The organism is Streptomyces sp. NPDC047515, from assembly GCF_040643055.1.
Taxonomy (GTDB): domain Bacteria; phylum Actinomycetota; class Actinomycetes; order Streptomycetales; family Streptomycetaceae; genus Streptomyces.
In genome coordinates, this window is the sequence record NZ_JBEYTM010000065.1 from 1 (window position 1) to 42,554 (window position 42,554).

General features: G+C 71.6%; 25 protein-coding genes and 3 pseudogenes. 19 read left to right on the top strand and 9 right to left on the bottom strand.

The window, feature by feature from the left end; genetic code table 11:
- The 3 genes and pseudogenes from ABZ826_RS33550 to ABZ826_RS33560 form a co-directional block, all read left to right on the top strand.
- A pseudogene (locus ABZ826_RS33550) lies at nucleotides 1–203 on the top strand (IS630 family transposase); the annotation flags it as partial.
- A 1,943-nt stretch (nucleotides 204–2,146) separates the two neighbouring features.
- A complete protein-coding gene (locus ABZ826_RS33555) occupies nucleotides 2,147–2,716 on the top strand; it encodes a type 1 glutamine amidotransferase domain-containing protein (RefSeq protein WP_361457003.1) in 570 nt (189 codons plus the stop codon).
- Nucleotides 2,717–3,591: 875 nt separating this feature from the next.
- A complete protein-coding gene (locus ABZ826_RS33560) occupies nucleotides 3,592–4,980 on the top strand; it encodes an MFS transporter (RefSeq protein ID WP_361457006.1) in 1,389 nt (462 codons plus the stop codon).
- 54 nt (nucleotides 4,981–5,034) lie between these two features.
- On the opposite strand, the gene ABZ826_RS33565 is transcribed toward ABZ826_RS33560, so the two are convergent.
- Nucleotides 5,035–5,514 (bottom strand): NUDIX domain-containing protein, encoded by a 480-nt coding sequence (locus ABZ826_RS33565; RefSeq protein WP_361457009.1) that lies wholly within the window; start codon nucleotides 5,512–5,514, stop codon nucleotides 5,035–5,037.
- Between the two features lie 30 nt (nucleotides 5,515–5,544).
- Nucleotides 5,545–7,146, bottom strand: a complete 1,602-nt coding sequence (lnt, locus tag ABZ826_RS33570; RefSeq protein ID WP_361457012.1) for an apolipoprotein N-acyltransferase — start codon at nucleotides 7,144–7,146, stop codon at nucleotides 5,545–5,547.
- Nucleotides 7,147–7,335: 189 nt separating this feature from the next.
- Between lnt and ABZ826_RS33575 the strand changes: the two genes are divergently transcribed.
- The gene (locus ABZ826_RS33575) at nucleotides 7,336–8,439 is read left to right on the top strand and encodes an O-antigen ligase family protein (RefSeq protein ID WP_361457015.1); all 1,104 of its coding nucleotides are present in this window, start codon (nucleotides 7,336–7,338) and stop codon (nucleotides 8,437–8,439) included.
- A gap of 228 nt (nucleotides 8,440–8,667) precedes the next feature.
- Here the strand turns inward: ABZ826_RS33575 and ABZ826_RS33580 are convergent, their stop codons facing one another.
- Together ABZ826_RS33580 and ABZ826_RS33585 are read right to left on the bottom strand one after the other, a co-directional pair.
- Nucleotides 8,668–9,231 carry a hypothetical protein gene (locus tag ABZ826_RS33580; RefSeq protein ID WP_361457018.1) on the bottom strand — a complete coding sequence of 188 codons (564 nt, stop codon included), beginning with the start codon at nucleotides 9,229–9,231 and terminating at the stop codon, nucleotides 8,668–8,670.
- 59 nt (nucleotides 9,232–9,290) lie between these two features.
- Nucleotides 9,291–10,076, bottom strand: a complete 786-nt coding sequence (locus ABZ826_RS33585) for an aspartate/glutamate racemase family protein (protein WP_361457021.1) — start codon at nucleotides 10,074–10,076, stop codon at nucleotides 9,291–9,293.
- A gap of 58 nt (nucleotides 10,077–10,134) precedes the next feature.
- On the opposite strand from ABZ826_RS33585, the gene ABZ826_RS33590 reads away from it, so the two are divergent.
- Nucleotides 10,135–11,307, top strand: coding sequence for a glycosyltransferase (locus tag ABZ826_RS33590; protein ID WP_361457024.1), 1,173 nt, complete (start codon nucleotides 10,135–10,137; stop codon nucleotides 11,305–11,307).
- 52 nt (nucleotides 11,308–11,359) lie between these two features.
- Here ABZ826_RS33590 and ABZ826_RS33595 read toward each other — a convergent pair whose 3' ends face one another.
- Nucleotides 11,360–12,676: a TerD family protein gene (locus ABZ826_RS33595; RefSeq protein ID WP_361457027.1), complete on the bottom strand. Its 1,317-nt coding sequence runs from the start codon at nucleotides 12,674–12,676 to the stop codon at nucleotides 11,360–11,362.
- Nucleotides 12,677–13,048: 372 nt separating this feature from the next.
- On the opposite strand from ABZ826_RS33595, the gene ABZ826_RS33600 reads away from it, so the two are divergent.
- A complete protein-coding gene (locus ABZ826_RS33600) occupies nucleotides 13,049–21,442 on the top strand; it encodes a type I polyketide synthase (protein WP_361457030.1) in 8,394 nt (2,797 codons plus the stop codon).
- 22 nt (nucleotides 21,443–21,464) lie between these two features.
- Nucleotides 21,465–22,163 (top strand): DUF4232 domain-containing protein, encoded by a 699-nt coding sequence (locus ABZ826_RS33605; RefSeq protein ID WP_361457033.1) that lies wholly within the window; start codon nucleotides 21,465–21,467, stop codon nucleotides 22,161–22,163.
- 519 nt (nucleotides 22,164–22,682) lie between these two features.
- Here the strand turns inward: ABZ826_RS33605 and ABZ826_RS33610 are convergent.
- The gene (locus ABZ826_RS33610; protein ID WP_361457036.1) at nucleotides 22,683–23,747 is read right to left on the bottom strand and encodes a PP2C family protein-serine/threonine phosphatase; all 1,065 of its coding nucleotides are present in this window, start codon (nucleotides 23,745–23,747) and stop codon (nucleotides 22,683–22,685) included.
- 257 nt (nucleotides 23,748–24,004) lie between these two features.
- On the opposite strand from ABZ826_RS33610, the gene ABZ826_RS33615 reads away from it, so the two are divergent.
- From ABZ826_RS33615 to ABZ826_RS33640, 6 genes are all read left to right on the top strand, one after another.
- Complete coding sequence (locus ABZ826_RS33615) at nucleotides 24,005–24,214, top strand: ferredoxin (protein WP_361457039.1); 210 nt, start codon at nucleotides 24,005–24,007, stop codon at nucleotides 24,212–24,214.
- Nucleotides 24,204–25,571 (top strand): FAD-dependent oxidoreductase, encoded by a 1,368-nt coding sequence (locus tag ABZ826_RS33620; RefSeq protein ID WP_361457042.1) that lies wholly within the window; start codon nucleotides 24,204–24,206, stop codon nucleotides 25,569–25,571. The genes ABZ826_RS33615 and ABZ826_RS33620 overlap by 11 nt, the downstream gene beginning before the upstream one ends.
- Nucleotides 25,572–25,607: 36 nt before the next feature.
- A complete protein-coding gene (locus ABZ826_RS33625; RefSeq protein WP_361457045.1) occupies nucleotides 25,608–26,810 on the top strand; it encodes a cytochrome P450 in 1,203 nt (400 codons plus the stop codon).
- Between the two features lie 1,224 nt (nucleotides 26,811–28,034).
- Complete coding sequence (locus ABZ826_RS33630) at nucleotides 28,035–28,511, top strand: DUF6643 family protein (protein ID WP_361457048.1); 477 nt, start codon at nucleotides 28,035–28,037, stop codon at nucleotides 28,509–28,511.
- Between the two features lie 304 nt (nucleotides 28,512–28,815).
- Nucleotides 28,816–29,424: a hypothetical protein gene (locus ABZ826_RS33635; protein ID WP_361457051.1), complete on the top strand. Its 609-nt coding sequence runs from the start codon at nucleotides 28,816–28,818 to the stop codon at nucleotides 29,422–29,424.
- A 150-nt stretch (nucleotides 29,425–29,574) separates the two neighbouring features.
- Nucleotides 29,575–32,001, top strand: coding sequence for a right-handed parallel beta-helix repeat-containing protein (locus ABZ826_RS33640; RefSeq protein WP_361457054.1), 2,427 nt, complete (start codon nucleotides 29,575–29,577; stop codon nucleotides 31,999–32,001).
- Here ABZ826_RS33640 and ABZ826_RS33645 read toward each other — a convergent pair.
- Nucleotides 31,971–34,370, bottom strand: a complete 2,400-nt coding sequence (locus ABZ826_RS33645; RefSeq protein ID WP_361457057.1) for a hypothetical protein — start codon at nucleotides 34,368–34,370, stop codon at nucleotides 31,971–31,973. The genes ABZ826_RS33640 and ABZ826_RS33645 overlap by 31 nt on opposite strands.
- Before the next feature lie 183 nt (nucleotides 34,371–34,553).
- On the opposite strand from ABZ826_RS33645, the gene ABZ826_RS33650 reads away from it, so the two are divergent.
- The 4 genes and pseudogenes from ABZ826_RS33650 to ABZ826_RS33665 all read left to right on the top strand — a co-directional run bounded on the left by ABZ826_RS33650 (nucleotide 34,554) and on the right by ABZ826_RS33665 (nucleotide 37,425).
- Complete coding sequence (locus ABZ826_RS33650) at nucleotides 34,554–35,390, top strand: DeoR/GlpR family DNA-binding transcription regulator (RefSeq protein ID WP_361457060.1); 837 nt, start codon at nucleotides 34,554–34,556, stop codon at nucleotides 35,388–35,390.
- Nucleotides 35,391–35,619: 229 nt separating this feature from the next.
- The gene (locus tag ABZ826_RS33655) at nucleotides 35,620–36,090 is read left to right on the top strand and encodes an SRPBCC family protein (RefSeq protein WP_361457063.1); all 471 of its coding nucleotides are present in this window, start codon (nucleotides 35,620–35,622) and stop codon (nucleotides 36,088–36,090) included.
- A 67-nt stretch (nucleotides 36,091–36,157) separates the two neighbouring features.
- Nucleotides 36,158–36,852 (top strand): annotated as a pseudogene (locus ABZ826_RS33660) (NAD(P)H-binding protein); the annotation flags it as partial.
- A 93-nt stretch (nucleotides 36,853–36,945) separates the two neighbouring features.
- On the top strand, nucleotides 36,946–37,425 hold the full coding sequence (locus tag ABZ826_RS33665) for an SRPBCC family protein (RefSeq protein WP_361457075.1): 480 nt from the start codon (nucleotides 36,946–36,948) through the stop codon (nucleotides 37,423–37,425).
- A 36-nt stretch (nucleotides 37,426–37,461) separates the two neighbouring features.
- Here the strand turns inward: ABZ826_RS33665 and ABZ826_RS33670 are convergent, their stop codons facing one another.
- Nucleotides 37,462–38,595, bottom strand: coding sequence for a PLP-dependent cysteine synthase family protein (locus ABZ826_RS33670; RefSeq protein WP_361457066.1), 1,134 nt, complete (start codon nucleotides 38,593–38,595; stop codon nucleotides 37,462–37,464).
- Nucleotides 38,596–38,801: 206 nt separating this feature from the next.
- On the opposite strand from ABZ826_RS33670, the gene ABZ826_RS33675 reads away from it, so the two are divergent.
- Nucleotides 38,802–39,119, top strand: coding sequence for a hypothetical protein (locus tag ABZ826_RS33675; RefSeq protein WP_361457069.1), 318 nt, complete (start codon nucleotides 38,802–38,804; stop codon nucleotides 39,117–39,119).
- Between the two features lie 192 nt (nucleotides 39,120–39,311).
- A complete protein-coding gene (locus tag ABZ826_RS33680) occupies nucleotides 39,312–39,833 on the top strand; it encodes an ATP-binding protein (RefSeq protein WP_361457072.1) in 522 nt (173 codons plus the stop codon).
- A 151-nt stretch (nucleotides 39,834–39,984) separates the two neighbouring features.
- On the opposite strand, the pseudogene ABZ826_RS33685 reads toward ABZ826_RS33680, so the two are convergent.
- Nucleotides 39,985–42,465, bottom strand: a pseudogene (locus tag ABZ826_RS33685) (FtsX-like permease family protein); the annotation flags it as partial.
- Nucleotides 42,466–42,554 lie beyond the last annotated feature (89 nt).

Sequence of the window (42,554 nt, forward strand, 5' to 3'; positions counted from 1 at the left end):
TCGAGCGGTGGTTCGGACTCCTGACGGACAAGCAGATACGGCGCGGCACCCACAAGTCCCTCCACGCGCTGGAGAAAGACATCCGAATCTGGATCGAGACCTGGAACGAGAACCCCCGCCCCTTCGCCTGGACGAAGAGCGCCGACGAGATCCTCGAACGCCTCGCCGCATATCTTGATCGAATTCCCGGCGCAGGACACTAGTCGTGACATTCGACGGTCACGGCGAGGTCCTCGCCGTCGACATGGAGAGCTGAGCCTCAGGCGCCCACATGACACACACCGCCCCGACTCCAGAGTCAACCCCCGAAGGACTTCCGGCGCAGACCACTAAGGGGGCCTGATGCGCGGGCCGGTCAGTCATGCGCGCTCTGACCGCCTACGACCACTGGAACCATCCATTAGGCGAAGATCAACAGTCACCCTGTGTACGCGACCACACGAAGGGGACCAGAGCCGAAACTCGTGAACTTCCGCCCGGTCTCAGGAGGGTCCTGCCTCCCGACTCGGTGTCGAAGTGCTGTCCATTCTCATGGACGAAGCCACCAGAAATATGAGCCGCGGGGAGCGGCACTCTCCAGTCAGTCGGGCGGCTCGGGGACCGGGCGAGAACTGGGACCCGGCGCCGGGGGCGACGTGTCTGGCTGGGGCTCGGGTTCGCTGGGACCTGGTTCGGGCGGCGGCTGCGGGTCGTGTGGCACCGGATCCGGCCGACTGGGGGCTGGCCCCGGGCCCTCGGGGGAAGGTTCTGTGGTCATTGCTCTCGTCCCTTCTCGCGTCGCTGCTTCGCACCTTCCCAGCGGACCAACCGCAAGTTGAGTGAGGTCGCCTCGGAAATGGTCCGTGACAACGGGACAGGGTCCTGGCGCCGCAGTCGGCATCTCACACGGGGATGGAGACTGGCAGCAAAGGAATTGGGCAGCCGCTTTGGAGGAGATGCGCATCAACGACTGCAGGCGTCTGTCTTCGTCACGGGCGTCGAACGCGCCCTCCACCGCACCATGCTTCCACCGTGCCCCGAAGTTCGCCCGGCGCGCGTGGCTGTGTCCACTCACGCTGCCGTCGGCCATCGCTACGGCGAACGCATCACTGGAGGCGTCGTCACCGTTGGCCGCGGTCACCACTCCGTACGGAGCGATGGGTCGCCTCCCGCCGCATCTGAGCGGGTGACCCCAGCGGGGCACGAGAGCGGCCAGGGCAGCCGACGCCTCCACCGGTAGCCAACGATGAGCTTGCCGACCGCACGCGTCGCGGACGAACCTCCGGACCGGATCGTCTGTGAAACGCCCCCTCGGACAGCACCACCGCGTCGTACAGGATGGCGGCGAGCGAAGCAGCGCGTGGTCGACCCGAATGCTGTCTCCCTGACTGGTGCTGACCGTGCCGTCCTGCGGAGCGATCCGTCTCCCCGGTTGCTCTCGAAGTTCAAGGCGGGAGACGGCGTCGGAGTGTGAGTGCTGGCCGTGTCCGGCCTTGGTACGGAGTGCGGACAGCGTTCGCTCCGAAGCCTCCTGTGCCTGCTCAGCGCATGGGCGGAGGAACAACACAGTGGCTTCCCGCTTCGGCCACCCGCTGTACGCTCGCCGCCAAAGGCGCCGAGCGTGCATGCTGGGGGGCGAGTCCACCTCGCAAGGCAACGCCATGGTTTCCACGCCCAGCCCACCCCGGGGCTTCTACGCCGAGGTACTTGAGTGGGCCTACGCCCGGCCCCGATGCTGCGGGGTCTGCTACGAGCAGGGCGGCGTCGCGCTCCGGGACGTCGGCAACGTGGCAGCCTGGATCGTATCGGCCGGTTCGGCGCTGAGCGGCGAGCGGACGAGTCCGCGCTGGAACGTCTACTCCCCCGTACCGAATGCCGGCACGGCAGCGGAGGCGGCCTCCCGACACGGTGGCGGAACCATCGGCCGGGCCGTAGAGGGTGATCGCCGTACGGCCCTGTTGCACGACCCGCAAGGCAGGGTCTTCGGTGTCGAGTCTCCACGCGACTCCGTGATCACCACCACGGCGATTGGGCTCCGGCGCGGCGCAGGTTCCGATCGTTTCCCGCGGGCCGGGAGGCCTGGCGAGGCCGCATAAGCGCAAAGATTCGGGGACCCCACGACAGCAAACCGCTCCCGGCGGACCCATCCAACCGAAAAGGTCTGGGAATGTCTGACAACGACGTGAGTACGCGGAATGTGCTGGCAATCGTCACGAACTACGGCGTCGAGCAGGACGAACTCCTGGTGCCCCTCGAACACCTGCGTGGTTGGGGCGCCAATGTGGACGTCGCTGCCGTGTCGGCGGACGACATTCAGACCCTGGTCGGCGACAAGGCTCCTGGAAAATCCATACGCCCCGAACTTAGTTTGAGCGACGTTGACCCGGCCGATTACGACCTACTGCTCGTGCCGGGTGGCACGTTGAACGCCGATGCGCTGCGCCAGCAGGGTTCGACGACGGAGATCGTCCGCTCCTTCACGTCGTCCGGGCGCCCCATAGCTGCCATCTGTCACGGCCCCTGGGCCTTGGTCGAGGCGGGTGTCGTCGAAGGCAAGAGGCTCACCTCCTACCCCTCGTTGAGGACAGACATCGGCAATGCCGGTGGTGAATGGACCGACGAGCCGGTCATCAAGGATGACTCCCGCGGCTGGACCCTCATCACCTCGCGCAACCCGGGTGATCTGGAGCCGTTCCTCCAAGAGATCGATGCGGCGCTCGCCGTAGACGCTCACTGAACGCGATCGATCCGATACGTGGCTTCCGGCTTACGCGAAAGACTCGTGGACGCCACGGCGCAGCACCCCGTAGCTGCTTCTCCCACCTCGTTCTCGCAACACGACGACCTCGTCGCTGCGGAAGTGCCCGCCGTACGCGTTCGAAACGACGTTCCGACGAGCGCCGTACACCCATGTGGCCGAGCGGCTCTTTGGACGGGTCGGTGCAGGGTGGTGAGCCGTCGACTCCATGGCGGTCCTGTCGCTCTGCCGTCAACGCAGCGCTTCCGGATCCAAAACTGTGGGAGGCCCCCCAACACTCCACCGGCATCGAACGCTGAACCAGCGTGGAGGGCATGGCCCTCGAATCGCCGAAACGGGCCCGCTCCTTGTTCACCAGCGCTTCGATCGCCCCTCGGTGCTCTCACCACCCCGCTCGGCGCTCTCCCCCATATGCTCGAACTGGCGTTCCCTGTTGGACCAGGCCCGCAGACCACGCGCCTGGTCCGCACTCCCGACTGCGCCGCATCAGCCGCCGACACCATAGAGACACCACCCGTCCGGTCCGCCCCGAATACCGAAGTTCAACGCTGCGTAGTCAGCACCAAGTCAGCACGGGATAGGTGATCAGGGTGCTGACATGCGGTTTTAGTCAGCACCAAACCAGCACAGGAGTCAGCACCAGGGCACTGAACCATGCCGAACGGTGCAACCCGGACAGGCGCCTGCCAGCCTTCAGCCCGGCCCTCGAAGCAGTCTCGACATGCCTGTCATGGTGGCCCCGCGCACACCCGGCCCGAGAACTATGGGGTCCCGCCACATACGCCTCTGACCTGCCCCTTCCTACGGTGTGGCGACACGAATCCGTCCCCGTCAACCGTCCGGAAGTGGTGTTCATGGCTGCCTCGGCATCCGCCCCGCCGACCACCCGCTCACTCAAGCGCATCGTCGCCGCAAGCCTCATCGGGACCACCATCGAGTGGTACGACTTCTTCCTGTACGGGTCAGCCGCCGCGCTGGTCTTCAACAAGCTGTTCTTCCCCGAGTCCGACCCGCTCGTCGGCACGCTGCTCTCGTTCCTGACCTACGCGGTCGGCTTCGCCGCCCGGCCGCTCGGTGCCCTGGTGTTCGGGCACTACGGCGACCGGCTCGGCCGGAAGAAGCTGTTGGTGCTCAGTCTGTTGATGATGGGCGGAGCGACGTTCGCCATCGGGCTGTTGCCGACGCATGCCACGGTCGGCGCCGCCGCCCCCGTGCTCCTCACCGTCCTGCGTCTGGTGCAGGGCTTCGCCCTAGGCGGTGAATGGGGTGGGGCCGTGCTGCTGGTGTCGGAGCACGGGGATCCCGAGCGGCGCGGGTTCTGGGCCTCCTGGCCGCAGACCGGGGCTCCGGCCGGGCAGTTGCTCGCCACCGGGGTGCTCTCCGCTCTCACCGCGCTGATGTCGGACTCGGCCTTCGGGGCCTGGGGGTGGCGCATCCCCTTCCTGCTCTCCGGGGTGCTGGTGGTCATCGGCTTGTGGATTCGCCTCTCCGTCGATGAATCGCCGGTGTTCAAGGCAGCGCTGGCGCAGGCCAAGGAGCGCAGGTCGGCCTCCGCCGCGGCGGAGAAGATGCCGCTCGTCGCCGTGCTGCGGCACCACTGGCGCGATGTGCTGATCGCCATGGGGGCCCGGATGGCGGAGAACATCAGCTACTACGTCATCACGGCGTTCATCCTCGTCTACGCCACCACCGCGGCAGATCTGGGCAAGCAGACGGCGCTCAACGCGGTACTCATCGCCTCGGCCATCCACTTCGCGGTCATTCCGGCGTGGGGCGCACTGTCGGACCGTATCGGGCGCAAGCCCGTCTATCTGGTCGGCGCCATCGGCGTGGGGCTGTGGATGTTCCCGTTCTTCGCGCTGATCGACACCCGGAGCTTCGGAAGTCTGCTGCTCGCCGTCACTGTCGGGCTCATCTTCCACGGCGCGATGTACGCGCCTCAAGCGGCCTTCTTCTCGGAGATGTTCGCGACCCGGATGCGCTACTCGGGCGCGTCGATCGGGGCGCAGTTCTCGTCGGTCGCGGCCGGTGCCCCCGCGCCGCTCATCGCCACCGCTCTGCTCGCGGACTTCGACAGCTCGACACCCATCTCGCTGTACGTCATAGCCGCGGCGCTCATCACCGTACTGGCGGTCGGTTGCGCCAAGGAGACCAGGAACCGGGATCTGTCGGACATCGACGGGGCCGCTGCCCCGGAGCCGGAGGCGCCCGCGGCGCTGCCGGCCGACGCCCGAGGCGTCTGAGCCGTGCTCGTCGGACGGGCCGGGGAACCGGACCCGTCCGACGAGCACGGGTCGTCACCGCTGAGCGGTGGGCTCGAACCAGGTGGGTTCGTCGGTCAGTGACTGCTTGATCCTGAAGAGCGAGAACTCGTTCAACGGCGGCAGCGCGTCCACCTGGAACCAGCCCACCTCCAGCGACTCGTCGTCGTTGACGCGCGCCTCGCCACCGGTCGCCCGGCAGCGGAACGTGACGTCCATGTACTGGCAGCGGTCGCCGTTGGCGTACTGCACCGGTGCCAGGGCCTGGGTGAGGACCACTCGCTCCGCCACGCAGCGCACGGCGGTCTCTTCGTACACCTCGCGCTCCGCCGTCGTCGCGGGCTGCTCACCGGGCTCGCAGATGCCACCGATGACCGACCACTTTCCGGTGTCGGACCGGCGTCCGAGGAGCACTCTGCCTTCGTCGTCGAAGACCACGGCTGTGACACCCGGCAGCAGCAGCAGTTGTTGGCCGGCGGTGGCACGGATGTCGCGGATGAAATCAGGAGTAGCCATGGACCGACCCTACGTGGCGGGCGGGGTGGTTCAGCGACTCCGCCGCAGCCGTACCGAACGCACGGTGACCCAGCCGAGCCCCGCCACGGCGATCAGCGCGAGAAGTCCTTCGGGGAGCGTGCCCATCCGGGTCGCCGGCGTCAGCGAGGACCTCAGCGGCACCTTGTCCACGAGCGCGTCCGAGGTGAACAGCTTCGTCTTCTGGACAACGGTCCCGTCCGGGCGGATGACCGCGCTGACCCCGCTGGTCACCGGGACGACGACGGACCTGCTGTGCTCGACCGCCCGGACCCTGGACATGGCCAGCTGCTGGTAGGTCATCTCGCTGCGCCCGAAGGCGGCGTTGTTGCTGGGTACGGCGATCATCTGACCGCCGTGCATGACCGTGTCCCGCACGGCGTCGTCGAAGGCGGCCTCATAGCAGGTCACCAGGCCCACGTTCGTGCCTGCCAGATCGAAGACGCCGACCTTCTTTCCAGGGCCGAAGTCCCGTCGTACGCGGTCCACGTCGGAGCTGAAGAGGCGCACGAAGGAACGCATCGGGATGTACTCGCCGAACGGCTGGATGTGGCGCTTGTCGTACGTCTCGCCGGGCCCCGCCTTCGGATCCCACTGGATGAGGGTGTTGCGCAGCTTGCCGGTGTCGGGCTCCACCACCGCCCCGACCACGGTGGGCACGCCGATCGCCTTCACCGCGTCGTCGATCACGATCCGCGCGTCGGCGTTGCGGTAGGGGTCGAGGTCGGAGGAGTTCTCCGGCCACAGGACGAAGTCGGGCTGGGGAACCTTGCCCGCCTTCACGTCCTGGGCGAGTTGTTCCGTGCGGCGCACATGGTTGTCGAGGACGGCGCGGCGCTGGGCGTTGAAGTCGAGTCCGAGCCGCGGCACGTTGCCCTGGATCGCGGCGACGGTCACGGTGCCGTCCTCTGCCGAGTCGTCCACGAGCGGCAGGGCGGCGTAGGCGGCGGCGACGGGCACGAGGACGGTCGCGGCCGCCGCGGCGACGGCGGCCCGGGGCATCTCGCCCGTGCTGCGGTACCTACGGAATTGGCGTACCGCTTCGTAGAGACCGAAGCCGCACAGCACCACAGCAAAGGAGAGCAGCGGCGTGCCGCCCACGGCCGCGAGCGGCAGGAACACGCTGTCCGCCTGCCCGAACGCGATCTTCCCCCAGGTGAAACCGCCGAACGGCACCCTGGCCCGAACCCCCTCGTCGAGGGCCCAGACCGCGGCGGCCCAGACCGGCCAGCAGGCCAGGCGCGAGACAGCGGCGATCCCGAGGCAGCCCACCGCGATGAACAGCGCCTCGGCCAGGGCCAGCGCCAGCCACGGCACCGGACCGACCTCCTCGCCCGTCCAGTACAGCAACGGCAGCATGAAGCCCAGCCCGGCGAGGAGGCCGAGGCCGAACCCCGCACGCAGTCTGCGGGTGTGGAGCACCCAGCCGAGCAGTGCGAATCCGGGCAGAACCAGCCACCACAGGGGGCGCGGGGGGAAGCTCAGGTAGAGCAGCACTCCGGAGATCACGGCGGCTGCGGGCCGTACGAACCGATGTGTCAGCCGTCTCCCCCGGGGCACGGGGGTGAATGCGGGCTGCTGCGGGTCGTCGACTGAGGTGATGGTGGCGCTCACCCGGCGGAGTCTACGGTGATCGCCTGTGTGCGAGGCAGTCCCGTTCGCGTGACGGAACCCTTCATGCCGGATCGTTTCGCCATTTTCCCGCACAGATCCGGTCCCCTGCCGTTACGGTGTCCGCCAGTGCCCGCCGATCGGCCGGATCCGGCCGATGCGAACGGGTCGGTCACAGGTCGGGGGGCGAACGTGACACATGCACCAGCGGGTCGGGCCCGGACGTGGGAACGGAGCCATGCGTCCGACGGAGCCGGGGCCGTTGTTCTCGCCGCCTGCGCGATCTGGTCGTTGATCAGTGCCGCCGGACGGGAGACGGGCCCGGAGGGCGTCCTGCTGGCCCTGCTCGCCGTCGCCGCGGGCTTCGCCTGCGGGCGGATCTGCGGAACGCTGCTGCCGGTGGCGACGGCCGCGTCCGCCGCCGCGGGGGCGCTCCTCCTGGCACTCCTCTCGCGCCATGGCATGCCCGGCCCCACGGTCGCGGTGGACACGGCCGCCGGTCATGCCGGGGCGGCCGCCACACTGCTGATGCTCTCGGTGGGCGCCGCCTGCTGCGCGGCGGCGGCCGCCCGCCGGGCTTCCCAGCGGTTCACGCTGCGGATGCTGGCGCTCGGCACGGTCTGCGCGGCCCCGGCGCTGGGCTCGGTGGCCGGATCCGTCGCGGCGTGCGCGGTGCTGCTCTGTTCGCTGTTCGCCGCCAGGATGCGACAACGGCTGCTGGGTCTCGCCGGGCTCGCCCTGGCCACCGGGCTCGTCGTCGGCACGTCAGGGGCGGTCGCCGCGGACGCGCTGCCCCACGGCCTGATCGTTTCCCTGGAGGGTCCGCTCACCTCGAATCGGGTGCAGCTGTGGCAGGACGCGTGGGAACTGGCGGACGAACACCCTCTGCTGGGCGTCGGCCCGGCACGGTTCGCCGAGCTGAGCCCCACCGTGGAACGGACGGTCCGCCCCGACGGCAAACCGCACTCGGCGCCCCTGCAGCAGGCGGCCGAGCAGGGTGTGTTGGGAGTGGTGCTGCTGGGGTCGGCCTTCGGGTGGCTGCTGTACGTGCTGTGGCGTTCGCCACGCAGTACGGCCGTCGTCCTGACCGCGGGCGCCGCGCTCACCGCACTCGCGGTGCTGGCGAGTGTCGGCAACGCGCTCAGCTTCGCGCCGGTGACCGCGGGGGCGGGGCTGCTCGCGGGGCTCGCCTCGGCCCGCAGCCCCATCGGCGACGGCACGGCGGGCGGGGCTGACGACGGGGAAGACGATACGCACGGGGCACATGAGCCGGACGGCGTCGGCACGGGCCGATGATCCGGACGGGGCGAACGATGCGGCGTACGGTCCCGGCGACGCGGGCGGCACGGCCTGCGGTCCAGTGGAGGGGGCGGCCCGGTGTAGGCCCACCGATACGGACGGCCTGCGGTCCAGTGACGGGGGCGGCCCGGTGTACGAACCCTGCGATGCGGACGGGTCGCGCCCGGCCGGCCTGCCGCGCCGCGCTCCGAGCCGTTGCCGGGGCCCTGCGGGCCGTGCCGCGGGTCAGGCTCCGGCCGGCGCGCCGGTCGCCCGCAGGTGCAGGCGCTCGCGGATGAACCGTACGCCCGCCTCCGCGTCGTCGACCGTGATGGTGAACGTCCGGCCGTCACCGAGCCTGAGTACCAGCCCCTCGCCCCTGCGGACCACCACCGCCGTGCCCTGCTCGGGGCGCCAGCGGTAGCCCCAGCCGCCCCACTGGCGCGGGGTGACCCGGGGTGCGAATTCCGCGCCCACCACATGGGTGAGCAGGATCCGGCGGCGCGGCAGGCCCATGTGGCCGCAGCGCACTTCCAGAGCGTCCCCGTCGACCCTGACGGCCACGTTCACGAAGGCGAGAGTGCCGAACAGCATGAGCAGTCCGGCGGCCACGCAGCCGATCACGGACATCAGCAGCGGGGCGATGCCGGAGGCCCAGTTGGAGGTAACGGCCAGTTGGACACCGAGCGCCACACAGGCCGCGCCCGCGGCGGCGAGCACCCACTGGGCCCGGTTGGTGGCCCGGCCGATCCAGACCTCGGAGTGGGGATCGGCTCCGGTATGCCTCGGTTTTCGGGGGTGGTCCCTCATGCCAAGCAGCGTACTCAAGAACCCGCACGCCGGGGATGGGTCCGATGGCCCGCGCAGGGTCAGCGGGCGGGGCTGACGGCGCCGAGCAGTTGCCCCTCGGCATAGGCCAGAGCGGCTTCCGGCAGGTCGGCACTGCGCCCGCTGAGAACCACGGTGACGCCTCCGGCCGATTCGGCCGACGGAGCGGGTTCGGCCCCGATCCGGCGCAGCGCCTGGGCGGCGACAGCACCGGCGGAGCCGTGGAGCGCGACGGGAGGCAGACCGGGCTGCCGGACGGCGGCACGGATGCGTTCGGCGACCAGTTCGTAATGGGTGCACCCGAGGACCACGGCCCGCACATCACGCGGGGTGAGCGCGGCGGCTGCGGCGACGGCCCGGTCGATCGCCGCCTCGTCCGCGTGCTCCACGGCGTCGGCGAGACCTGGGCACGGAACCTCGGTGACGGCGACGGAGCCGGCGAATTCACGGATGAGTCCGCGCTGGTACGGGCTGCCCGTGGTGGCCGGCGTGGCCCAGATCGCGACGGGGACGCCGCCGGCGACGGACGGCTTGATGGCGGGAACGGTGCCGATGACCGGCAGTGCGGGTTCGAGTTCGGCGCGGAGCGCCGGCAGGGCGTGCACGGAGGCCGTGTTGCAGGCGACGATCAGCGCGTCGGGCCGGTGGGCCGCGGCCGCTCGGGCCACGTCCAGCGCGCGGGCGGTCACGTCCTCGGGGGTACGCGGCCCCCATGGCATGCTTCCGGGGTCCGAGGAGAGCACCAGATCGGCGTCGGGCCTCAGGCGGCGTACCGCGGCGGCGGCCGCGAGCAGGCCGATTCCGGAGTCCATGAGCGCGATCTTCACCCGGTCACCTTAGTCGACCGCCCTTGCGGTTCCGTCACAGTGGGGCAGACTGCGGCAAATGAGTGCCGTTGCCTGGATCGCCGTGGGTTCGCTGGCCGCGTGGGTGTGGCTGCTGCTGGGACAGGGTTTCTTCTGGCGCGCCGACCAGCGGCTGCCGCCCCGGGAGGCCCCGGAGCACTGGCCGTCCGTCGCGGTCGTCGTGCCCGCGCGTGACGAGGCGGACATGCTGCCGGTGAGTCTGCCGTCACTGCTGGCCCAGGACTATCCGGGGGCCGCGGAGATCTTCCTCGTCGACGACTGCAGCAAGGACGGCACCGGAGATGTCGCCCGTGCGCTGTCCGTGCGGTACGGGGGCTTGCCGGTGACGGTGGTGTCACCCGGTGAGCCGGAGCCGGGCTGGACCGGCAAGCTGTGGGCCGTGCAGCACGGGATCTCGCTGGCACGGGCCCGGGAGCCCGAGTATCTGCTGCTGACGGACGCCGATATCGCGCATGAGCCGGACAGCCTGCGGGAGCTCGTCGCCGCCGCCGTCTCGGGCGGGTTCGACCTGGTCTCGCAGATGGCCCGGCTGAGGGTGTCGAGCGTCTGGGAGCGGCTGGTCGTGCCGGCCTTCGTGTACTTCTTCTCGCAGCTCTATCCGTTCCGGTGGGTGAACCGGGCTGGTGCCCGGACGGCCGCGGCGGCCGGAGGGTGTGTGCTGCTGCGGACGGAAGCGGCGGAGCGGGCCCGGGTACCGGAGTCGATCCGGCAAGCGGTGATCGATGACGTGTCGCTGGCGCGGGCGGTGCAGCGCGGCGGCGGGCGGATCTGGCTGGGGCTGGCGGAACGGGTGGACAGCGTGCGGCCGTATCCGTGCCTGGCGGATCTGTGGCGGATGGTGTCGCGGAGCGCGTACGCCCAGTTGAGGCACAGTCCGCCGGTGCTCCTCGGGACGGTCCTGGGGCTCGCGCTGGTCTATCTCGCGCCGCCGGTCACGCTCGTCGCCGGGGTGCTCGGCGGTGCTCCGGTGGCGGCCTGGGCGGGCGGGGCGGCGTGGGCCATGATGACCAGCACGTACATGCCGATGCTCGGCTACTACCGGCAGTCGCTGTGGCTGGCGCCGCTGCTGCCGTTCACCGCCGCGCTCTATCTGCTGATGACGGTCGATTCCGCCGTACAGCACCACCGGGGGCGCGGCGCGGCCTGGAAGGGGCGTACGTACGCCCGTCCCGAGGCCGCGCCGGACCGGTGAGCGGAGCCGGCCGTGGGCCGATGACCGCAGTGCCGACCGGACCCCCGCGGGGTCATTTTCGGCCGGGCGTCCAGTTCATGCCCCACCCGTAGGCGTAGTCGATGGTGCGCTGCGGGCTCACTCCGCGCTCGGGTACGAGATAACGGGCCTCGCGCTGCACCGTGAGGTCTCCCCCGTTGTTGGTGAGGAGCGCGAGCGCGCAGACGGTGGACGGGACGGTGCATTCGTCGAGCGAGAAGTCGATCGGAGCACCGTGCTGGGGCCGGAGGGTGACCGTTGCATGGAGATCGGCGAAACTCCGGGCGCCTTCATAGATGGTGACGAAGATCAGGACGCGGCGGAACTTGTCCTTCTGGTCGAGGTTGACGGTGAGGTTCTCACCGGTGGCGACGGCGCCGGTGCGGTCGTCTCCGTCGAGATGGATATACGGGGGCTGCCTGAGTGCACCGAACGCGTTTCCGAGTGCCTGTACGACTCCCTTGCGGCCGTCGGTGAGTTCGTAGAGGGCGCAGAGATCGAGATCGAGGTCCGCGTGGTCGGCGACCGCTCTGCCGAGCTTGCTCGCCCAGCCCTTGAACTGTTTGCGCACTTGCCAGTTGAGATTGACCTGCAGGACTCCCGTGGTACCGCCCTGTTTGGCCAGGGAGACCGAGGGCGCCTCCTTGGTGAGCGTCACCTTTGACAGCCGGACGGGCGGGGCGGCAGGAGGCACGGGGGGCGCCGTCGGCGGCACGGGCGGGAGCACCGGCGGAGGCGGGGGCAGATCGTCAACCCGTGCACCCCCCTGGGTCCGTTGAGGGGACTGAGGTTGTTGATGCGGTTGGGGCCGCTGTGGTTCATCGACGGAAATACCGAAGTCCGTCGCGAGACCTTCGAGACCGCTGCTGTATCCCTGGCCGACGGCACGGAATTTCCAGGCGCCCTGGCGCCGGTAGAGCTCCCCGAGAATGAAGGCGGTCTCGACCGTCGCGTCCGTGCTGTCGAAGCGCGCGATCTCCGAGCCGTTCGACGCGTCCGTGACCCGTACGTAAAGCCCCGTCACCCGACCGAAGGTGCCGCCGTCCGCTGAGGCCGCCAGGACGATGCCCTCCACGGCCGGCTCGACGCGTGCCAGATCGACGGCGAGGCTGTCCGTCACCCCGTCGGCGGTGGTGCGCTTGCCCTCGTGACGAACCGCGCCGGACGCGTGGGAGGGCTGGTTGTAAAAGACGAAGTCGGCGTCGTCGCGCACCTTTCCCGACACGAGAAGGAGTGCCGAGCCGTCCACGTCCGGTGTCCCCGGAAGTGCGCGCCACCCCAATTCGACCCGCACGGCCCGAGCCGCCACCGGAACATTGGCGCCTTTTAGCATGGTCATGCTCGCCCCCATCGCGAGTCCGGCTGCCCGAATGCCTTTCTCCGACAACCTAATCCCCTGCGCGCCACGGGGCCCACAGCGGTGCGGCCACCGCCCGGCGCTCCGTCGGTACCCCGTTCTCTTTTTCGCGGTCCCGCAAGAGGGCCTCCGGGTCCGGCATGACTGTTGCCCCCTTGGAATCTGACGGCGATGCCGTCGTTGCGCGCGGCGGTCGCGAGGAAGGCTCAGGGAGGGACCGCGACGCGGTCCACTCATTGCCGGGAGGCAACCTGGGGCCCGGACCGCACGGGACTCCGCCCCACCGGGGTCCACCCATCGCCGGGAGGCAACCAGGTGAACAGTGCCGTCGTCCTCAACGACGGGTCGTCTCAAGGAGGTCATGCGGTGGGTCCGCACGCCGACATCGTCAAACCACTGCCGGAACTGCTCGGGTACCACGCCCGGCGCCTCGGGGACAAGGTCTGTTTCCAGGACCGGCTCAGGCGCGTGACCTACCGGGAGCTGGAACGGAGGACCGCACGGCTGGCCGGTCACCTGGCAGGACTCGGCCTGGCGCGCGGTGACCGGGTGGCCGTACTGCTCGGCAACCGTGTGGAGGCGGTCGAGAGCCTGCTCGCCGTCACCCGGGCGAGCGGCGTGGGCGTACCCCTGGACCCCGGGAACTCGGAAGAGGAACTGACCCGCTTGCTGGACGACAGCGGGGCACGGGTGCTCATCACCGATGGCGCCTGCCTGACGCGGCGGCGAACGCTGCCGTTGCGCCCCGGGCTGACCGTGGTGGTGGCCGAAGGCGGCGGCGAGGACGGGGCCGGGAACCCGCCTTCGCGCGCGGACTTCGAGGAACCGGCGGACGAGCCCGGCGGAACCGGGGGCCGGCCCGCCGCGGTCGCGGGCGGCGTTCTGCGCTACGAGGAGTTGGCCGGTACGGAGCCGCGGACGCCGGCCCGGGACGATCTCGCACTGGACGAAGTGGCCTGGCTGCTCTACACCTCGGGCTCCTCCGGCGCGCCCAAGGGCGTCCTGTCCACCCAGCGCAACCGCCTCGCGCCGGTCGCGACGGGCCTCGTCGGCGTCCTGGGCCTGTCCGAACGGGACCACGTGCTGTGGCCGCTCCCCCTCCATCACGCGATGAGCCAGATTGTGTGTTTCCTCGGGGTGACCGCGGTGGGGGCGAGCGCGGTGCTGCTGCCCCGGTTCTCGGTGGTGGGGGTGCTCGGCGAACTGCGGTGCAGCAACGCCTCGTTCACCTTGCTCGGCGGGGTCCCCACTACGTATTCGGCGCTGCTCGCCGCGGTCCGGGGCGAGGAGAACGGCAAGGACGGCGGCGGTCTCGGCACCCCAGCGCTGCGGGGTTGCATCAGCGGTGGCGCCGCGGCGGGGCCCGGGTTCGCCGAGTCCTTCGAGGCGATCTGCCGTGTCCCCTATCTGGAGCACTACGGCAGCACGGAGGCGGGCCCGGTCACCATGCCGGCGCCGGGCGAGGCGACGACGTCCGGGGCGTGCGGCCGGGTGCTGCCCGGCACCCGGGTCCGGGTCGGCGGCGGCCCCGACGGCCGGGACACGGGCGAGGGCGAGTTGTGGGTCAACGGGCCCGGGGTCATGGCCGCTTACCACGGCAGGCCGGAAGCCACCGCGGAGGTGCTGCGCGATGGCTGGTTCCGCACGGGTGACCTGGCCAGGATCGATGCCTTCGGTGGACTGGCGGTCACCGGCCGGGCGAGTGATCTGATCATTCGAGGCGGGGTGAACATCAATCCTTCGGAAGTGGAGGCGGTGCTGCGGCGGCTGCCGGGGGTGGCGGACGCCGCCGTGGCCGGACGCCCGCACCCCGTCTTCGGCGAGGTGCCCGTCGGCTATCTGGTCCCCGAGCCCGATGGCGGCGTGCTGGACAGGGGGCGCATCCTCGCCGCCTGCCGTGCGGAACTGTCCAGCTTCAAGGTGCCCGTCGAGCTGTTCGAAGTGGCGGACCTTCCCCGTACCGCCTCCGGGAAGACCCTGCGGCGGAACCTCGCCGGCCGGCCGGCGCGGGCGCTGGGCGCGGAGGCCACCGGGATGCCGTTGGAAAACCTGCTGACCCTGGTGCGGAACGAGGTGGCGGCCGTACTCGGCTGTACAGCTGAGGCGGTGGAGCCGAACACGGCACTGCGGGACCTGGGCATGGACTCCCTGACGGCGACGGTGCTGCGGGAGCGGTTGTCGGCGGTGACCGGCCTGCCGCTCTCCGAGGCCGTCGCCTTCGACTTTCCCACGGTCGCCGCGCTCACCGCCCACCTCGGGGAACGGAGCGCCGCCGCGCCGGGCGGCGCCGGGCCCGTGAACCGGAGTGCGGCCCGGCCGGACGACGACCCCGCGGTGATCGTGGGGATGGCATGCCGCTATCCCGGAGACGTGACCTCTCCCGAGGACCTGTGGCGGCTGGTGGCCGACGGGAGGGACGCCATCGGCCCCTTCCCCACCGACCGGGGCTGGGACACCCGGGCGCTGTACGACCCGGACCCCGGGCGGCCCGGACGGACGTACGTGCGCGAAGGCGGCTTCCTCTCCGGTGCGGACCGCTTCGACCCCGGCTTCTTCGGCATCTCTCCCCGCGAGGCGCTGGCCATGGACCCGCAGCACCGGCTGCTGCTCGAAGTGGCGTGGGAGGCCTTCGAGCACGCCGGTCTCGTCCCCGGCACCCTGCGCGGCTCGGCGACCGGGGTGTACGTCGGGCTGATGTACAGCGACTACGCCCGCCACCTGACAAGGACGCCCGAGCATGTCGAGGGGTACCTCGGCCTCGGCAACGCCGGAAGCGTCGCCTCGGGCCGTATCGCCTACACCTTCGGCCTCGAAGGCCCGGCCATCACCGTGGACACGGCGTGTTCCTCGTCCCTGGTGGCCCTGCACCTGGCGGCCCAGGCGCTGCGCCGCGGTGAGTGTGCCTTCGCGTTGGCCGGCGGCGCCACGGTGATGTCCGGGCCGTCGTCGTTCGTGGAGTTCAGTCGCCAGCGGGCGCTGGCTCCGGACGGCCGCTGCAAGGCGTTCGGTGCGTCCGCCGACGGCACGGGGTGGGCCGAGGGCGCCGGCATGCTGCTGCTGAGCCGGTTGTCCGAGGCACGCCGCGCCGGACTTCCGGTACTGGCCGTGGTGCGCGGTTCGGCGGTGAACCAGGACGGGGCGAGCAACGGGCTGACCGCACCGCACGGACCGGCGCAGCAGCGGGTGATCCGGCAGACGCTCGTGGACGCGGGGCTGAATCCCGGGGACATCGACGCGGTGGAGGCGCACGGCACCGGCACCCGGCTGGGAGACGTCATCGAGGCGGAGGCCTTCTTCGCGACGTACGGGCGCCACGCGCGGCAGCGTCCCCTCCGGCTGGGCTCGGTGAAGTCGAACATCGGTCACACCCAGGCCGCCGCCGGAGTGGCCGGCGTGATCAAAATGGTGCAGGCGATGCGGCACGGCGTGCTGCCGCGTACGCTGCACGCCGACGAGCCGACCCCTCGTGTCGACTGGTCGACGGGGCGGATCGCGCTGCTGACCCGGGCGGTGGAGTGGCCTGCGACGGACCGTCAGCGACGGGCGGCGGTGTCCTCGTTCGGTATCAGTGGCACCAACGCCCATGTGGTGCTCGAAGAGGCCCCGGACGACGGGGAGGCCGCAGCGCCGCGTGCCGTGGCGGACTGCGGGACCGCGAGCCGCCGCGTCGGGCCCGGGGCGGTGCTGGACGGTGCGGCACATCCCGGACCGGCCGCGGTGGCCTTTCCGGTGTCGGCCAGGAGCGTGCCGGGGCTGCGGGGCCAGGCGCGACGGCTGTACGACCATGTGGTCGCCGCCCCTGATGCGACCCCGGTGGACATCGCCTACTCGCTCGCCACCACGCGTGCGGCCTTCGAGCACCGCGCCGTGGTGGTGGCCCGGGACCGTGCCCAACTGCTCGGCTCCCTGCGGGCCGTGGCGGAGGGCGGCGACCGGCCCGGAGTGCGCACGGGCACGTCCCGCCACCACGGCCCGCCGGCCCTGCTGTTCACCGGCCAGGGCAGCCAGCGCGTCGGCATGGGCCGTGAACTGTACGCGTCGCGGGATCTGCATCCGGCCTTCGCCGGTTCGTTGGACCAGTGCTGTGCCCTGCTCGACCCGCTGCTGCCGGTGCCCCTGCGGGACGTCATGTTCGCCGGGCCCGGTACGGAGACGGGCGCGCTGCTGCATACCACCCGGTTCGCTCAGCCGGCGCTCCTCGCCCTGGAGACGGCTTTGTTCCGGCAGTTCGAGGCCTGGGGGGTACGCCCCGGCCTGGTGGCCGGGCACTCGGTGGGCGAGGTGACGGCGGCACATGTCGCCGGGGTGTTGTCCCTCGCGGACGCGTGCACACTGGTGGCGGCCCGGGGCCGGCTGATGGACGCGCTGCCGCCGGGCGGCGCGATGGCGGCTGTGGCCGCCGGGGCGGACGAGGTGGCCGCCCACCTCGCCGAGACCGGGGGTGCGGTGGAGATCGCCGCGGTCAACGGGCCCGCTTCGGTGGTCGTCTCGGGCGACGAGGCCGCGGTGCGGGAGGCCGTCGCGTACTTCCGGACGAGGGGCCGTTCGGCGACGCCGCTGAGGGTCGGCCATGCCTTCCACTCCGCTCGGATGGAGCCCGTGCTGGCCGACTTCGCGGACGTGGTCCGGCGTCTGTCCTTCGCCGCGCCGCGGCTGCCTCTGATCACCGCCGTGCCGGGCCGGGCGGCCACCGACGAGGAGCTGTGCACACCGGAGTTCTGGGTGGACCATGTCCGCCGTCCGGTCCGCTTCGCCGATTCGGTGGCGCACCTGGCTGAGCGAGGCGCGGCACACTACGTCGAACTGGGGCCGGACGGGGTACTCACCGGCCTGGTACGAGATTGCCTCGCCTCGTCCGGACCGGCCCCGGCGGACCCGGAGACGGGCGACGCGGGCGGCGGCAAGCAGGGCCCGGCACCGCTGGTCCTGCCGACACTGCGCGGAACGCGGCCGGAAGCGGACACCCTGCTCGACACGCTGGCCGCGCTGCACGCCCGCGGCGTGCCCGTCGACTGGCGGGCCGTCTTCGCCGGGCGCGACGGGCGGCGCGTCGCACTGCCCACGTACGCCTTCCAGCGCCGCCGGTACTGGCTGGAGTCGGCCCCGGAGCATCCGCCCGTGTCCCCGACGGCCGAGCCCGCCCATCCGTTCCTGCGGTCGGACACCCGCACGGCCGACGACGACGGGTTGCTGCTGAGCGGAGTGCTCTCGGTGCGCGACCAGCCGTGGCTCGCCGACCATGTGGTGGCTGGGGAGATCTTGCTGCCGGCGACCGCCTTCGTCGAAATGGCTCTCCACGCCGGCGAGTTGGCGGGCACGGCCGTCCTGGACGAGCTCGTCCTGACCGCGCCGCTGCCCTTGCCCTCGGACGGTGCCGTCGCCTTGCAGGTGAAGGTGGCGGGGGCGGACGACGCGGGACGGCGGACCGTGCTCTTCCATTCCCGGCCGCACACTCCGGCGGGTGACCGGCCCTGGCTCCGGAACGCCACCGGCACTCTTTCGCCGGCGCAGCCGCCCGCGGACCGGAAAGCGGCCACCACCGAGACCGGCGGCGCGCCTTGGCCGCACGCGTCCTGGCCGCCGGAGGCGGCGATGCCGCTGCATGCCGACGGTCCGGGGGCCGGACCGTACGAGCGGCTGGCCGCCGACGGGCTGCGTTACGGCCCCGCCTTCCAGGGCATGCACGCCGCCTGGAGGCACGGGGAGGAGCTGTACGCCGACGTCGCGCTGCCCGAAGCGGCCCGGGCCCCGCGCCCGGAGACGGACGGCCCGGACTTCGTCCTGCATCCCGCGCTGCTCGACGCGGCGCTGCACGCCCTGGCCCTGGACAGCCTTGTCACAAACGGTTCCGGGACAGCCGGTCCGGCGGCCGACGGACTGGCCCTGCCGTTCGCCTTCAGCGGAGTGCGCGTGCACACCACCCGCGTACAGCGCTTGCGGGTACGGATGACCGCCGGGCCCGACGGACAGGCCGGAGTGGAGCTGACCGACGAGACGGGCTCACCAGTGGCGACGGTTCGTTCGCTGACGCTCCGGCCCCTTCCCCGTACCGGCTCGGCGACGGCGGACGCGGTCACCGGTGCTCTCCACCGGACGGACTGGGTGCCGCTGACCGAGCCGCCCGCACCCGTGGCGATGCCCCGCTGGGGGGCTCTGGGCACGCCGGGCACACGGCTGGTGGACGCCCTCGCGCCCCCGGGTTCCGGCGTCCCGGTGTACCCCGGCCCGGCGGCGTGCGACGCGTCGTCGGCCGTCGTCGTGGCACCGTGCCCGCCGCCCGACACGACCGGCGGCGCGCAGGACCAAGCCGCCGGGTTGCTGCGGGCTGCGGGCTGGGCGCTGAGGCTCGTGCAGGAGTGGCTCGCCGAACCGCACCTGTCCCGCTCCCGTCTCGTCGTCGTGACGTCCGGCGTCGTCACTTCGGCCGACGACGGTTTCCCTGCGGATGACGCCGATCGCGGGATCGGCGGCCGATCCGGCGATACAGCGTCCGTACCGTTGCACACACCGGTGTGGGGACTGGTCCGCTCGGCCCTGCGGGAGAACCCGGGCCGCTTCGCCCTGATCGACGTGGACGAACACCCCGACTCCTGGAGCGCCCTGCCCGCCCTGCTGGCCGCCTCGGTACCGGAGGCAGCCGTACGTCGCGGGGCGGCGTACGTGCCGAAGCTGGTGCCACTGGCCGAGGCGGCACCGAAGCCGCGGAAGCGGCGGCCGCTCGACCCTGAGGGCACCGTCCTGGTCACCGGCGGCACAGGTTCCCTGGGCATGCTGGTGGCGCGGCACCTGGTCGCCGCCCACGGCGTCCGGCATCTGCTGCTCGCCGGCCGACGCGGGCCGGACGCTCCAGGGGCCCGGGAACTCGTCGCGGAGCTGCGTGAGGCGGGCGCCCGGGTGACCGTTCGCGCCTGTGACGTCGCGGACCGGACGCCGCTCGCCGCCCTGCTCGACGCGGTACCGGCGGCCCACCCGCTGACCGGCGTGGTGCACACCGCGGGAGTGCTGGACGACGGCGTCGTCGCGGCGCTCACCAACGACCGTCTGAGGCGGGTGCTGCACCCCAAGGCGGACGCCGCTCTCGCTCTGCACGAACTGACCCGGGGACACGACCTGGCCGTGTTCGCGCTGTTCTCCTCGGTGGCGGGTACCTTCGGCTCCGCCGGCCAGGCCAACTACGCCGCGGCCAACTGCGTGCTGGATGCCTTGGCACGGCACCGGAAGCGGCTCGGACTGCCCGGTACGTCCATCGTCTGGGGCCCCTGGCGGCAGCACGACGGCATGATGGCGCACCTCGGCGACGCGGATCGGCAGCGGATGGCCCGCTCCGGGTTCGGCCCGCTCGGCCCGGAAGAGGGCCTGGCCCTCTTCGATGCCGCCGTGGCCGGTGACGAACCCGTGGTGGTGGCGGCCCGGCTCACGCCGGCCGCTCTCCGCGGCGGCGACCCTGCGGCGAACCGGCTGCGAACCCCTGCTGCCGAGGCGGGCAACGCGGGCGGGGACCGACTCGGCCGGGCGCCGACGGATGCTCCCCCCGGCGAGCAGGGTGGGGTGCTGCTCACGAAGGTCCGGATCCTGGCGGCCCGCGTCCTGGGCCACCGGGAGGAGGCGAGTGAAATCGACGAGGACACCCTGCTGGCGGACCTGGGGCTGGACTCCCTGGCCGCGGTCGATCTGCGCAATGAGCTCGCGGCGTGGACGGGGCTGGCACTGCCGTCCACGCTGCTGTTCGACTTCCCGACGCCGCGCGCGCTCACTGCCGAGCTGACGCGGCGGTATGCCGCCGAGGCACCTCCTGTGGGCGCCGCGTCCGACGGCCCGGTACGGCCCGTGGACGCCGGCTCTCCAGACTCCCCGGGCCGAGCGGCGGACGACGGCGCGGGGGGCGGTCCGGAGGCGGGCGCTCAGCCGGACGCCCGGGTGCAGGCCGCCGACGCACCGCACGCCGGGGGAGCTCCGGATTCCCTGGGCGCGCTCTTTCGTACCGCATGCGCCCGGGGAAAGAGCTGGGACGGCATGGTGCTCCTCACCGTCGCCGCGCGCCTGCGCCCGGTCTTCGACAGGGCCGGAGCGGCCGGAGCGACGCACGCACCCGTCGTGCTCGCGGCGGGCGGCACGGGGGCCCGGCTGGTCTGCTCCCCCGCGCTCAGCGCGCTGTCCGGACCGCAGGAGTACGCGCGCCTGGGTGCCGGGCTGCGAGGGCTGCGGCCGGTTTCCGCGGTGCGGCACCCGGGGTTCGAGCCCCGAGAGGCTCTGCCCGCCACACTGGACGCCCTCGTCACCGCCCAGGCCGCCGCCGTCCGCGCAGCCGCGGCCGAAGGCCCCCCGGTACTGCTGGGGCGGTCGGCCGGTGGCTGGGTGGCCCATGCCGTGGCCGAGCGTCTGGAGTCCGAGGGTGCCGCCCCGGCGGCCGTCGTCCTGGTGGACACCTATCCCCCGGGTCACGGCGACCGGGGCCAGGCGCTCTCCGCGATGACGTCGGACATGCTGCGCCGGGCGGCGGAATTCGCCTCTGCCGAGCCCGACCGGCTCACCGCCATGGCCGGATACTTCGAGCTCTTCAGCGACTGGAAACCCGCGCCGCTCGCCTGTCCCACCCTGTACGTACGAGCCCGGGACCTGCTGCCCGGCGCCGAACCCGCCCCGGACTGGAGCCTGCCGCACGCCGAGGTCACCGTGCCCGGGGACCACTTCACCATGCTGGAGGAACACGCCCGTACCACCGCAGTCGCCGTCCACAAGTGGCTGGGCAGCCGGGTCTGAGGACGTCCTGGGAGGGGCGCGGGTGACCGGTGACTCCGGAATCTCGGCCGCCTACGAAGTCACCAACAGCGGAACCGAGGCGCTGACGTACACGATCCTGTTCGACTTCACCACGGACGCCGGCGAGGTCATGGGCAACAGCCACGAGACCGTGCGCTCGGTCGGCCCCGGCGCGACCGTGCGCGGCACGGTCCGGCTGGGGGTACTGGCCCCCGGAGCGTCCCCGGTGACCCGCGTCAAGGTCTCCCAGGTGACCAAGGTGTCCGCCGCCGAGGCGCCGCCCGCGTCCGGCGAGTGCCCACCCTCCGGCACCCGCCTCACCACCGATGACGGCAACGCCGCGATGGGGCTGCGCGTGGTGGGCTTGCACCTGGAGAACTGCGGGAAGCGCGACTACTCACTCGACGGCTACCCGCTCCTGGAACTGCTGGACAAGGACCTGTCACCCGTCCAGGGCGTCCGGGTCATACATGGAAGCGGCGGCATCAGCACCAGTACCGGATTTGACGAGCCGGCCCGCCCGCTGGTCCTGAAGCCAGGCGAGAGCGCCCTTTCGGGCCTCATGTGGCGCAACACCACCGAGTCCGGCACCGCCGTCAACGTCCCGTACGTCAGGGTGCGGGCCGAGCAGGGCGCCGATCCGGTGACCGTGACGCCCCACCTCGATCTCGGCACCACCGGCAAGCTGGCCGTCCGCGCCTGGACGCGCCCGTCGAAGTAAGACCCGGGCCCAGCAAGGGAAATCCGCGGGCATCGCCCACCAGGAGATCCCGCCCGCGACCAGGTGGCGGATCGCGTCCAGCATCTACCGGTGGCAGTAGCCCTCAGGTTGCCCGCCCCTGAAGCCGGGCCGCCCTCGAACCAGCCGAGCCGGGCCTCCTCGTCACCGAACCGCTCGTCCGCACCGAAATCAAGATCGGATACGCCGACGCGGGGCGGCGGCGTCAGTTCTCCTGTGGCAAACGGAGGTCCTGGCCGCCCGAGCGGTCAGAGCCTCCGTCTGCCGGACGGTGTTTTGTACAGCCCGCAAGCGCACCGTTCCAGGCGGCTGGGCCGCCGGCTTCGGCCGCCGGCACACCTTCCTCGCACCTGAACGATCAAGGCAGCACCTTCAAAACCGGGCCGCTGCCACGAGAACCGACGAGGACCGCAGGAACAGGAAACGGCCAGGTGGCAGCGGCAATCCTTGTGAGGGGACAGGTGCCGGCCCCGGATAAGTGGGACAAGACCTTCACCGACCTCATCTGTGCGACACCGTGTCGGCCACCGCACGGACGGCGATGGCCGCGATGTCGTCGTCGAGACGGCCGCGGCTGTAGCGGACCAGGTCGCTGTGCAACTGTCCGAGCAGCCGGGTCGGGGAGTCCGCGTTCCACTGTCCCGCGTGCTGCACCAGCGGGAAGAACGCGCCGGCGTGGTCGCGGGTCTCGGTGACGCCGTCGGTGTAGAGCAGCAGCTGATCCTCGGCAGCGAAGGAGAAGGTGTCGATGCGGTAGTGCTCCCCGACCAGCGCACCCATGTTGATGGGTGGTGAGGGAGCCGTGGGGGTGACCTCGCGGACCGTCCCCGCGCGGAGCAGCAGCGGAGGAGGGTGTCCGCAGTTCACGATCCCGACGGCCGACCCGTCGTCGGGAATCTCGACAAGCAGGGCCGTGGCGAAGTACTCCATCCGGTCGTCGGGCAGCAGTGCGGTGTAGCGACTCGTGCTGACGTCCAGTCGGCGTGCCAGCCGTGCCAGGTCCGGCTCGTCGTACGCGGCTTCCCGGAAGCAGCCGAGGATCGCTGAGGCCATGCCGACCGCAGGGAGGCCCTTGCCGCGCACGTCTCCGATGATCATGCGGACGCCGTGGGCTGTCTCCAGTGCTTCGTAGAAGTCGCCGCCGACGCGGGCCTGCGCCGCGGCGGCCAGGTACAGGGCCTCGATGTCCAGCCGGCCGAGGCGGTGCGGCATGGGGCGCAGCAGGACTTTCTGGGTCGTCTCGGCGACGGAGCGGACGTCGGCGAGGGTCTGCTCCCGCTGCTGGCGCACATAGCTGGCGCAGGCGGCCGCAGCAGTGGCGCCCGCGATCACCGCGAGGGTGAACAGGTGTGTGTGCGAGCTCTCGCCCGGATTGCCGATGGTCACAAGAATCACTACGTCGATGGCCGCTGCGAGCCCACCGATGGCCACCGTTCCGGCCACCGGCCACACCGAGGCGGCGAACGCGGGGGCGAGCGAGAGAAAGCGGCTGAAGTAGGCACCACTCGGGGTCACGTAGGCCAGTACGGTGATGACGGCGGTCAGTGCCAGGGGCGTCAGACGCACCAACCGCTCCCCGAGGCCGCTGCCCGCACGACGCCAGAATCGACCCGACCAGTTCACATAAGCAGCTTATAGGGGTGATTGCGTCGAACCGGCCGGACACAACGCCGGCGGCCCGCCGGGCCCAGGGCATCCGGATCCGCGTCACCGGGGACCACTGCGCCGTACCGGAGCCCCGACGGAGTAACCGCGCGAGCGCCTGTCCCTGTTCGGCAGTAGGAAGGAACCGGACATCGGGGGCGACGGAGGGAGTGGCTCGAATGCGGATCGTCGCGGACCTCACCCGCTGCCAGGGGTACGCGCAGTGCGTGTTCCTCGCGCCGGAGGTGTTCGAGCTGCACGGGGAGGAGGCGTTGCTGTACGACCCGGCCGTCCCCGATGACCAGCTCGAACGCGTGCGCCAGGCCGCGGCCGCGTGTCCGGTCCAGGCCATCCTGATGGGTGAGGAGGTGAGCGCCGATGTCCGGTGACCTGTGGGAGGGCCGCATCGTCATCGTCGGCGCGTCGCTGGCCGGGCTGCGGGCCGCCGAGACGCTGCGGGAGGAAGGCTTCACCGGACCACTGACCGTGGTCGGGGACGAGCCCCATCCGCCCTACGACAGACCGCCGCTGTCGAAACAGGTGCTGCTCGGCCGGGCGGCGGCGGACTCCACCGGGCTGCCGGTCGGCCGGGATCCGGAGGCGGAGTGGCGGCTCGGAGTGCGTGCTACAGGGCTGGACCCGCTCGGGAAGCGGGTGATGCTGGCTGACGGGGAGCCGCTGCCGTACGACCGGCTGCTGATCGCCACCGGGACCCGGGCGCGTCCCTGGCCCAACCCGGCGGAGGCCGCACTGGACGGGGTGTTCACCCTGCGCACCAGCGACGACGCGGGCCGCCTGGCCGAGCGGCTGGCCGCCGGGCCGCGCCGGGTGCTGGTGATCGGCGCCGGATTCACCGGCTCGGAGATCGCCTCGGCGTGCCGGGAGCTGGGCATCGAGGTCACGGTCGCCGAACGCGGCCCGGCGCCGCTGGTGGGCGCGCTCGGAGGAACGCTGTCGAAACTCGCGGCGGGCATGCAGCGAGCCCACGGCGTGGACCTGCGCTGCGGTGTGACGGTCACCGCGCTGCGCGGCAACGGCCGGTTCACCGGCGCGGACCTGTCCGACGGCAGTCGCGTCGACGCGGACCTGTGCGTCGTGGCGATGGGGGCGGTCCGCAACACCGAGTGGCTGGCGGACTCCGGGCTCGCGGCCGGCCCGCGCGGGGTCGCCTGCGATGCCGGGTGCCGCGCCTTCAGCATGTACGGGATCGTCACCGACGACGTCTTCGTGGCGGGCGACGTGGCCCGCTTCCCGCACCCGCTCTTCGAGTACCAGATGCTCTCCCTGGAGCACTGGGGCAACGCGGTCGAGCAGGCCCGGGTGGCGGCCCACAACATGATCAACCCTGGAGTACTGCGGCGCCCGCACCTCGCGGTCCCGGTGTTCTGGTCGAGTCAGTTCGGACTCAACATCAAGTCCGTGGGCGTCCCCACCTTCTCCGACCAGGTGGTCATCGCCCAGGGCTCGCTCGACGAGCGCCGTCTGGCGATGGTCTACGGCTACCGGGGCCGCATCACGGCCGCCGTCACCGTCAACATGGCCAAATGGCTCGAGTACTACGAGGGCCTGATCGAGACAGCGGCCCCGTTCCCCCCTGCGCCCGGCGCGGCCGACCGTGCGACAGCAGCCGACATTGCCATCCCCTCCGACGTACCGGACCCGCAGCTGCTCTCGCACGGCCCCACCGTCGCACTCACCGGTCACCTGCCGGACCGCCGGCTCACCACGGTGCGGCACACCGGCTGACCCACCGTCCCGCCCGTCCACGAGGAGCCCAACCGCATGACCGCCGACACGCTGCTGGAACGGATCACCGACTACGCCAACCGACCCAACCCCTACCCGTTGTACGCGGAACTCCGTGAGGCGGGGGTGGCACGGCAGACGGACGGCAGCTACCTGGTCGGCACTTATCACGAAATCGCCGCCCTGCTCCACGACCCGCGCATCAGCGCGGACCCTCGCAACCGCAGCGTCCCGCGCAGCCGGCTGTCCGAGGAGGAGCTGCGGCCGCCCTTCCTCCGGCTCGACGACCCCGAGCACCAGCGACTGCGCAGCCTGGCGATGCGGCCCTTCGGTCCGCCGCACAGCCCGGGCCGGGTCGACGCCATGCGAGGCGAGATCGCCGGGATCACCGCGGAACTGTCCGAGGCGCTCCAGGACCGCCGGCAGATCGACGTCGTCGACGACTTCGCCTACCCGCTGCCCGTCACCGTCATCTGCCGGCTGCTCGGCGTGCCGCGCCAGGACGAGCCGCTCTTCCGGGGATGGTCGGACACGATTGTCGAATCCGCCGACATCAGACCGGGCGAGGAGGCCACCGAGCGCCTGCGGGCAGGCCGACAGGCGCTGGCCGGGATGGGCGACTACCTCGTGGACCTCGCCGAGCGCCGCCGCGGCCGGCCCGGTGACGACATGCTCTCCGCATACGTCAACGACGATGACCCGGCCGGAACGCTCACCCGCGAGGAACTCGCCACCACCGCCGTGCTGCTGCTCATCGCGGGACACGAGACCACGGTCAACCTCATCACCAACGGGGTGCTCACGCTGTTGCGTCGGCCCGACCAACTGGACCGGCTGCGCCGTCACCCCGACCTGCTGCCGAGCGCGGTGGAGGAGCTGCTGCGCTACGAGCCCCCGGTCCACATGCGAGAGCGGTTCCCCCTCGCCGACATGGACGTCGCCGGCACCACCATCCCCAAGGGCACACCTCTGGTGCTCGCGCTCGCCTCGGGCAACCGTGACCCCAAGCGATTCCGCGACCCCGACGTGTTCGACCCCACCCGGCCGGACAACCAGCACCTCGGCTTCGGCAGCGGCATCCACCTCTGCTACGGCGCACCGCTCGCCCGCATCGAAGCCCAGATCGCCCTGGGCGCGCTGATCCCCCGCCTCGGCACCGCACACCTCGTCCAGGACCCGCCCCCCTACCGGCGCAACGCCATGCTGCGAGGCCCCCGCCACCTGCCCGTCGAGCTCTGAGCAGGCAGGTGATCCAGGCAGATCACTCCGTATGCCCCGGCAGGGCGCTGTCAGACCGTACCGGTGTCCGCCAGGGGACGGGGCGTCGCCGATCACCGCGGTGTCGCCCCGTCCGGACCGGCGTGAGACCGACGGCATGCACATCGCCGACCGGTTGCAGGAGTAGGCCACGGTCCGTGCGACAGCCGTCGGGCTCGGCCGCAGCCGTCCACGGCCAGCCGGGAGATCCGCCGCAACCGTCACCCATCGACGGCCAGTACCGCCCGTACGCGGCCCAGGCCCGCGCCGATGCCCCGCCCGAAGCCCGGGACGATCGGTCAGAACCTGCGGCTGCGGGACTTCGTCCAGGACCAGAGGACCCCCGCGGGGCCCCTCAACTCCCGGAATTCGCCGCATGGCTGAGCCGGTACTCGATCCCCTGGCCGAGGACTGCCGATCCGCGTGGTCGCTCACCGAGCCGCATCCGGCATCGAGGCACGCGCGTACACGGCCCCGGCCCACTCGCCTGTTCCGCGGCGAAGCGGCCCACCGCACTTGACCATCACGGCGCAGGGCCAGAAATGCGAATTCCTCGTCCTGCAGGAACAGGACCGGGTCGAGCATGTCCCCCCACAGAAGGAGTTCGCGGACGCCGAGAAGCACTCCTGGGTCAGGGCCCCTCGCTACGACTACTTCCCCGCTGACCATTTGAGAATCCGTGCCAGCGGTGGACGGCCGCACCGGGCGGGAGAGTGGGCCGACACGGCCGCACGCCCTCTTGAGAACCAGCTCCCCGAGAGTGTTCACTGTCAGGAGCACTGGCCAAATCGCCCGGCACCCCTTCCGTTCGGTGACCAGTCCCTGGGCGCAGCGTCGGCAGGTGGTGTGGAGCCGGTCGAGGAAGGTGCGTACGCCCTCGACCGTGACTCGGGCGAGTGCCGAGGTCGGGGATGAGGTGGAGACGGACGCAGGCCGCGGTTGCCGTTGTCGATCTCCTGATGGTCGTAAGGTTCCAGGAGCTCGGGGCCGAAGCCCTCCGTCCTGGCGAGTGCCGCGCGGGTGCCGGCCTTTGTAGCCCATCCGCCACTTCTCGTTAACCAGGGGCCCTACAACGGAAAAGCCCCCCACTGTTAACGGAAGCTCTGACGATTTTTTGGCATGTCGGGCGGACAGAACAAGCGTAAAACGGATGACCCCAAGATTGGGACTCCCCAACCAGCACATCGTGGGCTTAACTTAGGTGTCATGACCTCCCCTCGCTCCACCTACGGCGGCGGCTACTACGCCGCCCCGTCGTTCCCCGACACTCCGATCTACGACTCCCTGGTCGCGGAGCGGGGCACCCCTCAGATCGCTCCGATCCGAGTGCCTGCCGCCTACGACACCGGCAACAGCTATCTGCCGGCTCTCCCGGCAGCGCTGCCGGCTCTTCCCGCGGCCCCTTCCCAGCCCAACCCCTCGTACGGCTACCCGCAGCCTGCGCAGCAGGGTTACGCACCGATGCAGCCCGCACAGCTGCAGCACGCGTCGGCTCCGTACATCCCGCAGCAGCCGACCGCGGCCCGCGGCGGGTACCAGGCGCCTTATCCGCCGCAGCAGCAGCAGCGGCCCGCGCCCGGCACCGGGTACGAGGCGATGCGCCCGGCGTCACCGCGGCCCGCCCCGGCCCCCTCTCCTTACGAGGACCCGTACAACCGCCCGCACCAGGGCCGGGGGTACTGAGCCGGTCATCACCGACGGTCGCGTCGAGGTCGTCGTCGAGCCATGGGGACTCGCCGACGACCTCGATGTTCCCGCACCGGGCCGAATGGCCCTCCCAGAGCCTTTCGTTCGGATCGAGCCGGATCCGAACGGGAGGCCCCATGCGCACGCACGCCTCGGACGGACCGTCAGCCACGACGTTCGACGGGGAACTCACGGGGGTGGTCCGTGCGTTGGGCTGGGTGACGTTGCTCTCTCTTCGCCGCTTCAGCACGCGAAGCGTGCCGTATCGGGTTAAGACGGATACGGAAGGGGGTGCGGGACTGTGCGAGCGGTTACGGGAGTGTGGCGCTGGCGGCGCAATGCTCTGTGCCGCGCCACCGACCGGCACGAGGCGTGGGTGGCTCTTGTCGCGCTGCTGCTCATGGTGCTGACGGCGCCGGCGCTGGGCTGGGTGTGCGGAGCGCTCACCGACGACGTCCTGCAGGAATCGGTGCGCACCCAGCGGGCACAGCGTCGCGCGACGACCGCGGTCGTGGTGCGCCGGGCACCGGACGCGCCGCATTTCGTCACCGATCCCGAGGTGTCCTCGGAGCGCGCCCCGCAGACCCTGGTGGTGGCACGCTGGAAGGCCCCGGACGGCACGGACCGCCACGGTACGGTGAACACGCTCTCCCGCAAGACCCGTCCCGGTGCCGTCGTGGAGATCTGGACCGACCTGGACGGCCGCCCCGCGCTGCGCCCCATGGACGCGCCCACGGCTCGAACACATGCCGCGCTGGCCGGGTTCGGGGCGATGCTGCTCGCCGTCGGACTGGTCGAGGCAAGCCGGCGTCTGATCGTCTGGCGCATGGTGCGGAAGCGGTACAGCCGGATCGACCGGGCCTGGGCAGCGGCCGGTCCCGACTGGGGCAGAACCGGAACCGGCAGCTGATCAGCTGCTGATCGGGTCAACTCCCGCCCGCCGCGCGCGCTACGGTGGACCGGCCCGCCCCCTTCCTCGGCGGGCGGGCCGGGGTTCGCCGCTGCCGGAAGGCCGGTGACCGGGCATCACACACGCACGAGGCGGGGGCACAACAGCGCCATGGCACAGGGCACGGTCCAGGTGACGCACACCGGCACATCGCGGTGGCGGCGCCGCACAGGCGAATACGCCTCCCTCACCGCAGCCCTGGAGGCCGCGGCGGACGGCGACGTCCTCACCGTCGCGCCGGGCACCTACCGGGAGAATCTGGTCCTGCACCGCGCGGTGACCCTGCGCGGCCCCGAGGGTTCGGTCGGCTCCGTTCGGATCGCGCCGGTCGACGGCGTGCCGTTGACCGTCCGCGCCGCCGCGGTCGTCTCGGACCTGCATGTAGAGGGCCAGGACTCGACGGCTCCGGCGCTGCTCGTCGAGGACGGCGCCCCGGAACTCGCGGATCTGCGGATCGTCACGCGTTCGGCCGCCGGGATCGAGGTGCGCGGTGCGGCCCGGCCGACCGTGCGCCGCTGCACGGTCGACAACCCGGCCGGGGCCGGCATCGCCGTACTCGACGGGGCGGGCGGGGTGTTCGAGCAGTGCGAGGTCGTCTCGGCCGGCCAGGCCGGGGTCTCGGTGCGTGACGGTGCGCATCCGCGGCTGGAGCGGTGCCGGGTCCACCACGCGTCGGGCGCGGGGCTGAGCATCACCGGCGAGGGCAGTGGTCTGGAGGCCGTCGGCTGCGAGGTGTACGAGATCAAGGGCAGCGGGATACAGGTGACCGCCCGCGCGACCGCCCACCTCACCGACTGCACGGTGCACCGCACTTCGGCGGACGGGGTCACCCTCGACACCGACGCCGTACTGACGCTCGCCGACTGCGACATCCACGACATCCCGGAGAACGCGGTGGATCTGCGTTCCCGTTCGGTCCTCACCCTCACCCGCTCCACGGTCCGCCGGTTCGGCCGCAACGGTCTTTCCGTCTGGGATCCCGGTACCCGTGTCGACGCCAACCAGTGCGAGATCCACGACAGCACGGGAGACTACCCGGCGGTCTGGGTGAGCGACGGGGCGACCGTGATACTGGACTCCTGCCGGGTCCACGACGTACCGGACGCGATCTTCGTGCTCGACCGGGGGTCGCGCGCCGACGTGGTGGACAGCGATCTCTCCCAGATCCGCAACACCGCGGTGTCGGTGAGCGACGGTGCGACAGCCCAGCTCGACGACTGCCGCATCCGCGAGGCGTCCACCGGCGCCTGGTTCCGCGATCACGGCAGTGGCGGCACGCTGAACAACTGCACCGTCGACGCGGCACAGACCGGAGTGATCGTCACCAAGGGCGCCGATCCGACGATCGAGCGCTGCACGGTCACCTCGCCCGCCGAGGCCGGTTTCTACGTCTCCGCCGAGGGCCGCGGCACCTTCCACAGCTGCCGGGTCACCGGCAGCGAGGGCTACGGCTTCCATGTGATGGACGGCTGCCGTACGACGCTGACCCGCTGCCGCACGGAGCGGTGCGCCCGTGGTGGCTACGAGTTCGCCGAGGGCGGCGACGGCCAGGGATCGGGGCCCGTCGTGGAGGACTGCACGAGCGACGAGAGCGCGCTGCGCACCCCTGCTCCGCCCGCCCCCGCCGTGCTGACGGCAGCCCAGTCGGCCCCCGGGCTGCTCGGCGCGGTCCCCAGGCCGCGCGCCGTCGAGCCCTCCCCCGCCGCGGTGCCCGCCGCCGAGCCGGTACGTGCCTCGGACGCCGTCCTCGGGGAACTGGACGCGCTGGTGGGCCTGGACAGCGTCAAGCGGGAAGTGCGCGCCCTCACCGACATGATCGAGGTCGGCCGTCGGCGTCAGAAGGCGGGGCTCAAGGCCGCGTCGGTCCGGCGCCATCTCGTCTTCACCGGCTCCCCCGGCACCGGCAAGACCACCGTGGCCCGGCTGTACGGCGAGATCCTCGCCTCGCTCGGAGTGCTGGAGCGAGGCCATCTCATCGAGGTGTCCCGCGTCGATCTGGTCGGTGAGCACATCGGCTCGACCGCCATCCGCACCCAGGACGCCTTCGACCGGGCACGCGGCGGGGTGTTGTTCGTCGACGAAGCGTACGCCCTGTCACCCGAGGACTCCGGCCGGGACTTCGGCCGGGAGGCGATCGACACGCTCGTGAAGCTGATGGAGGACCACCGCGACGCGGTGGTCGTCATCGTCGCCGGGTACACCCATGAGATGGAGCGGTTCCTCACCGTCAATCCCGGTGTGGCGTCACGCTTCTCACGGACCATCACCTTCAGCGACTACGAGCCCGCCGAACTGCTGCGGATCGTCGAGCAGCAGGCCGACGAGCACGAGTACAGTCTGGCCTCCGGGACCGGGGAGGCACTGCTGAAGTACTTCACCGAGCTGCCCAAGGGCCCTGCGTTCGGCAACGGCCGCACGGCCCGGCAGACCTTCGAGTCGATGGTGGAGCGGCACGCGGGCCGGGTCGCCCAGCTCTCCGAGCCGAGCACGGACGACCTCAGCCTGCTCTACCCGGAGGATCTGCCGGAGCTCCCCTGAGACCGTGGGGCCTTCGGGGCCTGTGCCCCGTCGGCCTGGCGGGGCAGGACCGGGGCGAGCCGGTCCAGCAGCGCTGCGCGTTCCTCCGCGAAGACCGGGTCCGCCTGATAGTCCGAGTGCCCCAGAACGGGTTCGGGCAGTGGATGTTCGGGGGTCCGGCCGTAGACCAGCGGATCCTTCAGCGGCCCCCGGTCCACCTCGGGCCCCGGTCCCTCGTCGAGCCTGACCATGCCGCCGATCGGGTCGGTGGCCCGCCACAGGTTGCGCCAGCAGCGCACGGACCGGTGCAGCCCGTGCAGTGGTACGGGGCCGAAGTAGGCCGGGAACCAACGCCCGTACAACCGCTCGATCGGAGAGCCGTAGGTGAGCAGCGCGACCCGGCCACGGGTCTCGACGGGCAGTTGCCAGACCGCGGAGGCCGCGAGGACGCTGCCCTGGGAGTGGCCGGAGATGACGAGCCGGCCACCGGTCAGTCCGGTCCAGCCGGACATCCGTGACGCCAGATCGGGGACGGCGCGCTCGGCGTAGCAGGGCGGAGCGAAGGGGTGCGCGGCGCGCGGCCAGAACGTGCCGACGTCCCAGAGGATGCCGATGGTGCGCCGCGCGGAGGCGTCGCGGTAGGCGCGCCGCCCCCAGGTGACGAAGAGTATGAATCCGAATCCGATCATCCAGGAGCCGGTGGACTGGGCCGCTTCGGCCACGGCCTCGGCGAACGGGCCGCTGCCCTTGAGCGCCAGGCCGGGCACCTCACCGCTCTCCCAGGCCCCGCCGACGGCCGCCGCGCCGAGCAGCAGCGTGGCTCCGGAGACCGGGCCGAGGATCCAGGGTGCGGAGTCGGTCAGGGCCGCCGTGGCCCGGATCCGGGCGATCTGCCGGGTCCGGGCGGGGTCGGGTCGCTCCTGGCCGTACTCCCGGTCGATGTCGGGTTCCAGGGCGCGGGCGGCGAGCCAGGTGCGTACCAGCAGCAGGAGGGCGGGAACCACCAGGAGCGCCAGAAGTACGGGAATGACCGAGGCCTGCCAGCTGAGCAGCACCGGCGGCCCCTCGATGACGGAGCCCCTGCCCATGCCCGGGGTGCCGGATCCGTCGAGCCAGTCGGCGACGCGCTGGGCGACCCCGCCGGTCATGACGCCGCCGAGGGCGCACGCGAGCATGGCGACGACCGGTCCGCCGAGTCCGTACATGACGGTGCGGGGTTCGGGGGTGCGGCGGTACAGGCTCAGTGAGACCACCGCGAGGACGACGACGAGCGCTCCTTGGCCGAGGGTGACGACGCTGAAGGCGACGTCACCCGGCAGGGCGCCCGCCGATACCCAGGCGGGACGGGACCAGGACGCGTACACCGCGGCGAGGACGAGCAGCGCGAGCGCGGCGCCGGGCAGATAGGTGATGAGTGCCTGGTCGAGCCGGTTGTCGAGACGCCGTTCGCTCCGGCCGCGGCGGCACACGACCCAGAGCACCACGAGCGCGCCCAGGACCAGTGCCGTCTCGATCAGCCGGCCGAGTATCCCGGGCACGGGGCCGCTGACGGCGCGGTCGTGGCGGGCCGCGGCGCCTGCGACCGACGCGGCGACGGTCAGGAATCCGGCGGCGGTGTGGGCGGCTCGCAGCCGGGCGACCAGACGGCGGCCGTACCAGAATCCGGGCCGGCCGAGGGCCGGCCGAGGGCCGGGGACGGTGCCGGACGTACTCAGGTCCTGTCCGGCCTCCGGGTCGACGTCATCCGGTTCGGGCCCGGTCAGCGGGCGCTGTGACTCGTACGCGCTCCAGGTCCGGTTCGACAGGAACCAGAGCAGCCCCACCACGGCCGTGGGCACCAGCGAGGCCAGGGCGAGCCGTCGGCCCGGCTGGGACCACCAGCCGCCCTGCGCGGTCGACAGGAAGCCGAGCCAGGACCGCTGGTTCGAGCAGTCCGGTACGCCGGCGCACTGCCAGGCCGTCAGGTCGAGCGCGACCTCGCAGGCCGCCGCGGTCAGCAGGACGGTGAGGCTGAGCGCGACGAGCCGGACGACGACGCCGTACAGGCGTACCGCGCGGGTACGTGCGCGGGCGGTGGGGCGCATCCAGTGGGCGAGGTTGACGACCATGAACGGGAGCAGCAGCAGCCAAAGGGCGCGGGAGCCGTTGCCGGAGGTGAGGTTGGACCAGCAGTAGGCCTCGGCGATGGGCCGGTCGCGGTACCGCTCCGGGTGCTGCTCGGCGTCCATGTCGTCGGCCCGCCGGTAGATGGCGGCGGTGGCGTCGCCGGTGACCCGGACCGTACGTGGATCGTCGAGCATCTCCTGGGGCGTGGCTCCGCCCACGCCGTGGACCAGCAGTTCCAGCGCGGGCCCCGGATTGCTCTGCGGGGCCTGGGTGGCAGGTGGCACTGGAGTGACTCGCTCTCTCGGTCGTGGGGGGTGTGCTGATGCACGGTCACCAGAATCGTGGAAGCGGGCCGGTGTACGCACCGCTCTCACGGAATCTCCCCCGTGCGACGGCCGACGACACCGCGTGGCAGGATGACCCCGTCCGAAGAGAGACTGTCGCGCGGCCAGAGGGAAGGACCGGCGTTGAGCGAGAATCAGAACCTGCTCGCGGAGCAGCGGCGCGCCCTGATCCTCGACGAGGTGCGCAGGCGTGGCGGGGTGCGGGTCAATGAGCTGACCCGCAAGCTGAGCGTCTCCGACATGACCGTCCGCCGGGATCTGGACGCGCTGGCCCGCCAGGGTCTGATCGAGAAGGTCCACGGCGGGGCCGTTCCGGTGGTCGAGGCCAGTACGCACGAGCCCGGCTTCGAGGCCAAGTCGGCTCTGGAGCTGACCGCCAAGGAGGACATCGCGCGGGCGGCAGCGGCGATGGCCGTGCCCGGCAGCGCCATCGCGCTCTCCGGCGGTACGACGACGTACGCGCTCGCCCAGCAGTTGCTGGACGTACCGGATCTGACCGTGGTCACCAACTCGGTGCGGGTCGCGGATGTGTTCCACTCCGCGCAGCGGTCCGGGGCCGCGGGTGGGGTGCGGACCGGGGCCGCCACGGTGGTGCTCACCGGCGGGGTACGGACTCCGTCGGACTCGCTGGTCGGTCCGGTCGCCGATCAGGCGATCGCCTCGCTCCACTTCGATGTGCTGTTCCTCGGGGTGCACGGGATCTCGGTGGAGGCGGGTCTGTCGACGCCGAATCTGGCGGAGGCCGAGACCAACCGCCGTTTCGTCCAGTCGGCGCGTCGTGTGGTGGTGGTCGCCGACCACACCAAATGGGGCACGGTGGGCCTGAGTTCGTTCGCCACTCTGTCGCAGGTGGACACGTTCGTGACGGACGCGGGTCTGTCGGCCGCTGCCCGCGAGGAGATCGAGGAGCACCTGCCGGGCCTGCTCGTGACGGGCCGGATCGAGGACGGCGACTCCTGAGGCACCGGGCGGTGTGTCGCTTCCGCTCCGTTCGGACCGGGCGGCGCACGGCCCAAGGGCTGTCCCGTAATTCCTGGCGGGCGCACGACGACGGCTACGGCACCTCGCCGCGTTGTCGGAACATCCGCATACATCCAGTATGCGGACGTCCCTCCGCCTTACGATGCACCGCATCCGACGCCGCACGCTGATCCACCAGGGATTACGGGGCAGCCCTTAGCATCGTGCCGTGGCCGTCTTCCGGATCGAGCGCTTCACGCATCTTCCCGCGGCCGAGGCCTGGCGCCGGGTGACGGACTGGGAACGGCACGCAGCGCACGTCCCGCTGACCACGATCACCGTCCGCACGGGGCCGCCGACCGGGACGGGGACCGTCTTCGTGGCGCGTACGGGTGTGGGTGCGCTGGGGTTCGACGACCCGATGGAAGTGGTGCGGTGGACCCCGCCCGCCGCCGGCCGGGCGGGGCTGTGCCGGCTGGCGAAACGCGGTTCGCTGGTGCTGGGGCGGGCGTCGATCGACGTGTATCCGACGGACTCCGGGTCTCATGTGGTGTGGGTGGAGGAACTGAGTGTCCGGCTACTGCCGCGGTGGGTCGATCCGTTGGTCGCCGCGGCGGGTCGCCGGGTCTTCGGCCGGGTGCTCGACGGCATGCTGGACCGTCCGGCCGGTCCGTTTCCGTGGCCCGGCATGGTCGGGTGACCCGTGTGCCGCCGTTCGGAGTGATCCACCGGGCCCCCCTGCGGCGATCCGGTGGAAGACTCGGCCGGTGAGCGAATCCTCCGATGACACGCCGCTGCGTTGCCTGGTGACCGGTGCCTCCGGGTACATCGGCGGCAGGCTGGTACCCGCACTCCTGGACGCCGGTCACCGGGTGCGCGCGCTGGCCAGGACCCCGCGGAAGCTGCGTGACCACCCGTGGGCGGACAGGGTCGAGGTGACCGAGGGGGATGTCTTCGACGCCGCTTCGGTGCGCGCGGCGATGCGGGACATGGACGTGGCCTCCTACCTGGTGCACGCGCTCGGCTCCGGACCGGGGTTCGAGGAGAAGGGCCGGGAGGCGGCCCGGATCTTCGGCGAGCAGGCACGGGCCGCGGGAGTCGGCCGGATCGTGTACCTCGGTGGACTCACCCCGGCCGGGGTGCCCGAGCGGGAACTGTCACCGCATCTGCGGTCGCGGGCCGAGGTGGGGCGCATCCTGCTGGATTCCGGGGTGCCGACGGCTGTACTGCGGGCCGCGGTCGTCATCGGATCGGGCTCGGCCTCGTTCGAGATTCTGCGCCATCTCACCGAACGGCTGCCGGTGATGATCACCCGAGCTGGGTGCGCACGTCGATCCAGCCGATCGCGGTACGGGACGTCGTGCGGAATCTCGTCGGCTGCGCGCGCCTGCCGGCCGAGGTGAACCGCACGTTCGACATCGGCGGCCCGGACGTCATGGCGTACCGGGACATGATGCGGCGCCGCGTAACTCCCGTGCGTGCCAGGACATCTGACGATACGCCAGCTATGGTGTGCGCGAACCGTCCGCTGCCGACCGCACGGGAGGTGCGATCCGTGTTCCGCCGACTCCGTTCCGTGGAACTCGACTTCGTCGAGTCCGCTCCACTGCGACTGGTCTTCGCCGCCGAGGTCTCCGCCCCGCCGGAGGCGGTCTACCGTGCGCTCGCGGACGACGTGGCGGGCTGGCCGAGTTGGTTCACCTCGGTGACGGCGGCCCGGCCCACCCGGGCGGGCACGGGGCGCGAGGTCCGCCTCAAGGGGGGCACGGTGCTGCGCGAGACGATCCTCGCGACGGAGCCGGGAAAGCGGTACGCCTACCGGGTCGACGAGTCCAACGCCCCTGGTCCGCGGGCGCTGTTGGAGGAGTGGCGGCTCACCCCCGCCGGGACCGGGACGCGGGTGCGGTGGACGTTCGCCGCGGACGGTTCCGCACTCTTCCGGTTCGCGCTGCGGCTGGGCCGGTCGGGGATGGGACGGGCGTTCCGGGACGCGGTGCGCGCGCTCGACGGGCAGCTGGCCGGGCCCACGGCCTGAAAGCGGCCGTGGACCGCGCGGACCCCGTTCCGTCGGCTATCCGGGCCAGTCACCGCTGCGCAGGAAGGAGTCGATGGTCTGCGTGTACGGGGCGATGTCCAGGCCCTGTGCGGCGAGCCAGCTGTCGGAGTAGTACTTGTCGAGGTAGCGGTCGCCGGGGTCGCAGATCAGGGTGACGATGCTGCCGGTGGCGCCCTGCCCGACCATTTCCGCGACCAGTTTGAACGCGCTCCACAGCCCGGTGCCGGTGGAGCCGCCCGCCTTCCGGCCGATGGCCTTCTCCAGGGCGCGTACGGCGGCGACGCTGGCCGCATCCGGCACCTTCATCATCCGGTCGATGGCCCCGGGCACGAAGCTCGGCTCCATCCGGGGCCTGCCGATGCCCTCGATCCGGGAGCCGCAGTCGCTGGTGGCGAGGGGGTCGTGGTGGGTCCACCCGTCGAAGAAACAGGAGTTCTCCGGGTCGGGCACACAGATCCTGGTGTCGAACTGCATGTAGTGCACATAGCGGGCGATGGTCGCCGAGGTGCCCCCGGTCCCGGCCGTGGCCACGATCCACGTCGGCTCCGGGAAACGCTCCAGCCTCAACTGCTGGTAGATCGACTCCGCGATGTTGTTGTTGCCGCGCCAGTCGGTGGCCCGTTCGGCGTAGGTGAACTGGTCCATGTAGTGACCGCCGGTGTCGGCGGCCAGCATGGCCGACTCCTCGTACAGCCTTCGCGAATCGTCGACGAAGTGGCAGCGGCCGCCGTGGAATTCGATAAGCCGGCATTTCTCGGGGCTGGTGGTGCGGGGCATCACCGCGATGAACGGCACACCGATCAGCTTGGCGAAGTACGCCTCCGAGACGGCCGTCGATCCACTGGACGCCTCGATCACCGGCTTGCCGGGCCGGATCCAGCCGTTGCAGAGCCCGTAGAGGAAGAGCGAGCGGGCCAGCCGGTGCTTGAGGCTGCCGGTGGGGTGCGTCGACTCGTCCTTGAGGTAGAGGTCGATACCCCATGCCTCGGGGAGCGGGAATCGCAGCAGATGGGTGTCCGCGGAGCGGTTGGCGTCGGCCTGGACCTTGCGTACGGCCTCGTTGAGCCAGGCCCGGTACTCGGGGTCGGAACGGTCGATGTCGATGGTCGCCGCGGCCCGGCCTTCATGTGTGTGCTCACTGGTGCCCATCAGCGCGTTCCTCCTCGTGTCACCGGACTCTGCCCGTCAACGATAATCCCCCTACCTGCAGAAACGTTCACTTTGATGTCCCATAGCCCCGCCTTGGCCTCGATGGACCGGGCGGCCGTGACATTGCGCCGTCACGCGGCCTGGCGCGCCGCTCCCGGGTTGTGCAGACTGCCCATCAGAGACATGACGAAGGGGGCGAAGCGGCCATGCCGGAAACGGAGTTCAGCGCGACGGGGGTACGGATCGAGCGGTGGGCCCGCTCGCTCACCACGGCCGGGCAGGTGATCGTCAAGGACGGCAGGCTGGCCCTGCTGACCAGCTACGGACGGGAGATCGACAGCGCCCCGGTGGTGGCGGTCAGTGCGGGCAGGCCGTGGTTCGCCGGGGCCGGTGCGACCGTGGCACGTCTCAACGGGACGCGATACCGGCTGACGATGGGGCAGCGCAATCACGGTCCGGACACGGCGGGGCCCGCACGCAGGTTCCTCGAAACGCTGCGCAGTGCGGGCAGCCGGATGATCTGACGGAGCGGCGCCGCCGGGCGGAGACGCCGCGAGTTGCGGACCCGTGACCCCTGAGCGACATTGGTCACACGTCACTCATGGTTTACCGGCGGTGACACTCGGATCCGCACCGTCGGACCGGAATCAGCAGCTGGATGTCTGCTGGATCCGTTCCTCCGTCTTCTTCCGGACCTATTTCGGGGAGTCGCAGCCGTGATCAGCGAGCCAAGCAGGCACTGCACGGTGGAGCTCCAGGCCCTGCCGTCGCGGATCGGTCAGGTCCGCAGAATCGTTTCGGCGCAGCTGCGCTACTGGCATCTCGATCCTTTGATCGACCATGCGGCGCTCGGCGTCACCGAACTGCTGACCAACGTCCACCGGCATGCCCAGCCGGACAAGTCATGCACCGTCGAGATCGAGCTGCTGCTGGAACGGCTGACGGTGTCCGTCCATGATCACGACCCCCGGCTGCCGACCGTGCGCGAGGCCACCGCGTCCAGTACGTCGGGGCGCGGGCTCGCCCTGATCGCCGCGGTCAGCGAGAGCTGGGGGGTGCGCCCGAGCGGCGGGGCCGGGAAGGTCGTCTGGTTCACGCTTCCGGCACCTCCCCTGTTCGCCGCGCAGCCGCACCACCCGGTGTACGGGGCGACGACTGACGGGCCGTTCGAGCCGGACGCCGTCGTGTACCTGGAGAGTGCCACACCGTCCGCCGCCCGGTCGGCGGTGGTCGGGTAGCGGAAGGAAGGAGGAGCGGGGGGGGGGGCGGGGGCCCCCCCCCCCCCCCCCCCGGGCGGGGGGGGGGGGGGGCCGCCCGCGGGGGGGGGGGGGGGCCCCCCCCCCCCCCCCCGCTCCTCCTTCCGCCGTGCCGTTCCGGCGGCGGAGTGCGCTACTCGGCGGCGACCGCTCGAAGCACGTCCAGACGGGCCGCCCGGCGGGCCGGCCGCATGCCCGCCAGCGCCCCGGCCGCGATCCCGACGAGGGCGACCACCAGGAGCCGCAGCGGCGGCAGCGCGAAGGCGAGGGACGCGCCGCCCGCGGAAGCGGACGCCTTGACCAGCACCCAGCCGAGGAAGCCGCCCAGCAGCAGGCCGCCCGCCGTGCCGAACGCCGCGACCAGGACGGACTCCCAGCGGACCATGGACCGCAGCTGGCTCCGGGTCTGCCCGACGGCCCGCAACAGGCCCAGTTCCCTGGTGCGTTCGTGGAGGGCCAGGGTGAGCGTGTTGGCGATGCCCAGCAGGGCGATCAGTACGGCGAGCGCCAGCAGGGCGTAGACCAGGGTGAGCATCATGTCGATGCCGCCCGCCGAGGACTGCGCGTACTCGCTGCGGGTCTGTACGTCCGGGTTGCCGTACGCCGCCGCGGTCCTGGTGACCGCCTCCTTGCCGTCGGCGGTGGACACGCCGGGCGCGAAGGAGACGGCGATCAGCGAGTCGGAATCCTGCGCGCGGTGCGGGGCCCAGGCCTGACGGGTGATGACATAGTCGCCCGCGAGTTCCGACCGGGCGTAGACGGCACGGACCGTGAAGTTCCGCTGCGTGCCGTCGGCGAAGGCGAGCCGTGCGGTGGAGCCGGTGCGCAGTCCGCGCTCGGCGGCCTCGGTGCCGGACACGGCGATCCCGTTCGCGCCCAGGTCCTTCAGCGACCCCTCGACCGGCCCGAGGTCGAAGACCTTGCCGAGCGCGGCCGGGTCGGTGACGGTCAGGGCGCGTCCCGCGCCGTCGACCTCTGCGACGCCTTTGCCGAGGCCGACGGCGGTCGCGACCTCCGGCAGCCGGTCGACCGCCGGGGCGAGCCGGGGGCTGAGGCCGCTGCCGCCCGCGCCGAAGGCGGGAGCGCTGATGGCCACGTCGCCCGCGAAGGACCGGTCCACCGTCCGGTTCATGGTCGTCTTCAGCGAGGCGCCGAAGACGGTGAAGAGCGAGACCACGGCGACGCCGATCATCAGCGCGGTCGCGGTGGAGGCGGTCCGCCGGGGGCTGCGCAGGGCATTGCGCCTGGCCAGTCGGCCCGTGACGCCGCGCAGCCGGTCGAGCGGCGCGCCGAGGATCCGTACGCCGTACGAGGAGGCGACGGGTCCGAGCACCACGAACGCGGCGACTGCCAGCACCGCGCCGATGGCTGCCGGCCAGACGGACGGATCGCCCGACACACCGGTCAGGATGGTGCCGACGGAGACCAACAGAAGCACGGCCCCGGCGAGGGCGCGCGACCGGGAGGCCGCGGAGTCGTCGACGGCGCTCTCGCGCAGGGCGGCGAGCGGGGCGGTGCGTCCGGCCCGGACGGCGGGCAGGAGGGCGGAGCCGAGACAGACGAGGGCGCCGACGGCGAGCGGTAGCAGCAGGGACACCGCGCCGATCGCCAGTGTGCCCTCGGGAAAGGGGAACCCGACGGCGGGGAAGAGCGCCTGCAGCCCGGCGGCGATGCCGATGCCACCGGCCAGACCGGCCGTGGAAGCGATCACGCCGACCACCGTCGCCTCGACGAGTGTCGCGCCGACGACCTGACGGCGGGCGGCCCCGAGGGCGCGCAACAGCGCGTTCTCGCGGGTTCGCTGGGCGACGACGATCTCGAAGGTGTTGTGGATGGAGAAGGTGGCGACGAGCAGCACGATCCCGGAGAACACCAGCAGCAGCGTAGTGAACACGCTGAGGAACGCCCCGGAGAGCATGTCCCGGTTCTCGGCTGCCGAGGCCTGTCCGGTGATGGCCTCGACTCCCCCGGGCAGTGCGGGGCGCAGCGCGTCGACGAGTTCCTGCTGGCTGGTGCCCGGGGTCGCGCGCACCTGAATAGCCGATGCCTCGCCGGGCTTCGGCGTGAGGTACTTCTCCGCGTCGGCCTGCGTCAGCGCGGTGTAGGTGACCTGCCCCATGCCGTCCTGGCCTCCGAAGGTGGCCAGTCCGACGATCCTGACGTGTACGGGGTCGGGGGTGCGCAGCACGGTCGTGTCGCCGATCCTGAGCCCGCCCCGGACTGCGGTGCCGCGGTTGACGACGGCCTCACCGGGCGCGGACGGGGCGCGCCCGGCGGCGAGGCGGTACGGGTTGAGCTTCGGGTCGTCGATCCAGTTGCCGGCCAGGGTGGGCGGCCCCTGGCCTCCGACGGGTGTGCCGTCGGAGCCGATGAGCTGACCGGCGCCCTGGATGTCGGGCGCCGCCGCGGCGACCCCGGGGATCCGCTCGATCCTCTTCACGAGTGCGGTGTTCACCGGTTGCCGGGTGCCCTGGGACTCACCGGCGACGGTGACCACATGGGAGCCGCGCACCACGGCGTCGGTTCCGGCGGTCGCGTTGCCGAACATGGTGTCGAAGCTCGCGCGCAGGGTGTCGCCCATGACGAGCGTCCCGGTGAGGAACGCGACGCCTAGTGTCCTGCGCCGAGAATTCGTTGAATAAGTAGACTGCTTCCATGGCGAAGATGGGGCGGCCGATGGCCGAGCTGGTGTTGTCTGAGGAG

Coding starts and splice junctions, on each gene's coding strand:
- ABZ826_RS33555 (WP_361457003.1), top strand. CDS start 2,147: ATGTCTGACAACGACGTGAGTACGCGGAATGTGCTGGCAATCGTCACG.
- ABZ826_RS33560 (WP_361457006.1), top strand. CDS start 3,592: ATGGCTGCCTCGGCATCCGCCCCGCCGACCACCCGCTCACTCAAGCGC.
- ABZ826_RS33565 (WP_361457009.1), bottom strand. CDS start 5,514: ATGGCTACTCCTGATTTCATCCGCGACATCCGTGCCACCGCCGGCCAA.
- ABZ826_RS33580 (WP_361457018.1), bottom strand. CDS start 9,231: ATGAGGGACCACCCCCGAAAACCGAGGCATACCGGAGCCGATCCCCAC.
- ABZ826_RS33590 (WP_361457024.1), top strand. CDS start 10,135: ATGAGTGCCGTTGCCTGGATCGCCGTGGGTTCGCTGGCCGCGTGGGTG.
- ABZ826_RS33595 (WP_361457027.1), bottom strand. CDS start 12,676: ATGGGGGCGAGCATGACCATGCTAAAAGGCGCCAATGTTCCGGTGGCG.
- ABZ826_RS33615 (WP_361457039.1), top strand. CDS start 24,005: ATGCGGATCGTCGCGGACCTCACCCGCTGCCAGGGGTACGCGCAGTGC.
- ABZ826_RS33620 (WP_361457042.1), top strand. CDS start 24,204: ATGTCCGGTGACCTGTGGGAGGGCCGCATCGTCATCGTCGGCGCGTCG.
- ABZ826_RS33625 (WP_361457045.1), top strand. CDS start 25,608: ATGACCGCCGACACGCTGCTGGAACGGATCACCGACTACGCCAACCGA.
- ABZ826_RS33630 (WP_361457048.1), top strand. CDS start 28,035: ATGACCTCCCCTCGCTCCACCTACGGCGGCGGCTACTACGCCGCCCCG.
- ABZ826_RS33640 (WP_361457054.1), top strand. CDS start 29,575: ATGGCACAGGGCACGGTCCAGGTGACGCACACCGGCACATCGCGGTGG.
- ABZ826_RS33670 (WP_361457066.1), bottom strand. CDS start 38,595: ATGGGCACCAGTGAGCACACACATGAAGGCCGGGCCGCGGCGACCATC.
- ABZ826_RS33675 (WP_361457069.1), top strand. CDS start 38,802: ATGCCGGAAACGGAGTTCAGCGCGACGGGGGTACGGATCGAGCGGTGG.